Source organism: Ruegeria lacuscaerulensis (genome assembly GCF_013031245.1).
Taxonomy (GTDB): Bacteria; Pseudomonadota; Alphaproteobacteria; order Rhodobacterales; family Rhodobacteraceae; genus Ruegeria; species Ruegeria lacuscaerulensis_C.
Genome location: NZ_WPZL01000015.1, coordinates 57,275 through 99,042 on the forward strand (window position 1 = coordinate 57,275; position 41,768 = coordinate 99,042).

Here is a 41,768-nt window from a genome sequence, read left to right on the forward strand (position 1 = left end):
GTTTCGACCTTCAGCGGATTGCCCAGGAAATCTTTCTGGGTTTCGTCAAGGGTTTCGAAACTCAGATTCAGAAGTTTCTGCAAGGTCACGGCGCAGAACGCTCCGATCATGAACAGCGCCCCGTGGGCAAAATTCACAACGCCCAGCGTTCCGAATATCAGCGTCAGACCCAGCGCGATCAGCGCATAGGCTGACCCTTTGTCCAGCCCGTTCAGAATTTGCAATAGGATGGCGTCCATAGGCCCCACCTCAAGGTTGGTCAGCGTGGATTGAGTGTTCGGGACCGGGCCATCTGGCCCGGCCACAGGGGGTCTGGCCGCAGGGGAAGCGGTCAGACTTCAGCCAAAGGCGTTACGCGCCCGGATTACACTCACCCAGTTCACCACCGGCGAACATCGGGTGTTCCGGATCGTATTCGACCTGCGCACGCGGCGTGATCTCGACGATTTCCAGCGTGTCATACTCGTTGGTCGGGTTCTCGTTGCCCCGCACGACCAGCACGTCCTTGAAACACTGGTGATCCGCACCACGGTACAAGGTCGGACCGTTGCCCAAGCCGTCGAACTCAAAATCTTCCAGGGCTTCAACAACACCGCAAGGATTGAAAGTCCCCGCCCGCTCGACCGCATCTGCGTAGAGCAGAACCTGCGCATAGCAGGTCTGGGCCGAGTTGGACGGCGGCTTGCCATACTTCTCACCGAAGGACTTCACAAAGGCCTTGGTGCCCTCATCCTGCAACTGCCAGTTCCAGTTCATCGAACCCAGCACGCCTTTGATGTTCTCGCCCGCACCGGCGGCCATCAGTTCGGAATACAGCGGCACAACGATCTTGAAGTCCTTGCCGTTGGCCACCTTGTCGAGAAGGCCAAACTGGATCGCGTTGGTCAGCGAGTTCACCATGTTGCCGCCATAGTGGTTCAGAACCAGAACGTCAGCGCCCGAATTCAAAACCGGAGCGATGTAGGACGAGAAGTCCGTCGACGCGAGTGGTGTCTTGACCGTATTGACCGTTTCCCATCCCAGGGCTTCGGTCGAGGCAACGATCGACTCTTCCTGAGTCCAGCCCCAGTTGTAGTCGGCCGTCAGGTGGTAGGCGCGGCGTTCCTTGCCCATCTCCGCCGCCAGCACCGGCGCCAGCGCAGCTCCCGACATGTACGCGTTGAAGAAATGGCGGAACCCGTTGGCTTTCTTGTCCTTGCCTGTAGTGTCGTTGGCGTGGGTCAGACCGGCCATGAAAATCACGCCCGCTTCCTGACACAGACCCTGTACCGCAACGGCCACGCCCGAAGACGAACCACCGTTAATCATGATCGCACCGTCTTTTTCGATCATCGACTTGGCCGATGCACGCGCTGCGTCCGACTTGGTTTGCGTATCGCCGGTGACGAACCCGACCTTTTTGCCGAGGATTCCGTTGCCCTTCAGCGCCTTGGACGTAAAGGTGTTCAGGCATCCACCATCGCCTTCCCCGTTCAGATGCTCAACAGCCAATTGCTGCGCCAGCAATTCGTCATTCCCTTCCTCAGCATACGGCCCGGTCTGGGGAACGTTAAAACCCAGAACAACCGAAGACCCTGTTGGCTCGTTGGTGTAGGCAGCAGCCGACGAAGCCGTAAAGATCGTAGGCAGAGCCAGGCCAGTACCCGCGACGGCACCAGACTTCAGCACGCCGCGGCGTGTGACAGATTTATTGGTCATTAATTCCTCCCATTTCCCATTCATTCGTCCTCTGGCTCCTCTTCCAGTGGACGAAAACGCGGTTAAGCGTAAATTTGAGTATGGAGGCGGTGGTGAAAAATCAGCAATAACCTATTCAAAATGCGGCAATGTTGTGTAAATAAATGAACAACTTTTTCTTATAATTGTAAAAGATCGACCGCGCACTTTCTTTATGCACTGAAATATTTTCTTTTTCTTGTAACGCGCAACTGGGTCCGACATGCAGATTGCCCGCTTCTGGACCGCCAACGGATCATTCCAATTCAAAAACCACAAGTACCAGTTCGCTCGTTGGTCATCCAGACTGCGTGATCCTCCCCCACTGAATTGGTCCGGCCCTATAGTTAGGAATCGGAGGATCAATTATGGGAGACAAGCGACCCAAGCCGGAAGAGATTGTCACGAAGCTACGACAGGTTGAGGTACTATGTGGGCAAGGGATGCCGCGCATTGATACAATCAGGCGGGTGCAGATAACGGAACAGACATTCTATCGCTGGCGTAAGCAATATGGCGGTATGGGAACCGACCAACTGAAAGAACTCAAACGCCTTCAGAATGAGAATGACCGGCAGCGCCGAGCCGTGTCTGATCCAACGCTGGACAAGCTCATATTGGGGAAACTGCACGGGGAAGCTACTGAGCCCTTCGCGTCGTCGAGCCTGCATTGAGCATGTGCCAAACCAGTTCCACATCTCAGAACGTAGTGCCTGCCGTGTCTTGGGACAGCATCGATCCACACAAAGGCGGATGCCTGTTGGTCGTGCTGATGAAGATCGCCTGGTGGCCGACATGATCGAGCTGACGCGCCAGTATGGTCGATACGGCTATCGGCGGGTTGCGGCTTTGCTCAGAGATGCAGGTTGGCTGGTGAACGACAAACGTGTCGAACGTCTGTGGCGACGTGAAGGGCTCAAAGTGCCGATGAAACAACCCAGCAAGGGACGGCTCTGGCTGAACGACAGCTCAGGCGTCCGGCTTAGACCGGAGTATGGCAATCACGTCTGGTCGTATGACTTCGTGCATCACCGAACCGATCAAGGCAAGGCTTTCAGGACATTGAACATCCTGGACGAATACAGCCGGGAATGCCTTGCAATCCGGGTGAAGCGGAAGCTGAACTCGACCGAGGTCAACGGTGCTTTGACAGACTTGTATATCCTGCGTGGCATCCCCGTTTACACTCGTTCTGACAATGGACCGGAGTTCATTGCCGGAGCTGTCAGAGACTGGATTACAGCCGTCGGTGCCAAGACCGCTTACATCGAGCCAGGGTCACCTTGGGAGAATGGATACCGCGAAAGCTTCAATGCCCGGCTTCGTGATGAACTGCTCAATGACGAAATCTTCTACAGCTTGCGGGAGGCACAAATCCTGATCGAGAAATGGAGGAAACACTACAACACCAAACGACCCCACAGTGCTTTGGGCTACCGCAAACCGGCTCCGCAAACCATCGTCCCGATGGAGCCAAGGCCAATCATGCACTAACATTCAAACTGGACCACCCTGGTGGGGCGGATCAATTTTGGGAGCGCCTAATGTCAAGCCCGGTGAAAATCCGCGCCGCAGTTTCTTTCGTGGAATTCACTAACCGTATTGAATGGTAGCGCGGACAAAGCGAGCATTCGTCCTTTGCTGCTCCTGATTGTTCCAACCTGGGTCGTGGGGTAACAATTTGGTAAGACCACTCAAGCTCTATGTGGTTGCGAAAGACGTTCGCCACGCTGGGCGCGGCGCTCTCCGCGGTTGGTGAATGCCCGGTAAACGTCTTTATGTGAAGCATATCACCGCGAGATGGTGCCGATTCGTAAAGTTGATTTTCCGTCTGCAAGGATTTGGATTCGACGAAGAAGTGACACAACTTAATCTTGGAGCGGCTCCTGAAAATCTTGAGACTGCCGTTAGCGGCCGTCGATCGGATTTCTGTCTCGCCACGATGTGGCCCGCCGAACCGGCCGATGGCTGCCCCGCGAAGTCGAGGGTTCGACGAATGACCGCATAGCTCAGTTCTGTACAATCAAGTTCACAACCAGTGTTTGCTAATTTACGACTGCCTTTCTGGAAGTTGCAAATGAAGCCCTTCGAAATCATCAGTCACTTTCAATTGGCAAGACAACCGGGAGCGTTCGTAGTCGGGTTCATAGGCAAAATCCAACATATCCTCTTCTATGGCTTCTTTTTTGGGCAATCGATCAACCCAAGCTGAGTCCACGTAGACATGGCAGGTTGAACAGGCGCAGGCTCCGCCGCAATCGGCTGAAATGCCAGGAATGTTGTTGTCGCGGGCACCTTCCATCACCGAAAGACCGTTTGAGACTTCCACTTCGTGTTTTGAGCCATTGTTTTCGACATAAGTAATCTTGGGCATTTGTTCTCTTTCTTACTTCGCGGCGGAGCGAAGTGCAGCCCAACCAGCCAGTTCTTACTTGAGAATAGAGAAACATGCCCCAAACAAGAGCTTACTTTCGTCCCAAAATACCAAAATTCGACGTGGATCAGCGTATTTGCGGTGTGGTCGGTTCCAATGCCCAATCTTGTAACGCGTTATCAGGAAGGCAGAGCACTAACTCGGTCTAATCAGTTCCATTAGCTCTGTGATTGGGTCGCCAATTTTATTCGGATGCGACGAAGCTCCCATTTCAATCAATCTTTTTTCGATATTGAAATCGCGGGTCGCATTCGTTGCCTCCGAACCTCCGCAACTGAATTGGTCCACGCCTATGTTTAGGAAACGGAGGACCAAGAATGGCAAACAAGCGACCGAAGCCCGAAGAGATTGTCTCTAAGTTACGGCAGGTTGAGGTGCTGATGGGGCAAGGTATGTCCCGTTTGGATGCGATCAGACAGATCGGCGTTGTTGAACAGACTTATTACCGTTGGCGAAAGAAATACGGCGGAATGAGCGTAGATCAGTTGAAGGAACTGAAGCGACTTCAGAAGGAGGACGAGCGGCTGAGGCGTGCGGTTTCCGATCCAACGTTGGACAAATTGATCCTGAAGGCGCCGGTGCCGTTTGGATCCAGCGGGTCGATCTTGCCGTCACTGGCTTTCTTGATCAGGAAGCCCTGCCCCGCAAGGATCGCCGCGAAATCCACGTTGCCGCTGCCCAGGGTGATCTGGACCGTATTGGCGTCCGGGGCCGTGATTCCGGTGATGTCCCCGATCAGCGGCCCAACCCCTGAACTGTTGCCTTCACCGCGGTGATAGTTCAGCGAGGCAATAACGTCGTCCGCTGTCAGTTCCTGCCCATCATGGAACTGGACACCTTTGCGGATGTTGAATGTCCAAGCCGAAGCATCTGCGTTCGGCTCCCAGGATTCTGCCAGTTCCCCAACCAGCGAACCGTCCGGAGCGATCTCGGTCAGGTTGTTGAATGCCGCGAAGGTGATGGCCCACTCAAACCCGTTCTCCAACAAACCCGGATCGAGTGAATCCGCGGTTGCACCGTGGGCAAGACCCACCCGCAAATGGCCGCCCTGGGCCGGTGCGGCCTTGGCAGACGAAGGTAGCCATAGTGATGAAGTTGCCCCAACTGCTGCAGTTGCAGCCGTAGTTTTCAAAAAGTTTCGACGGGTCGTACCCGCATTGTGATTGCGCATTTCCATTTTCTCCTTGCTGGATATTTATGGCCTTCTTGACGAGGCTCTTTGTAAATCCGAAATCACCATCCCCCCGATCAGGGAGATGGTGACTGGCTTGGTGAAATTAGGCCCCGGAGAACTTGTTCGCCTCCGGCTTCACGATGGGTTTGTGGAGTACAGCCTCGATCTCCGAGTCGCCGGGCTGGAACGTCGCCATGCGGAAGTAGGAATAAATCGGCAAATCCTGAACCGTCCACATCAGTGCGTCGGTATCGCCGGTGTTCCAGTGCTCGTGGTAGGAATGTGACGGGCACGAGAAAGTATCGCCGCCTTCCCAGTCGACTCGGTATTCGTTGATCGTCGAGTACCCAGTGCCTTCCATCACGTGATAGACCGAGCCGGGCGTGTGGCGATGCATCTCGATGCAATCACCGGGCTTGAGCAAGTGTACAGTCACCCACATAGTCGGAATGGTGGAATTGTAATCGCTGTCCATGCCCTTGAGTGAGATATACCGGGTGTTTCCGTCCCACTGGTCGTCATTCTTCATTTCTTCAAGCGCCGCCCGTACATCGCGGTTGCGCCACAACGCGGGTCGCACTGAGGGAGGAAACGCGCCATCCATATATTCGTGGTGGTTTTGAAATCCGCCGGCAGAGGGATCAATTTCCACAAATTCTGTTGGTGTTGTGCTGTTGCGCTTCAGTTTTTGGGTCAAGGTTGCCTCCTAAGGTTCGCGTTCCTTGACCTATTTGAACCGCATCAGCCTCATTTTTTTCGCAAAATTCGACACAATAATCCGAAAATCGTCGCATATCGCGAGAAAAGATACATGATTGACTTCTATTATTACGACAAATTGGCATCAGGATACCTCACACCAATGAATGTTCTCTGGATCATGTGCGACCAGTTGCGTTTTGACTATCTGGGATGCTCCGGACACCCCCATATCAGGACGCCCAATATCGACCGACTGGCCAAAGAAGGTGTGCGATTTGGTCAGGCCTATGTTCAGTCCACAATCTGCGGGCCGTCTCGGATGAGTGCCTATACCGGACGCTATGTGCGCTCGCACGGGTCAACCTCGAACGATGCACCTTTGCGGATCGGCGAACCCACATTGGGCGATCATTTGCGTGAGGTCGGCGTTGACGCCGTTTTAATCGGCAAAACCCATATGATCGCCGATACCGAAGGCATGGCCCGACTGGGCATTGATGTCGACAGCCTTATCGGCATCCGCAACAGTGAATGCGGTTTCTCTCCTTATGTGCGGGATGACGGCATCCATTCTGTTGTCGGAGACAACGAACCTGAGTATTTCACCTATCTGCGCAATCATGGCTACGACGCCGAAAACCCTTGGGAGGCATGGGCGAATTCTGCCGAAGGTGAAAATGGCGATATCGTAAGCGGCTGGTTCATGCGCCATGCTGGCAAACCCGCCCGCCTTCCTGCACATCTGACTGAAACAGCCTACATCACCGACCGGGCACTTGATTTTATGCAAGAGCGTGAAGGCCAGAGCAACTGGGTGGCGCATGTCAGCTATATCAAGCCGCATTGGCCGTATATCGCCGCCGCCCCCTATCATGCGATGTATGGGTTCGACGACGTGCTACCACCAGTGCGCGACAACGCCGAGCAGGACCATCCCAACAGCATCTATCGAGCTTTTCGGGAAGAGCGTTTCTCGCAGGCCTTCAGTCGCGATGATGTACGCAACACCGTGATTCCGACCTATATGGGGTTGATCTCGCAAATTGATGACGAAATTGGCCGGATCGTGGCGTATCTGAAGTCCACCGGGCAATATGAGACGACCATGATCATCATCAGTTCGGATCACGGCGATTACCTGGGGGATCACTGGCTGGGCGAAAAACAATTGTTTCACGACCCCTCTGTCCGAATTCCGTTGATCATCCGCGACCCCCGTAAGGAAGCGGATGCGACAAGGGGAACGGTTTCGAACGATCTGGTCGAACTGATCGACATTGCACCAACGCTGTTGGATTTCTATGCGGCCGAACCGAAACCACATATTCTTGAGGGCCGCAGCCTGAAGCCGATCCTTGAAGGGTTCCGGCCCGATGATTGGCGGAATTATGTGATCTCGGAATACAATTATCGCGAGGACCGGGCATATTGGTCGCAGCAGGACTTACCTGACCATCCAACGATACGCATGATCGCAGATGCCCGTTGGAAGCTGATGCATTTCGAAGATCAGCCACCAATGCTATTCGACCGGAGAACCGACCCGCAGGAACTTTTTGATGTTGCGCATCTGCCCGAGTATGCGAACGTGATTGCCGACCTTTTGGACAAGCTCTTTTTCTGGGCTCGAAATCCAAAGTCGGACGTGTGCACTCCACCCGGACCATTAAAAGAATTCTCGGAGCAAATGCGAGTCTATGACGCCGTTGCCGAGATGGGGTTTCCCATCGGCTATTGGCATGAAGACGAGTTGGAAACGGAACTCCTGAAGAAGAAGCTTTATGACAAAGACCAGTAAGTCACTTTTTGCGATTAGGGGGAGGCAGAATTGAAGAGTTTCAATTTTGTTCTGGTTCCCGGCTACAATCTTTCCACCATGTCTTTGGGGATTGAGACCCTCAGGGTTGCGAACCGAATGGCGGGAGGCGACGGCCAGTTTACCTGGAACATTTGCGCGGAGTCAGGAAGTAAGGTTGAATCGAGCAGCGGCTTGGAGGTATCGGTCGACTACCGCCTGCGCGAAGCCCCGGACACGGATTACATAGTTATCTGTGCCAGCCTGAATCTCCCGGATCGGCCATCCACAGAATTAGCCAACTTCATCAGGCAAGCCGTGCGCAAGGGCCAAAAAATATGCGCTGTGGGAGCTGGAACGATGTTATTGGCGCAATGCGGCGTTTTGAACGATCGGCGCTGCACCATCCACTGGGAAAACAAACCCTCTTTAATCGAATCCTGTCCGGACGTCCTGGCCTGTGATGGCGTGTTTGAAATCGACCGTAATTTCATGACCTGCGGTGGCGGCGTGTCCAGTTTGGATCTTTTCCTCAAGATTGTCGAAGATCAGATGGGAGCTTTGATTAGTGCCCGAACTGCCGATCAGTTACTCTATCAAGAGATCAGGGCTGCGGATGAGAAGCAGAAAACCGTCGAACTGAATCTGGCCGCCGGAATCGCTCCCTACGTTGCTCGTGCAATTGACCTTATGAAGGAAAATATTGAACATCCTCTTTCAATCTCTGAGATTGGTGATCGACTGAGGATCAGTCAGCGTCAACTTGAACGTCAATTTCACAAGGCTTTTGGTGAAACACCGACGAAATACTACCGCAGAACCCGTATTCGCCGCTCTAAAACGTTGATTTCGGAAACAACCTTACCTGTTTCTGAAATCTCTGTTGCGTGCGGGTTTTCCAGCAAGAGTAACTTCGACAGGGCATTTGCAGAATTTTATGGCATATCTCCCACGCGCTACAGAAAGTCGAAACACCTGTAGAGTGTGTCAAACCGAAACCGTCTTTCCGCTAGACAATCAGGATCGCAATAATGAACCAATCAGCTGAGACATCCTACGCCAATCTTGAGGCAGAAATACTAAGACTCTCCCGACAGGATCAGTCCGGAGGTTTATCGCCCTGGTTCGCCGACACCCTGCACCAGCAGATCGAAACCGGCATTTATTCGCCCCCTGCGGTTCTGGAACAGGACATGGGCGCTCTGATTGGCAGACTGGTCGACTACCGTGAGAACAGCGGATTGTCTAAGGTTGCGATCGGCATGTCCGGCGGCGTTGACAGCGCGCTGACGGCCGCCCTTTTCAAAGAGGCCGGCTGGCAGGTCTTCGGATATACGATGCCGATCCTGCAAGACCCCTCGGAAACCGAAAGAGGTGTGCAGGCCTGTCGTCAGATGTCCATCGAACACGCCCAGATCGACCTGACCGCACAATATCAGTCAATGGTCGCGGCACTTGAAGCCGTGGACCCGACCTTGCGGGACGCAACATCCAAGGCGGCGCGTGTTCGAAACGGCAATATCCGGGCGCGACTTCGCATGATCACGCTCTATAACCAGGCGCACAGTCTGGGCGGGCTGGTTGCCAGCACGGATAATTTTTCCGAACTGTCGGCAGGGTTCTGGACCATCAATGGCGATGTCGGCGACCTTGCCCCCATTCAGTCGCTTCTGAAATCATGGGAGGTTCCGTGGATGGCGCGCGTTATCGGCATTCCGGACTCGATCTGGAAGGCCAAACCGACAGATGGGCTGGGCATCGATGACGGAGACGAGGCACAGATCGGCGCCACCTATCTGCAATGGGATATTACCGTCCAGGCATTGATGGGCCTGTTCAGCCAGGGTCAGGGCGGTGTTGACAGAAACACAATCTCTGCCCTGAGCGCGGAAAACGACCCGGCGGCACACCCGATCCTGAAAACGGTAGAAACCAGATTACGTGCTACCAGATTCAAACGCTCCGGGCCGCAAATGCTGCCCCACCCGCGCGAGCCCCGGTTTGAATTGCTCAGCCAGGTTGATCGTGCAAGATTGACTCGTGTTGGCTGAGAACAAACGTCATGTTGGTGACAACCTGGAGGCAAAGGAACCTTCAGTTTCGCTTTGGCACTGATTTGGTCCTGTCGCCAGATTGGCGTCAAAGCGGGCTTCGAGCGTGTCTCAACCCGGTTACCTGGACGCGTTCGAGCGCATGGAAAGTGACAGAATATTCTCGATCTCCGTTGCACTGGACATGGCATGCGCTGCTTTCTGCATCGGCAAAGGCAAGCACTAGATCCGAAATACAGATACTAACAACTGAATTGGAATTACCATGACCGATCAACCAGCAGCATACGGCATCGCGCGTACTCTTTCGGCCAGCAAGTATCTTCAGCAACTTTGCAAACACTGGTCGCACAAGGCCGAAACTCAGTTCGATGCGGCAGAGGGTTCAGTCCGCTTCGATTCCGGTGAAGAGGTTTTCCTGGCAGCCAAGCCAGACGCGTTGCACGTCACCGCGCGCGTGAAGGTGGGCGATGATTTGGATGCCTGGAAAAAAGTTATTGCCGAACACCTGATCCGCTTCGCCTTCCGGGAAGAACTTGATGTGGACTGGACCGGAAAAGATCTGCCTTAAACTGACGAGGCAGGACATCAATACCACCGCCCCGATTCACGCTAACAGCGAAGAAAAAACACCAATCCGCATTTATACCGCCACCTGCTTAGCTGGATCTGGCTGAAGAGCGATCCCGGAAATTGCCGGCAACGCAAAAGCTCTGGGGCACAAATCCCTTCAGACAACGCTGGATTACCATGCAGAGGTAGATGAGAATCTCGCACTCGACCAATGGCAGGAGTATCTCGATGACAAGCGAAACCCAAACTGGGCTGCTACATCAACTTGAAACCCTATTGAGGGAAGAACAACCGAACCTCAATCGTTATGAAGTGTCAGCGGCCGCCGAAGCCTTCCTCCTAAACCGCGAGGAGATGTAGCGTGTCCCCAGCATGAGGGGGGCCGCAAGACACTTGGACAAATTGGTCTCAGAGAAAGGCAAAATAGCGGGTCAGGCGGAATTTGCCTGGCTCCAGATTGCTGCATCTTACCTGTGGGGGCGTCAGGAAACGGCCTGTTTCGCACGTGTGTTGCGAGACAACCGGGTTGCTCCAAAGAAAGAAAAAAAGACAGAATGGGATCGCACGGCTGATGCAATTGCAGCTCTCCCAATAGAGTGGCAGCCGCCTTTTGTTGAGGTTTTGGAAGCATCCCGGAAAATTCAGCGAACACGCTGAAGATCGATAATTTGGAACGCCGGCAACATCGCCAGCGCAATCTGTGCATTGTCTCTCTGGCACAAGCACTTCCAAAGGGCGGGGCATGATCCACTGGATACCGGTGTGCACATTCGGTTATTTGCGCAAGCCCTCGAAGGTGGCGGGGTTGCTGCACGCCCGATCCAATCCTACCTGCAACATATTCTCGCTGAATATTGCAGCGTCCTTCAACCCGGCTTTTAGTCAGACGCCTGAGCCTTCGTGATCGAAGAATGCCGGCGATTGGCAGAGCAGCAGGGAGCCCTGACCAAGAAGGCGTATGTTTCTGCCACCGTTCCTTATGATCTTGGTATTGAACTCATGGAATTGGCCCAACAAAAGCCAGTTCTTGAGTTAAGCACTGCTCTGCTATACCGCGATGGACTCAAATTTGCTCTTGGCATTGCGCTTCCGCAAAGGGCGCGTGCGCTGCCTGTTCTCGAGAGTGAGATCACGATAGGGTTCGATGTGCGGTCGGGCATCTGGGTGGATATCCCCGGCGCCGCTCTCAAAATGCGGCAGGGGCAGAAAGTCCAGTGCGATTTCGTGCGAAGGCAAAACAACTCTTCGCTTTAGGATACCTTTCAGGAATATCTGACAGTATATCGACTGATCTTCGACGATGGTGGTTTCTTGTTTCCCTCTAAAAACTCTCCGGGGTCGGCGATCTTGGAATAGCATATTGGCCGCGTCACCAGTAGCATCGCAGAGGACCGGTTCGGGATCAGAGTTTCCATTCACCGATTCCGTGACAGTGCGCCGCCGGAGGTGTCGGAAGAGCTGGAAAATGGCAATATGCTCGCTCCTGCGCTGCTCGGGCACCGAGAACAGCGCACAACGGATCGCCATTTTGACCACGTGGAAGGGGTGAAAGGTGCCAAAGAGTTTGGCGCACCGGTGTAATCCATGCGAACGGGCCCGGTGGAACTTGATCTCTGAAAATAATTCCGCCCACCGCCGCAAATCGCTGAATTTTCCGAGCGCAGTTAAAAAAGGATATACAATACCCTCACGGGGTGAGGGGCCTCTTTTCTCAACTAATCCCGCCCACCGCCTTAACTTCCGCTAACAGCCTCACCGACAATAGTTGCGCTTTTGCCAAGCAAACTGGCGGCAAAGCGATGAGTCGGAACGCCCTCGTACCGAATACACATGCAAACGCTTGCCGCCGATGGATTAGGCTACTCAGCTTCGACCCGTTCCAAACCCGCTGACAGAAGCATGTCCTCCAGCCACGCAATCGCATGTCCCCGCACGCTACTATAGGCAAAGAATGCTCGTTACATGGCGCGGGTTAATGCCCAACTCGCGGATGTATTGAATGGCCCAAAACAGGCCTTCGACAGATGCGGCCTGATTGTCCGAACTTTCTAGAGATTGTGGCATCCTTACCAAGAGAAATACGAACGCTCGGTTCACACCACGTTGCGATCGATGCTTGGTGTCGCGAATACTTCGGGCTCAAGTCGAACACGGCCCGCATCTGTCAACTCATAGCACGCGCGTCCAACAAAAGCTGCTGCGGTCAAGGCACGTCCTTGACCCGCCCCGGTGTCCAAATTCACCCGGTTGCCACGGTGTCCAGCTTTTTTCACCGGGGTGTGGCCGTGGATGACCAACCATGGGTGTTCGCGAGTGTCATTCAGGAACTCGTCACGAATCCAGATCAGGTCATCGCGATCCTGTTTTTCAAACGGCACACCGGGTTTGATGCCTGCATGGGTAAAAAGTAGTTCGCCTTCTATGTGGTAATAAGGCCGTTCGCAAAGGAACTGGATGTGTTCTTGAGGAACGGCTGCGCGGGCGCGATCGTGCACTCTGTAGATCGGCTCGTCTTCGGCAACTTCGACCCCATAAGATTTAAGGGCCTCGATGCCACCGATCTGATCATGAAGCCAATGGTACCCAACGGGAAACCGAGCGTCGTTTCTGGGATAATTCTCCATGAACATGGCTAACATGCGGTCATGGTTGCCCAGTAGGCAAATCCAGTCGCGCCCCTCAGCCAAACCGGCGAGCAGCAGGTCGATCACCTCACGACTGTGAGCTCCCCGGTCGATATAGTCGCCCAAAAACACGATCCGCGCGTCAGCACCGCCGTCTTTTTCGATGCGTGCCAGCGCGCCCTCAAGTTGTGCAAGTTGTCCGTGAATATCGCCAATGGCATAAACTGGTGCGGTCATATCGTTCTATTTCTCGGCAGTCTCCAACGTCCAAGGCGGTGACATCTGGTCGTTCCCGGAGTTCAATCAGTGATCGCCGGGAACACTTAATATCAACTGTTCATCCGCGCGAACGCTTGTTTTGGGGATCGTAAATCGGGCCAGTGTGGATCTTGGCGGATTGGGCATGGCCGACATTGATCGTCTGGCCGTTGTTGGCCAAAGCGCTGGTCACATATCCCATGGCCAGTGCGCGCCCGACGGAATGGCCCATGGCTGCCGAGGTTACACGCCCAACGTGTTGCCCTTCTACTGACAGTTCGATCCCGGCTTCAGGGGCATCAGCGCCTTCCGGCATTTCGATCAACACCAGTTCTTGCTCGGTTCCAGAGGATTTGAGCGCTTCAATCGAAACCTTTCCGGTGTAGGCCACCTCTTTGGCGCGGATTGTCCAGCCGAGTCCGGCCTCGACGGGGTTGTTGGCTTCGGTGATGTCCCGGCCGAAGATCGGATAGCGTTTTTCGATGCGCAGCGAGACCATCGCGGCAACCCCGCAGGGTACAAGGCCTTTGTCAGCTCCTTGTTCGAGAATTGCGTCGTAGAGGTCTTCGGCATTCTGCGTCGGGATGAACAGTTCGTATCCCAGTTCGCCGGTAAAGCCTGTGCGCGAGATGATGACGTCATCGACACCGTTCAGGGAGGTTTCGACAATCTCGAACGGTTTCAGAGCCTCATTGGACAAGTCCGCATCCGTCATTGCCTGTAGGCAAGCGCGCGACTGTGGACCCTGTATGGAAAGCGAGGTGTATCGATAGCCTAGCGATACAACGTTGGCTTCCAATTCCTGGCCCGCTGCCTTGAGATGGTCGACAATCACCCCCACACGGTGCGGTGCCGGACAGACCCAGAATTTGCGGGCATTTACGCGCCAGGTAATGACGTCGTCCAGAAAACAGCCCCGTTCATTCAGGATGCCGCAATAGGTCCCCTTCATATCCGGCAGCTTGGTAACATCGGCGATATGGGTTTCATTGATCAGTCGTTCGGCATCGCGACCTGTCACCTCAACAAGAAACTGTCCGAAGATTTCAAACAGCCCGGCCTTTTCGCGGGTCGTCAGATGCTCTGTCTTCGGGTCGCTAAAAGCAATCGGAGCATAGTATCCACCGGCATTACGTATCTTAGCGCCGCGGTTGATAAAGCTGTGGTAAAGGGGGGTTTTCTTGGCGTCCATGATGGGTTTCCGTTCAGTTTTTACAGGAAGAGCGTCGGGCGCTCGCGTTTGAAAATCCGGTCTTCAGGTTCTGTGCCCAACAGCTCCCTGGCGTGACGATGACCGGAATAGACGGCAGCCTGAATGGTGCCGGGGACTTCTGCGTCGCCGATGGCTGTGTGTTTGATGCCCTGTGCCGCAAGCGCATCGGACAAACCGGTTTCCGGGACGCGATTGGTGACAGAAATCAAAGTTATTGCGGCAATGTCGGGTAATCCTTCGCCGGTGTCGGAGCGGATCACAGATAGCGCGCCGTCCTGCCATCCGGTCGCGGTGGCGTTCGGATACATTTTCACACTCGCCGCCAAAAGCTCGCCCAACATTCTGGATTGCTCCAGCGTGTTACCCATCCAGCCGGCCAGCGCGGCCATCGGAGTGACGATGTGAACCTCGTGACCCTTTGTAGCCAGATCCACTGCCAAAGCGTTGGCCATATAATAGTGGTCATCATCGTAGATCACGACCGGTCCGGGAAATTCGGTGCCGTTCAGAACATCATCCGGGGTGAGAGCGTTGTCCTCAAACCCTTGGATTGGCGCAAGGTTCGATCTGCCCCGGCCGTCTCGCAACCAACGCGAACCTGTGGCAAGAAGAATGTGATCGGCGCCGAATTCCGCAACGGCATCTGCGTCAAGCTCACTGTCAGCGTAAAGATGGACATTGCCCATCTGTTGCAATTGGTACAGCCGGTAGTCGCGTACCCGTCCCCATGAGGCCAATCCCTTGATGGTCGATTCACGCAAGGAACGTCCGCCCATCTCGGCAGCTTTGTCGGCAACCGTGACTTCGTGCCCGGCGCGGGCAAGCGTCAGAGCGGCCTCCAATCCGGCAGGGCCGCCGCCGACAATCAGAATGTTCTCAGCAGTTTCGGCAGGTGGCACCGTTTCCGGATGCCAGCCGCGGCGCCATTCCTCGGACATGGTCGGGTTTTGGGTACAGCGAACCTGTACGCCTGATAACTCGACCGAGACACATACGTTACAGCCGATACATTCGCGGATGTCCTCAATGCGGCCCTCTCTAATCTTGTTGGGCAGGAACGGATCGGCAATTGACGCGCGCGCCGCTCCGATCATGTCTAGAACACCGCGTTTGATCTGGCTGACCATTGTGTCAGGAGAGGTAAAGCGCCCAACGCCAAGTACCGGCTTGTCCGTTACTTTTTTGACGAAACTGGTGAACTCTTCCTGATACCCTTGTCGGGCGTAGCGCGCGGTTTGGCTGTCCGCGCTCCACCCCGAGATGTTGACGTCCCAAAGATCCGGAAGATCGGCCAAGGCCTCTACTACGTCCCGGCCTTCGCCGTCGCAGGTTATGCGTTTCGGTCCCGAGGCTTCGTGTACTGCAAATCGCAGTGCAACCGCCATTTCTCCAGCGGCTTCTTCCTGCGCCTCTTCCAGCACTTCGCGCAGCAGGCGCAGGCGGTTCTCGAACGATCCGCCATATTCGTCCGTTCGGTGATTGTAATGGGGCGAAAGGAAATGCCACAGGATCGAGGCATCGTGGCTGGCATAGACATAGGCCATGTCATAGCCTGCCCGTTTCGCCCGCCCGATCGCCGCCCGGAACGACGCGCGCAGGCGCTTGATGTCCGACTTGTCCATCGCCTTGGCGCTGTAAGGCATGTCCGGTTTCAGGGTCGGCAGTGACGACGGGCCCATCACCGGATACCCGTTCTCGATCCCGCGCGACCGGATACCCGTGTGGGCCAGTTCGATCGAGGCCAGGGCACCGTGAGAGTGAATGCGTTCGACCGACTTCGCATGGACCTTGACGTCACCGTCGTCCCAAAGCCTTTCGTAGGGCAGGCCGGAGAGATCCGAGGTCGGGTCGATCTCGGACAGCTGCATCCCTATGATGCCCCACCCGCCTTCGGCGCGCATTTCGCGGATACCGATGGCGCCATTGGGCATCAGATGGGAATGCCCGGTGGCGTAAGGCATCATTACAAAGCGATTGGGTGCCGTAACAGGGCCGATCCGCAAGGGCTCAAACAGAATATCGTACTGGCCATCCACCATGTCAGCCTCCGGTCTTTAGCGTGCCATCCGCTATCCAGCCGTCGATGATCTCAAGCACTTTTTCCGAGAACGCCTTGTCGTTGATGTGGCAATCCATAACGGTCAGATCGATAGGATCGCTCATTTCCTTTTTGTAGGCGTCAACCATGATGGCGAGGGACTCGGGATCGTGGGCCGGCATCCCTTCGGTATCCCAGGCGTGAATGCCCTGAGTGGGCAGGACGAATTTGACCGGCCCCTTGGATTGCTTAAGTCGGTTGGCAACCTCATGGGCCAATTGGCCGCGTTCTTCGCCCGTCAGAGATGCCGACGCCAACAGGCGGTTATGTGCGTGATACGGCCGGTCACGGAACCGCTCGGGAACAGGTTGCCAAGTGGCAAAATCGATCATGTCGCCAAATCCCGGTGCCGCAATAATCGGCGTGGCATGGCGGCCAGCTGCGGTCATCCGGTCGGCCCCGGCATTGACAATCGATCCAACCATCAGGTTGCCGATTTCGGCGACGGCCAGTTCCAGCACACAGGCGAAATAACCTTGTTCGGCGAGGCTCTCCATCGCCATGCCACCCATGCCGGTGCCGTGGAACACCGCCAGCGAAAAGCCCCGGTCGATCAGCGGCTGACGCAGATGCACCATATAGTGCAGCGCGGACGAGCCGAAGCTGACCATGCCGATCACCGGGCGATCGGGGTCTGGGGCGCGAACTGCTTGTGCTGCGCCATAGACAGCGCCCGCTGCCTGGCTCAGTGTCGCCATGCAGATATCATTTAGACCATAAAGGCCGCCTGCCCACAGGATCATCTGAATGTCCGCCGAAAGGCGCTCTGGCGGAATCAGGGCTGAGAAGGCAATGGTCGAGACGACGTATTTTGGAACACCAATGGGCAACACGCGGGCACAATCCAGTGCCAGATCGGTGCCCATCGTGCCGCCAAGCGCCAGCATTCCATGAATTTTACCGTCGGCATACAGCTTCGCGGTCAGTTTCGAGGCACCGTCCGCCATGATCTGCATGGCGTGGTTTTCATCACCCGAGTCGATGGCGTCTTGGACGGTCTTCCCGGCCGCCGCCGCCACGTCATGCTTGGAAATATCCGTCGGCTCGGACGGGTCCCCCAATACGCTGACATCCATGGAAATGACATTGCCGCCCAGTTTGCGGATGTTGTCACAGACATAATTCAGTTCCGGGTCTTTGGTGTCATAGGTACCGATGACCAGAATGGTTTTTGGGTCGTTCATGTTTTCCTCCCTGATACGCCTCAACCGCGCATGATTTCTCCCTTGGGGTCATAGAATGGCGCCAGCTGCGCCGTGATCGGGTACATTTGTCCGGCGATCTGCACCTCGAACCCTCCTTCGTCGATCCAGCTTTTGGATACGCCATCGGAATTTTCCAGCGAGGCGAGGCCGATCATCTGCTCAAGCCGGAAGCCCCAGTCGCCGCTGGTGACGTGGCCGACGATCTTGCCGTCTTTCCAAATGGGTTCATTGTGGATCAGATAGGGGCCTTCTTCGGCTGTCAGGCCGGGTACCGTGATAGATACGGTTCTGTGAAGTGGCGTAGCTGACTCGGCCTTTTGCTTGAGCAATGCTTCGCGCCCGACAAAATCCTCTTTGTCCAGCCGCACCGCAAATCCCAGCCCGGTTTCAAAGGGTGTATCATCCTCACCAATGTCGTGACCAAAGTGACGGAAGCCTTTCTCCAGACGGCACGCGTTCATGGCAAACATTCCCATGTGGCGCAGACCATGTGGTTTGCCCGCCTCCAACAGCGCGTCGTAAATTCCGGCCGTGAATTCGGTCGGGGCCATCAGTTCGTAACCCAGCTCACCCAGGAACGAGCGGCGGATTGTCAGGGCGCGGGCATGGGCGACGTCAATTTCGCGGGCGGCCCCAAAGGGGAATGCGTCGTTGGACAGGTCGTCGCCGCTGATCGCCTGCAGGATGGCACGGGATTTCGGGCCGTGTAGAGTCAGCAACCCAAAAGCGGACGTCGCGTCGAAAACCTCGAACCTCCAATCCTCATCGGCATTTGATTTGATCCAGTGCTTATCGCGCATCTGGCTGGGGTGGCCGGAAACCACCATAAAGCTCTGAGGCGCGATACGGGTTACGGTTACATCCGCTTCGATCCCGCCGCGGGCATTGAGGAACTGGGTGTAGACCGACGTGCCAACGGCAACATCCATCTCGGCACCGCACACCCGGTTCAACGCCTTCGCGGCATCAGGCCCCTGAACCTGAATCTTGGCGTACATCGACTGATCGAGGATTACCGCGGCATCACGTGCGGCAAGGCATTCGTCTTTGACATGCGCCGACCAGGGCTTCCATCGGATCGATGGCTCATCGCGCCAATCCCCGCCATAGTACATCGGGACTTCCCAGCCGATCCGTTCGGCAAACTGCGCACCCGATTCCTTCAGCCGGTCATGCAACAGAACCCGGCGTACTCCGCGCGCTGATGTGACCTGCCGCCCGGCCCAGTGGATACCATAGTGAAAACCGACCGCTTCGGCGGCGCGTTCCGCATTATAGGCCGTGTTCTTCTGGAACGGGTGCGCACGCACCGCCAACAGGGGCAGCATGGACCGCGACGGCATCCCGTCGATGATCCACTCGGCCATGGTCAATCCAGTGCCGCCTGAATTCAGAATCCCGTTGGAATTCATTCCGGTGGCCAGATAGACACCTTTGATTTCGGAAGACGGGCCCATGTAGGGGCGCCCATCGGGCGTAAAGCTTTCCGGCCCGTTAAAGAAGGTTTGAATTCCCATCTCGGCCAGCGCAGGCATCCGCGCGAACATACGCTCCAGTTCGGGCTCGACATGTTCCATGTCAAACGGCAACTCGTCGAACTCGAAATCTTCCGGAATGCCATTGCGAGCATAAGGTTTGCCCATCGCCTCGAAACCGCCAATCAGCAGCTTGCCCGCATCCTCTTTCCAATAGGTGCGTTCTTCGGCGATATTCAGGATCGGCTGCGTCGAAGGCAGCCCCTCGACCGGCTCCGTCACAATATAAAAGTGTTCCGCCGCGTGCAGCGGCACCGTTGCCCCATGCGCCTTGGCGAACAGATGGCTCCACATGCCGCCGGCAATCAGTACTTTTTCGGTGGCAATCACGCCGCGATCGGTTTCGACGCCGGTGACTTTGCCATTTTTGAGAACCAGGCGCTCAACTTTGGTTTCCTCAAAAACCTGCGCACCCAGTGCCCGCGCCCCTTTGGACATTGCCACCGAAACATCCAGCGGATTGACCTGGCCGTTCGATGGCACGAAGAACGCGGATTTGACGTCGCTGACTTCTACGTCGGGCCAATATTCCTGCAATTCCGGTACCGAGAGGATCTGTGTCGGAATGCCCATTCTCGCGGCATGGTCATGACTGCGTAATAATTGTTCGTGGCGCACGTCGCTTAGCGCAAGGTTGATCGTGCCGTTTTGCTTGTAACCTGTGCCTTGCCCAGTCTCAATTTCCAGCGCTTGAAAGAGCTTGGCCGTGTATTTCCCAAGCTCGGTTTGCGATGTGCTGTCACGCAACTGACCCACAATCCCGGCGGCATGCCATGTGGTGCCACAGGCTATTTTTTTTCGTTCGATGAGGACTGCGGGCACGCCTCGATGCGCCAAATGGTACAACGTCGACACACCAATAATACCACCGCCAACAATGACGACCGGGGCCTGATCGGGAAGGGGTTTGGACATTTTTGTCTCCGGACAAATCAGAGCTTTCAAGGGTGCAAGGCCACCCCAGAGTGAGATCTCTTCAGTTTCTCTTTGGGATTGGTTGAAGGCCGAGTGCCGCCGATGGCAGCCGTTCCTGATCGGGCTGCGAGCAAGACGGCAGAATTCAAAGGGATCAATTCTTGTTTGGTGGGGTTTCGGGACCTTGCGAGGGTAACGATAAAGCTGGCGGCGCCGGCCGCACCGAAGATCGGTGCAGACAAGGATGTTGTGGATGAATTCGCCTCGGGTGAAGGAGCAACGCCTTGCGCTCTAAACTCTGACGTCGCCGCATCCCAATTTGACTTGTTAGAATTCAATTGGGCAACATCTGACAATGCTTGGTCACACACAGCACACAGGCAGACTCCAGGGCTCGAATATGTGGAAATTTCCTGAAAGGTGCCTTCTTGTGGCCTTCCTTGATTGAATACCAGAAGCGGCACCAGGGGTTTCGGCTGCACCGAGTACAGAAACGCCCAGCAGGATGCTTCTTCCGAAGCGACTTCAAGGACCTGCGCAAGAATATTGAGAAACGACACGTCAGAATTCGACAAGCGTGCTAGGTCGAAAATTGCTGACCCAAGTCTATATTCCTTTGTGCTGGTATCTTGCTCAAGAAAAGAATTTGATTCGAGCTCACACAGGTACCTGTAGACAGTTGCCTTGTTCTGCCCTGTAAGTCGGGAAATTTCGGATAGGCCAAACTCACTTGAGCCTTCGGAGAAATAGCCTAGAATTTTCAGCGCCTTAGAGACCGTTCCCATCCTTTTCTCCTTTTTTGTCTTCCCGTTGCGTTGTGAATTTTTGCGTCACTTTCCACGCCAGAGTTGACACAAAATGAGTCACTGTGCAATTATTATTTGCACAAGTGGTGACAATAGTGAACCCAATAAACTTGCTCAGGGAGAGAGAAATGCTCAAGAAAACACTTGCCGCAACCATGTTGACTACGATGGCGCTGGCACCGGTGGCGGCTCAGGCCGAATATCCGGAAAAGCCCGTGGAGTTTGTTAATCCGTGGCCTCCCGGTGATCTCGAAGACGTGTTGACGCGCATGATCGCGGAAGACTTTCAAAATGAATACGGCGTGCCGGCCGCGGTCGTGAACAAACCCGGCGGTGGCGGTGGTCCGTTCCCTGGCGCGGTCGAGGTGGCCGGGGCCAAGCCTGATGGTTATACCGTCGGATCTTTTATTGTGGCCGTGCCGGTTGTTGGTCCACAGATCGGCATTCCTGAACTGAACCCGAACCCATTTGAACCGCTTGGCGCATTTCTGACTTATCCGTTTGTCATTGTCGCCGGAAAGGATGCTCCTTACGACGACGTGGACGGGCTGGCCGAATACGCCAAAGAGAATGACGTTGCTCTGGGCCACTTTGGCGCTCCGCTGATCCCGACCAAAGTGACCATGGCGCTGGCCAACGAAAAGGGTTTCTCTTTTGGTTCGGATGCCGCCTTTGACATGCTGGACTGCAATTCTCTGGCATCGGGCGACGTTGACGTTATGAACACCACCCTGCAGTTGGTTCTGCCCTGCATTGATGACATCAAGGTGCTTGCGTCGATCGGTGGTGAACGCATCAGCCTGACACCGGATGCGCCCACCGTGTCGGAGATTTCGCCAACGTTGGACATTGCACTGTGGAACGGGTTGTTTGTTCACAAGGACACGCCCGCAGATGTTCGCGAAAAAATCATCGCAGTTGCTGAAAAGACCATGAAGTCCGAGCGCGCGCAAAAGTTGGCCGAAGAAACGGGCGCATTGGTTTATTGGCAGAGCGCGGACGATACGCAGGCCTTGATCGAAAAGAACATTGAGACATTGGGCAATATCGACAGCATGCTCTCGCAGTAGCGTTGTTTCTCCCGGGGCGACCGGCATGTTATGTGCCGGTCGCCTTGCTCCATGAACACGGGACAAGCATGGGAGGATGCCTGTGATACGCGCGAAAACTCTTCAGGACTTATTCAAACGCTACAGAAGGCCAGGTGATCTGGTCTTTGCCTGGGCCTTTTTGGCCTTCAGCCTGTTTCTTTGGTTCAATCTGGATGCTCAGACCGAAACCGTCAAAGGGACAAAGTGGGCGGCTCAACCATCCTTTTGGCCAACCGTCGCGGTGTATACGATGGTCGGGTTCGGTGCGCTTCACCTGGTCAGCTCATTCGTGTCGCCTAAACTTGAAGGGCGCTGGCGAGAGGTGGGTTTCTGGCTCCGGTCTTTCGAATACGCTGCGTGGTTCATGGCATACGTTGTTCTGGTTCCGCGGCTTGGATACCTGCCGTCCACGATCCTTTTCACGGTCGTGCTGACAATTCGGTTGGCCTATCCACTACGCCCGTTTCTGGGGGCCGCTGTAGCACTGGCCGTGACCGTTGTTGTCGTTTTCAAGTCCTTTCTACAAGTGAAAGTCCCGGGAGGTCAGGTCTATGAATACCTGCCCGACACGCTGCGCGCTTTCATGCTAACCTATTTCTGAGAGGCATCATGGACGCGTTGCTTTCCGGAGTTGAACTCCTTGCCCGCTGGGACGTCTTGGTCGCGTTGTTCATCGGGTCGGTCGGAGGAGTGGTCATTGGTGCCATTCCCGGCGTCGGTGCGGCGGTGGCCATTGCCATCCTGTTGCCGGCAACCTTTTCCCTGGATCCAATTGTCGGATTGACCATCCTGCTGGGTATCTATGGCAGTTCGATGTATGGCGGCGCCTTGCCCGCCATTCTGATCAACACCCCCGGCACGGCGGTTAACGCGCTGACCACCTATGACGGGTACCCCATGACCAAGCGTGGTGAAGCGCGCCGCGCGCTGGCTCTGGCCTATTCCGCATCGTTCTTTGGCGGGATCTTTTCGATCCTGTGCCTGATTCTGCTATCGCCACTGTTGGCGTTGATCGCACCGCATTTTGGCAGCCGTGAGATTTTCCTGGCAGCACTGCTGGGTATCATTTTGGTGGTTCTGGCGCATCGGGGGCAGGTCTTTGCTGCGGGTATGCTGGTAGGTTTTGGTATTCTGCTGAACTCGGTTGGGCTGGAGCCCATCAAATACACCCGCCGGTTCACATTCGACCAAACCTGGCTTGCCAGCGGGTTTGACCTGATTGTCGTGGTTCTCGGTCTTTTTGCGTTGTCCCAGGCTTTTCTCTTATTGGTCGATAAGGACAACACGCCGCATCCACAGCCCATCGAAGGGTCGATGCTGTCCAACCTCAAAGAGCTCTGGCTCTACAAACGCGTGGCGTCCGCAGCCTCCGGGTTCGGCGTGCTGATGGGGATGATCCCCGGTGTCGGAGAGTTCACAGCGCAGTTCATGTCTTACACCTATGCGCAAAAAACATCGAAAACCCCTGAAGCTTTTGGTGAAGGGTCGCCCGAGGGGCTAATCGCGTCTGAAGCGGCGAACAATGCCGTTCCGGGGGCCGCTATGATCCCGCTGCTGGCGCTAGGTATTCCGGGCGAGGCGCTGACAGCGATGATGTTGTCGGTCTTCTATGTTCACAATGTGATCCCGGGTCCGCAGTTGTTCCAGAACCAGTTGGATTTTGTTTACGCGCTCTATATTGCGATGATCGTTTTGAACGTGATCGTCATGGTCTTTCTGCTGTTCTCGACCAATCTTCTGACCAAGGTCATCCAGATCCCCACCCGGTTTTTGGGAGTTGTTATCCTGACGCTCAGCTTTGTGGGTGTCTACTCTTTGCGCAATTCAGTAGTGGACTGCGCCATTGCCTCGGGCTTTGGCATTCTCGGCCTGATCCTGAAGCGGCTGAACCTGCCGCTGGTGCCGATTATTCTGGGCATGGTGCTTGGCGGCATCATGGAGACGAAATTGCGGACTTCGATGGTTCGCGTAAAGACCCCATGGGATTTTGTTGACCGGCCCATCGCGGCCATTCTTGTACTGCTGATTGTTTTCGTCTTGCTCATGCATTTCAGAACGCTGCGCCGCGAGCACAAGGAACGGATTGCCGAGATGGACCACGATCATGACGTCCACACGTCACAACAGGGATAAACATGCTTGATCAATCTAAAATCGACGCCCTGCGCGATCTGCAGCTGGCACCTCGGTCTCTCATCATTGATGGCGAACTATGTGCAGGCGAAACCGGAGAAACCGATGAAGTGCTTTCACCTGTCAATGGGCAGGTCCTGACAACAACGGCGGCGGGCTCCAAAGAAGATGTGGATCGTGCGGTAGCGGCGGCGCGGGCAGCTTTCGAAGACGGACGGTGGTCGCGCCTTGCCCCTGCCGCGCGCAAAAAAGTGATGCTGAGATGGGCTGATCTGATTGAAGCAGAAGCGCTGGAGCTGGCGGTTCTGGGGGTGCGTGACAACGGCACCGAAATTTCCATGGCTATCAAGGCCGAGGTCGGTTCAGCGATAAATACCATCCGATACTATGCCGAGGCGATCGACAAAATTTATGGGCAGGTGGCGCCTACCCCAGAGGACATTCTGGGACTTGTGCACCATGAACCTGTTGGTGTGGTGGCGGCGATTGTGCCGTGGAACTTCCCCCTGATGATCGGCACATGGAAGCTGGGTCCGGCTCTTGCGGCTGGAAACTCGGTGGTGCTCAAGCCGGCAGAGACGGCATCCTTGTCCTTGCTGCGCATCGCCGAACTGGCGCTTGAAGCGGGAATTCCGCCAGGTGTCCTGAATGTCGTCACCGGCGCGGGTCGTGTGGTGGGCGAGGCTATGGCAATGTCCATGGATGTGGATGTGATGGTGTTCACCGGATCGGGCGCGGTTGGCCGCAGGCTTCTTGAAAACTCCGCACGTTCCAACATGAAGCGCTGCTATCTTGAACTCGGCGATAAATCCCCCAACATCGTTTTCAATGATGCCCGTGATCTGGCCGAAGCCGCCAAGATCAGCGCTGGGGGTATTTTCCGAAACTCCGGCCAGGTCTGCGTGGCGGGCTCGCGCCTGCTGGTGCAAAAATCCATTCATGATGAGTTCGTTGCCGAATTGGCCAAACATGCTGCCGCAATGAAAGTTGGTGACCCATTGGACATCACCACCAATGCCGGGGCCGTGAACAACCTGACTCAGCTGGAGCAGAATCTGAGGTTTGTGGAAACGGCCCGGGTGGAAGGCGGTACGCTCTATCAGGGCGGCAACCGCATTCTGGAAGACACTGGCGGCTACTTTATGGAACCTACAATTGTCACCAATGTGAAACCCCAAGACAGCGTGGCGCAGAAAGAGGTATTCGGACCCGTACTGTCCGTCATGCCATTTGAGACTGAGGCTGAAGCGGCGGCAATTGCCAACAGTACAGTTTACGGGCTGGCGGCAGGTGTTTGGACTGCCGATCTGGGCCGCGCTCATCGGATGGTTCGCGCCGTGCGATCCGGTGTTGTCCACGTCAACACCTATGGGGGCCCCGACGTGACGGTTCCCTTAGGTGGGGTCAAGCAATCCGGAAACGGACATGACAAATCCCTGCACGCCTTCGAGAAGTTCCTCGATCTGAAAACAGCCTGGATCAAACTCTGAACGTGAGAGGTAGCATTGAAGCACTTCGGTGAAATTCGCGGAGAAAGCGAGAATGCCCCCCAAAGCATAAAGCCTTTGGAGTTCATTTTCCTTCTGTGCCCCGGGTTTTCACTTTTGGACTTGGCGAGCGCAATCGAGCCACTCGCGTCAGTAAATCGTCTGACCGGCCAAGTGCGATACAAATGGCGTGTATTGTCCAAAGACGGTAAGGACGTTCCCTGCACCATCGGAGTGTCCTATCCGGCAGATGGAGCAATTGATGACGACGCTTCCTGTGACCGCCTGTTTATCTGCGCTTTTGACGACAAAGCGGTGGATAATGCTGGCAATATCGTTGGTTGGCTGCGCCGCCGGGCCCGTATGGGCACTCGTTTTGGAGCACTTGGAACAGGGGCTACATGGCTTGTGCGTGCAGGTATCGTAGGCACACGCGCCTTCACGCTTCATTGGAGTGTAAGGAACAGCTTTTTCGAAATGCATCCTGACCACAAACCTGCGGCTCAGATATTCACGTCAGATGAGAGATTTATCACCTGTGCCGGTGGGCAGTCTGTCTCCGATATGATGCTTAACCTGATCAAGGCTGAAATGGGGAAGGATATCGCGGCCAAGGTGGCAGATCACATGATCAGCGGTCATCCAAGAACCGCTGACACGCCACAGCGCCTGTGCGCCGCGCATCGATATGGAACGCGCAATGCGCAATTCCTGTCCATCATGGAGACGCTGGAAGCCGATGAAACCTGTGAAGTGACCATAGACGATTTGATCCGCCAGCACGCCATATCAAGAAGGCAGCTTGAGCGTTTATTCAATCGGCACTGCGGAACATCTCCTTCGCGCTTCATCAAACAGGTAAGGCTGGAGAGGGCAAAGGAACTTTTGAGCCAAACAAGAATGAGCGTGTTGGAGGTATCTGTGGCCTGTGGATTTGGGTCCGTTGCCAATTTCTCCAAGTCTTTCTCAGAGCGATACAACTGTCGCCCTTCGAATTACCAGGGATGAAATCCACTTGGAATTCCTGATAGTTGGGCGGAGCGTAATTCGCAGGAGATGCACGCCACTGTTATTGGAACCCCGTCAGCGAAGATTGCATACGCGCAACGGCTTTTTGCAGAAACGGCAATAGCTCGTTGATCCGTGCCTCGTTCATATTGGCATCAGGAACTGCGATGGCGACTGTTCCGACAGGATCAGGGTCTTCGGCAAAGAATGGCATAGCGATGCTTGCCACACCGTTTTCAAAGGTGTTGCGGCTTTGGGAATACCCCGCCTCCCGAAATTCGTTGATCGCCCGCACTATGTCGGGCTTTTTGGTCAGGGAAGTGTCCGTCGTTTTCTCACGCTTGATCGAAAGAATCCGATCGCGGGTCTTGTCGGTCGCGAAAGCCAGGTAAATCAAACCGGAAGACGTAAGATGAAACGGAAGAATCTGAGTAGGAATGATGTTAATCACGTTGCCTTTGCTGGGCATGCAATAGGCGATCGTTGTCATACCTTTTTCACCGGGCACGCTGATATGCACGGTCTCGTCCACTTGCTCTGACAACCAGTCCGTCGTTTCCTGAGCGGCACGTACAATAGGAACCGTTGCTTCACGTATACGCGCAAGCCGCAAGAAACCGTGCCCAAGACGGTATTTTCCACCGGCAGCAACCTGTTCGATAAATCCATGTTTTGCCAACGCGACCAAGAGTCGACGTGTGGCAGCTTTGTCCAGCCCGGAAAGAGTTGCAATTTCACTCAGCCCAATTTCGATACGTTCCATGGAAAACTGGTCGAGAACCGACATTGCTTTATCGACTGTCTTCATGGTGCACCCTCTTCTGCTTGACGTCTGACACAAATAAAAAAATTCGATACATCATTGTCAATAGTGAACCATTGGGCCAAATGCCTCAAAGCAGACTTTCACACTATTCGCAGCTAAGGTCTGCAATCCGCCCTCATTGACGTGCGCTGTAACGGCAAACTTAGGTTTTCCTAATCAGCTTGCGCTTTTGTTACAGCCGACTTTCCTGCACACATTTGCGCTCAGAGTAAATGGCCATTTTTTGCATGAACAGCCCCGGCGACAAAAGGAGCCAAGTGCGCGTGGGTCCAACCATCCCATTGCGCTACCAACCTTTGCAGCCGCTTCATCGTATTGATAGATCGGTTTCGACTTGAAGGAAGTCAACAACCAACCCCTTTCGTCGTCAAAAACAAAAATCTCTCAGGTGCAAAACGCTCATGCAGCGCTTGGTAAACCATATCCATCGTGGCAGGCGGTGTTCTCATGGACTCTTCGAATCCTTTGCGGACCACATTGTCCACCATCGGCATCAAACCCAGGTCCCCAAAAACATCCGAGCAATCGTGGCGAAAGCAAAGAGGTCTGGAAACTGTCACTCCTTGGTGAATAACTTGAAGCAAACTGAGCGGCCGCCTTCTTCAAGCAATAGTTTCCCTGTCGCGATGGTGTTGACCACAAGTTTGGATAGAACTTTTTCGAATGTCATTTCGCTCTCCTATTGTTCCGTTATCAGTTTCGGGTGGGAGGTGCGTTAATTTCAGGATCAGAGAAATGAGTTTGTTAGATTATTTCGACAAAAAAAGTTGCTCGTCCAACAATCCAGGTGCCGGTAGCATGTCAGGATACTTATCCGATTGCTCAGATTGCCGCCTGGTCTCGTGCATATATCAAAAAGCAATCTATCCAAGTGTTACCAGCTTTGCGACGAAGGAAACTTCCTAGGCTCTATACTGGGTAGGAACCACAAGAGTGCATTGGTGAAATTTACTCGTCGCGGCAATGCTTCTTACCTTGGTGATCCAATGGCCTTCAGAATAACTGTAGCATGTGCCCCAGCATAGGAACGGGTTTTGCTAGGGTGTTCGGAACGAACCCATTACTCGCAAATGTTCGCAATTGTCACCTGATGATTTCCAGACGACGCTCGATAGATGAAAGAAGGCGATATATGAACAATACGAGGTTCATAACATGCGTCCCTGATGCCCGGTAGACTCGGTTTCAGACACCGTCGTAACCTGTCTACAATCAATCGTACGCGCGGCGTTTGGTGTGTGATCCTGACAGTCTTCGTGTTGTTTTCTGGTACGCAACTTTCGGCTCAGGTAGCGCCTGCAAACCCCCAAATGGCTGGCAATGCCGACAGATTGGATTGTAACGAAGGTTACGAATACAAGGGTGGATCGTGCCAATAGGCAAATGTACCTGAAAACGCATTTTCGACAGGCCGTTCTTATAGTCAAGGCTGGGAGTGCAACCACGGATTCCAATGTACCGGGGATATTTGCGAGGAAGTGATTGTGCCGGAAAACGGGTTCGTTGAAACCCAATTTGCCATACAAGTAGCACATTGCAACTGGGGATTCCGTAAGGAAGGTCGGGATTGTGTTACAATAGATGTCCCCCTAACGGAACAGACATTCTATCGCTGGCGCAAGCAAAATGGCGGTATCCGTATAGCCGCCAGAGTCAGGCGTTACGGGCACGCAACCAGATACCCGCACCAGTTCACTATCCGGGCCAGGTTGCCGTCTGGTGCAGAAACCGAACTGTATTAGATCGTCAACGGCCACGGCGACTGGATGTTTTACGGCCACGTTGGACCAGATGGGCAGGCTTTTATGAATTGGAGGCTGCTCGACTTGAGAGCGTTCAGAGTAGCACTGATCCGACACCGAACAATTGGTGCGCGCCTGCACATGGGGGACAAGTGCAATGCCAATAGGACTTGCTTCAAGTGGTTCGATATTCGGTATTCCCGAATGAACCGCCATTAGTTGCGGCAAAGGGTTGAAGACACGAAGATACAGAATGGCACGTCTTTTGGAAGGCAGAAACCTGTTGAGATATTTTTCTCATTAATATCAATGCGATGTGTTACTGTGGTACGTCGCACATCTTTGACTCGATCTGGCGAAAATTCTGAATCCAATCAATAGGCCGCGTCACGCAACACTGACCCAAATGTCAAGCAATTCTGACCCAGACCGAACATTCGTCCAATCTGCGCGGAGGGGTATTGTGCGGGACGAAGCCGCCTTTTGCCAACGTGGCTATTGCTGATGCGGAAAACCTTTGCTCTTGCGGCGTGAAAAATATGGCATTGCAACGGATTTCCCTGAACCAGACATTCGTCGGTGCTGATCTCGACAGACTTCAAACCGCGCTTTCTCTGCCCCCAGATCCGACCGTCGTGACGCGCAACAAAGTGGCCATCCAACTGCAAAAAACAAGGACCGGAGGCAACCCCAATGCGGTCGTCGATGCAGTCATACGCGAATTACAGCGGGTGAGCGAAATGCCTAAGTTTTACCCTAATTCGAAACTATCCGTTTCGAATGAAAAAACTGATTTTGACTTGTTTGTTTGCCGTTGGTCTAACGGCCTGCGACAGCCAAACACCCCGAGAAAGAATGTTTGATGAGTTGAGGGCACAGCGCGATGTCGTCACACCTTTTCCAAAGCCGGGTTTCACATATGCCAGCTTCGACGCCGGCCACGGCTACCAGGTTGAGTACCTCAGCCCCGACGGACGTGCCTATCTGTGGTATCCAGGCAATCGGAAAACAGTAGTGGGTAAGTGGAAAATCCTGTTGGATGAAGTCTGCTATCGCTACGGATCAAACACCTTCAATCCACAAACACGACAGAGAGGCGGATCGTGGAACTGCGAGTATACCGGGATTCTGGGGTATCGCGTCACCGCCTTTCAGCAGGGCGATGTTTTTAACCTGAAGTCTGGAAACCTCCCCTACGTCAGGAAACGTTGCGAGTTGCCGAAGGGTTTGGAGCAAGTGAAAGAAGTGAGTTGCAAATGAAAATTGTATTCTACGTATTGGTAACGCTTGTGTTGAGCTACACATCAGCCACCGCATGCACAAACATGAACCGCTTACCTGTTTTCAACTACAAAAAGCATGCGAGCGGTGACCCTGATTTTGCGGGGCCGAGTTCAAAAAACGGGCGTTACATAGTTATTAGCCACTCAAGCGGAGTCTCCAAAATCAAAATCACTCCGAAGCGAGGAGCTAAAGCTCAGTACACACGAACTGGTACAGGTGAGCCCCTACCGGTGACGGTCAGTGTTTCTGAAGACCTGTGTGAGCAGGGTAGCAAACGACTGTTCACCAAAAAATTCCACGCGCGCCTGAAGGAAGGCTATTCAACACAATTCTACGCACCATTTTCCGCGTCACAAAACAAGGCCCAAGCAGTTGCTCTGGCGCAAACGGTTCTACAGGCAACGTACTGCCCCAAAAGTGAAATCAAACTCAATCCAAACCACAAATACGTGGACAAAACCGGCAGCACACCAGTCGTTAAAACTGCTGCACCTGTGCAGTTCTGGGAACCAAATAGCACGGTGCTAGACGATGAATGGATTATTAGGCTGACCTGCTCGGAATGGCGCAAGGTTCAATAGTCGCGACCAAAAGCCTCCACCAAACCGCATGCGGTAACCTTGATCTGTTCCGTCGATGAGCTTTTTGTTTTGGTGATGTTATGCTGCGACTACATCTATTATGATCAAGGTCCGCTGTTGGGCCGTCAGATAAAAGCGCATTTCTACGATTTGTGACTATCGCAGCCTCGGTCAATTTTGGGCTCAGATTCACGAACCGCCGCTCCATGCCGGAATGCCCGTTGTCTGTTGACGAACGGCACACGACTATTATGGCAATTTGAAAAACACGCGCATCTACCGATGTTTCTCCGGAAAGTGCTTAAACTTCGCCAAGGGTTGTTCTCAGAGAGCAATAGCATATCGGATCGCTGCAACACCGCAGGGCGGCTCCGAGCCCAAACTGACAAATGTTGCACACTGCGTGAAAGTCCGCCGTCAATGTTTCACGCCCCCGGCATACACCTGATTCTCGGGTCAGTTTTTCTTTCGAGTTAATCCGAAGTGATGGTCAACGAAAATGAACTTCTGATTGCTGGCCAACGCCTCATGACAGGCCGAGCACTGTTCGCGGGGCAGAAGTTTTGATGTGGTCTCGCTGGGCTCAGGATGGTGTCCGAAGTTGAAGTAGCCCAGATGGCCTGTTTCTGCGGGGAACCGTTGCACGTCTTTAACTAGCATGGCCAACCCGTGTCAAAGCAGCGTACGCAGGAAGAAGCCACGGAAGGTACAAGTTCATCCTTAGCCGTCCACCTTTGGGTGCGGAATTGAAAACGCTCCGTCGTTTTCAACGGCAAAGGCGGCACGAAGAATGGTACTTTCTTCGAAATACCTTCCAACCAACTGCAATCCTATTGGCAATCCTTCCGAGTGCATTGCACAGGGCATCGTCAGCGCAGGGTGGCCGGACATATTAAAGAAGGTGGTAAAGCGCGTGATGGCATTGCCAACAGCCTCTTCTACACCGTCGCGCGTTGTTTTCACGGTTCCCAGCTTTTGTGCAATTTCCGGCGTCGCCGGCGTCAATATCAGGTCGACCTCATCAAATAGCGCGTTGGTTTCTTGCCGATAAAGCTCCACGAAGCGCTTGGCCCGTATATAGTGTTCCGCCAGAAGCGTCTGACCCAGTGCCAACCCGGCGCGGAAATCCTGCCCATAAAGCTCCCCCCGGTCCTGCAAATAGGCCGAATGCGCACTCAGGGCTTCCGGCATCTGCACAGTGAGAGACACGGCGCGGCTATGTTCAAGATCCGGGAATGTCACGGGGATCAGAGAGGCTCCTTGCGCGATCACAAAGCTCTTAACCGCCTCCAACGCGACCAGGATTTCCGGATCGGTTCGCTCGTAGTAAAAATTGGTCGGGATGCCGATGCGCAGGCCCGAGATGTCACTGTCGAGCGCTGCGGCATAGTCTTCCACAGGAAGATTCTGCGAGCCTGGATCGCGAGGGTCATAACCTGCAATGATCCCGAGTAGATCAGCGCAATCCGCGACGTCTCGCGTCATGATACCCACATGATCCAGCGTCCAGCAATACGGCACCACACCCGTAGTTGGCACTCGGCCGATGGTCGGTTTCAAGCCCACCAGCCCGTTCAGCGCGGCTGGAGCGCGCACTGATCCGCCAGTGTCCGTACCAAGACTGGCGGGGACCAAGCCGAACGCTACCGCTGCCGCTGATCCGCTGGATGATCCTCCGGCCAGTCGGTTTGGGTCGTAGGCATTTACACACGTTCCATAGACCTCGTTCTCGCCGGTTGCGCCGTAAGCAAACTCATGCAGATTGGTTTTGCCCAGGCTTAGTGCATTGGCTTCTCGCATCCGGGCGATGGCAAAGGCGTCTTCAGTCGCGATCCGATCATGAAACACCCGCGATCCGGCCGACGTCAGAACCCCTTCCACATCGAACAGATCCTTGGAAGCGTAGGGAATGCCCGCAAAGGGCGACCGCTCTAGGTCGTCGATTGTGAGAGCCTCGGCAGCCTTTCGCGCGGCGTCGCCCGTCACGGTGATGAAGGCCTTGGAACGGTTGTTAAGCTGCGAAACCCGCTCAGCAAAAACATCGACCAATTCAGTTGGCGTGATTTTCCGGGCTGCGAGCCTGGCTTTCAGTCCACGGACTGTGTCAAAGGCAATTTCACTACTCATTGGACAATCGTTTCTGCACAGTCAGCGCCGGAGGGGTTGTGCCGAGGTCGATCTTGCGCAGGACTTCCAACTCATCCAGCAGATCCTGAAACCCGGTGATGATACCAAGCTGTGGGTCGACGAGCTCATTGATTTCGGCGTCGCTCCAGTCATGCGAGGCCATCTGGCTGCAGATACCGGTCAACGTCTCTTTCTTCAGTTTTTGCATGTCACCACTCGCGCAGATTCCCATCAATCCACCGGCGCGTATATAACGACGTGCCGGCTTGTACGTAACAGTTGCGGCAGTTCGGGCGTTTGGCAACGTGTTGCCAACGTTGGATCTGCCGTCTGAAGGCTCATTTGCTGAGCAGGATTTCGCGCGGGTAATTGGTGATGTAGTCAAAACCGGTTTCGGTCACGACCACCGAGTCACCGATCCGGCCCGCAGTGACACCATCAACTGAGATGCCACCATCGACGGCAAAGGTCATGCCCGGCTGCAGCACAGTCTTGTCACCTGCTTTCAGCTCAGGCGCTTCCAGATAAGCGACACCGATGGATCGGCCTGTACGGTAGCCGGTTTCATACCCACGTTCCTGATAGACTTCGTTGGCGGCTGCAGCGACGTCTTCGGCCAGAACACCCGGGCGAATCGCATGGATCGCGGCTTGCTGCGCGTCAATCGCGGCCTGCTGCACTTCGCGGTCCAGGTCTTTCACTTCACCGATGTGGAACATGCGGTCAAAGCCCAGTTTGTACTGTTTGAACTGCGCCATGTTGCAGAAGCAGAAATAAACGGGATCAAACTTTTCATAGGCTTTCACACCGGCGCGACCATGCACCATCGAGGTATTCTTGCCGCTTTGCACAATCTGCAGGTTATGGATCATCGGCGAGACGAAGCTGTCCCAACCCTTGTCGGTCAGGAAGGTTGCCGCTTTGCGCGAACCTGCATCTATCACCGCCAGCGCGCTCTCGTATTCCTGCACGCCTTCTTTCAAAGAGTTATGCGCAGCAAGCATCATCGCGCCAGCGATCTCTCCAGCCTGTTTCATCACCTCGATTTCGAAGGGCGACTTGATGGTCCGCATCGCGCCCAGCACCGGAGAGATATCCTTGAGCGGAACGCCGGGATAGGCGTCGTCCAAGTGGTTGCGAACAATCGCAGGGATCGAACCCTTTTCAACCCAGATCTCGGATGGGTTCTCGCCCAATGCACCGGCTAGCGCCCGGCCCCAAGTGCGTTGCCCGATATCTTCCCAGGTGCGTACGTCCTCTACCCATGTCATGGCGCCGACCATTTCCGACTCCATCAGCGGCGTGATGACGACAGGCGAGTCATCCGCGTCCACCACCAGCATAGTGGGGCGCCCGAACTCGATCCCCAGGTAGCCCCAGAATCCTGCCAGGTAGGCCATCGAGCTTTCGTCGGTAAACACGGCCTTTTGGATGCCTGCATCCTTCATGCGGCTCTGAAGCTCTATTGTTCTTTGTTTTGCGTGTTCAAGCATATGCCTTCATCCTTCAAGAAAAGCCAACGGCATGACACCAAAGCCGATGGCAGGGTTGATCCTCAGGCGTGTCCTGCAATTGTTGCGTGGACGACCATTCCGATTGTGAATTTCAACGCCGCCCGCCTTCCACGCGGGCGGCGTGTTCGCGCCTCAGTCGAGGAGACCCGGCAGGAAGAGAGCTACCGGCGGCACGAAAGTAACAACGAAGACCATCGGCAAGTGACCCAGCAGCAGGAACTTCAAGGTAGGGCCGACATAAGTTGACAGTGGTTGTCGGGTGACACCCCCGGCCATATAGAGCAGCGGTGCACAGGGCGGAGAGATGTTACCCAGACCCAGGTTGGTGCCGACGATGGCAGCGAAATGGATTGGATCCAAACCAATCTTCTGCGTTACCGGCAGCAGAATGATCGCAGACAGAACTCCACCCGATACGTCGTCGATTATCATGCCCATGATCAGCAACAGCAGGTTGATCAACAACAGGATGACAATCTTGTTCTCCGAAATAGTCAGCAACAGATCGGCGAACTGGGTCGGCACCTTGGCCAGCACCATGCCGCGGCTCATGACGAACAGGAAAAACAGCACCATCAGGATCGCACCAGTCAGACGCGCGGCTTCGACCGTCGAGTCGAACAGCTGGTCGAAGGGCAGCGTACGATAGATCAGCATTCCAACGGCCAGTGTGTAGACCAATGCCATCGACCCGGCCTCGGTCGGCGTGGCGATGCCGCTATAGATGCCGCCCAGAATGATCACCGGCATGATGATCGCAAGGCTGGCGCGCTTTCCGGTCCGACCAATATCTTTCACGGTGTCTTTGAAGGTCAGTTTTTCGTCGACTGTGATCGTCGTGTTGTTACGCAAAAACCAGAAATTCAGCGCGCAGTACGTGGCGGCCAACAAGATTCCCGGCCCCATGGTTGCCAGAAAACACTTGGCCACAGACTCGCGGATGGCAATCGCGAAGACAATCATTGGAATGCTGGGCGGGATCATCAGAGCCAGAACCGAAGAAACAGCAACAAGCGCAGTCGCATGGCCCGGGGGGTAACCTTCCTTGATCATGCGCGGGACCATGATCTTGCCGATGGCCGCAATCGCAGCCGAGGCAGAGCCCGAAATCGCCCCAAACAGCGCACAGGTCACAACCGTGACCGCGCCCAGACCACCCTTGGTGCGTCCTACGAAGGAATTGACGAAATCCAACAGCCGCTCGGATATCCCCGACGCGCCCATCAGGGTGCCCGACAAGATAAACAGCGGAATGGCAAGCAGCGAGAAGGCGCTGACTTGCGAATAGCCGAATCCGGCGTGAAACGAGATATCAGTGCCCTGCAAAGTGCCGTAGGCAAGCGCCCCGATGCCGAAGGCAAAGCCGACGGGCACCTCGATCAGCAGCAGAAAAATGACGATTGCGATTGCGACGAAGAACAGCGTCATGTCATTCTCCTCCTTTCCCGGTGATCAGGGCACGTGCTTCAAGGAAGATCTGCAACAGCATGTAGAATCCCATCAGCACGAAGCCGAAAACCATGCTGAGATCCCACATGTATTTTGGGAATTTCATGTAAGAGCTTTTGCGGTTCAGGTTGATGTTGAACTGCGCAAAGTCCCAAGCGTATTTGGCAAAGACAACCAGAGCAACCAGACAAACGACCGATCCGAACAAACGGAAGGCAAGCAATGCCTTTCGGTCCCGAACCACCAGCGACATCACACCACCTTCGATGTGGTCACGCTCGCGCGAGCAATAGGCCATACCGATGAAGTAGATCCACAAGGCCATCATCGGCGCCAGTTCTTCGATGCCAAGGAACGGAGAGGAAATGACATATCGCATGAAAACCTGCGCAGCCATGACGAGGCCAAGTGCAATCATGGCGACAAACATGATGACGCGCATCAGCCAAGCAACTTTGGCCTCAATCGAATACAGTCCGCCCAAGCCGCGATAGACAGGTTGGTCGCGATCCTCTGGCGCAGGCACCGGTATGATCGGCGACGGCACCAGGACATCGTCCAAGCTGTCTGTATGCAAAATGTCCTTTGTCATCTTCCCTCCCATCCCCAAATGGAAACACGCGCAAAACGGGCTTTGCGCGTGTTCGTGAGTGGCGTTATTCCACGCCGGCCGCCTGCTTGATGGCCCCCATCACTTCTGTGCCGATGATCTCCTCCATGTAGGGGTATTCAACGGCAACGACTTTTGCACGATAGGCATCCAGTTGCTCGGGGGTCAGTTCGATGATTTCGATCCCGGCCGCTTCGATCTGCTCGAACCATTTGGGACTTTCAGACTCGGCGTTTTCCCAAGCCCACGTGACGGCTTCGTTGGCAGCTTCTTTTACCCAGCCTTGCTGTTCTGCTGTCAGGCCATCAAACCATGCTTTGTTTGCGGTCCAGAAGGTGTGCTCGAAGTTCTCGCGTGTGAAAACGTAGGCGCTCAGCACGTCTTTGAACAACAGAACCTCGGATGGCGGCGAATAGGCCCGGCCGTCGATAGCGCCGGTCTGCAATGCTGTATGCACCTCAGAGAACGCCATCGGAACGGCGGAGAAGCCGGTCGCCTTGTAGCGCTCGATCGCCATAGGCATACCCGGAACGCGCATCTTGAATCCTTCGGCATCGGCCGGGAAGTTTACAGGGACGTCAACGCCCTTGCGCACAACGAAACCGGTGAAATCGGTCGGGATTGTGCCCAGCAGCTCCATGCCCAGATCGTTCATAATGCCGTTATAGACTTCGTTCATCGTCGAACCGGGACCGTAGACTTCCTTGCCCGACTCCCAGTCGTTGGCGACATAGCCCAGAACGGACACGTCCCACCGCGGATCAAGCTCGGAATGGTTCCACGACATGGTCATTTGAACAGCGCCTTGAGCGACCTGCTCGACGATCGACGTCCAGTCACCCAGATCACCGCCGGGGTGATACGAGACTGACATGGTTCCGCCAGACAGCTCGTCCAGCCGTTCGATGAACTTTTCGGATACTTTGTGGAAGATGTGCTCCTGATCCATGACGTGGCCCAGAATGATATCCTGAGCCGATACACTGGATGCGGCGAACCCGGCAAAGCCGAGCGCGACAGCACCAGTTTTCAGAAATTTTGACACCAGCATTTACGAAGGTACCTCCCTTTGATCGAAACTCGGCCTGTGCTTGAGGAGCTCCCAATCAGGCTGGCGGGATATTTGACCTGTATACAGCTTTATATCAAGAATGGATTTAACTGAGGAATTTGTGCATAAAACCGAAGAAGGTGCATGCAGGTTATGAAGATTGATCCGGGTTCCATGTTTGATGAAGGTCGTCACAAACGGGCGAAAATAGGATTCGTTCTGCTTGCGACCGAGCAGACAATCGAAGACGACATGATGGAATTGATGCCCGCCGGCGTAGGTGCACATTTCACCCGGGTGGCCATTCCAGACAGCATCACAGTTGACAGTCTGACCGCGGTCGGGGCCGACTTGGCGCGCGCTGCGTCGACCCTCTTGCCGGATGGAAGTCTGGATGTGATCAGCTATGCCTGCACGTCTGGCAGCTTGGTACTGGGCGAAGACACCGTATTTCGTGAGTTGAGCAAAGGTGCACCCAAAGCAATTGTAACCTCCTTGATTACCTCCGCCATTCGCGCCCTCGAAACACTTGCGGTAGAAAAGATCGCGGTGTGCACACCCTATTTGGAAGACGTGAATCTGAAAGAAAAACAATACCTTGAAAATCAAGGATTCCATGTCACGGAAATACGCGGCCTAAATCTGGAGAAGGATAGTGACATGATCCGCGTGCGCTTGGACGTGATCGAACAGTTGGCCCATTCGGTGAATTCCGCAGCAGCCGAAGCTGTGTTCATAAGCTGTGGTGCCTTGCGGTCAATCGAAGTCGTTGAACAGCTAGAAGACGCCCTGAACAAACCCGTAATTTGCTCTAATCAAGCCATGGCCTGGGATGTCTTGCGCAATGCGGGTGTTGATGACCAAATTGCTGGATACGGTCGGTTGTTGAGAAACTACTGATAGGCAGTCTAAGACAGCAAAGAGCACGCAGAGGGATCAGAATCGTGACTATTGCAGATTCAGGAATTGCGGCGCCCTCAAGGGCATCTGTAGATGAGATTCAAGAGCAAATCTTGGAGCGCATCTGCTTCGCGCACTACCCTCCGGGCACGCAACTGAAAGAGGCTGCGCTTGCCAATGAGTTCGGTGTCAGCAGAACCCCCGTCAGAGATGCCATTGCGCGCATCGGGCATCTTGGACTGGTAGAGACGCGCAATGGTGTCGGCACAGTTGTCATCGAGCTTTCAGCAGAACGTGTCCGCCACCTTTACGAAATGAGGATGGAACTTGCCCAGATGATCGGGACATTGTCACCGATCACTGTCACAGAGTATCACCGCGAAGAAGCTCGTTCGATTCACGAAAGCGCCGTCGAGCTACGAGAGCGACTGGACTCCCAGGAATATGTAAAACTGAACCAACGATTACAGACACTGATCACATCTCTGATCGGAAACCACTCCCTACGTGAGTTCTGGAATCAGGCATATTTCCAGTCGTCCAGCGTCTGGCATCGCATGGAACAGATTGTTGGTTTCGTTGCCTATGATGCATTGATTCAGGAAACCTCTGATTTGGCGAAAGCACTTGAGCGTGAAGACATCGCCGCAGTCGGTTTTTTGCAGAGGATCTACATAGGGTATGCCTTTCAACTGATTGAGAAACACCTGTTGAACCCACAAATATGAACGCGAATTTTGATCCGGTTGCTCAATGACTACTGGGGGTTTTCGTAGAAAGTCAGCAACAAAGGATTCTGCACATCACATTGTCTTGGCCGCCTAGTACAACCGCCTTCTGGTTAATTTTTGAACCTTTGGGATCAGGCGCAATTGCACTACCCAAGATCGAACCTTGGGTATGTAACGAATTGCGAACGTCGCGGTAGTGGACTTATGTTAAGCGATCTCTGGTTGAGTTGTTCCGTTATCTGCGGACCAAACAAACCATCACTTCAGTCCGCCAGTTAGCCGCCATTGATGCTGCGCGCAGAGAACGTCTGTTTCGAGCCCACTTCACCTAATGCTGCAACTTGAACGAACGCCAGCTTTGTGGAACAAAGCTGCCGTGCGGCCCATTCTACTTGGCGTCGTGGCCATGAGTATTTGGCAAAAGGTTTGAAAAGCGTGACTGAAAATAACGCTTTCGATATCATTTCCATAGGATTTAGTCAGAAGATTTTTCAATCTGAACCCGTGGTGGGCGCTGATATTTTCTGGATAACCAACCTTAGGTTATGGTGAATTTCTGGTGGGGAAGGGTCAATCTTGGCGGCATGTTCAAATGCTTTCTTAGCGCCTTCCAGGTCTCCTTGCTTGTACCGGGTATTGCCAAGACCATATGCCCATATCCAGTTGTCGGGCCAACGTAACCCTCCACTTAAATATGCCTTAGCTGCGGCCTGGGTGTGCCCCAGTTGTTCCAGCGCTGATGCGGCCCGAAGGATTTCCCACTGATTTTCTGTCGCTGGCAATTCGCCAGGAGGCAAAACAGCCATCGCCCAGTTATCCCCACGCTGCCATGTCCGCATGAACAGCCGAAGATCCATCGTCATTCGCTCGTGTTGACCTGAGTGAAGGGTGATTTCGTCACTGTTCAGGTCATACCCAACTACTACCGCATAGTGCCATCGAGGTGCCCATTTCAAGCCGAGGTTCTGAAAAATGATAACAGGGTTTCCCGCTGCAACTTCGTCGAGAACCTCCTCCAAAGTTGATAACCGAACAGCCAGCATTTCATGCCGACGGGCGGCCCCGACCATGTCGGCGAGATATGTCCCTTTCGCACCAGGAGTAAAGGATTGGGCCGCGACGTCGGTTTGAGTGACGTCTAGTCCCGCCCACTGAAAGACCATCGCCAGCGACGCGGGTCCGCAATGGAACTCGTTTTGTTTAATAAGTGGAACGTCCGTCACAACCGCGCGGGGCGGTGCGTCAACTTGCGACGGTACTTGCCTCTGCGCTTGCGTGCACGCAACCAGTACAACCGGAAGCAGGGCGAATAACCGAGCACGGAAACACAGATTGCGAAAACAGTTCAGCGACCAGCACAACGAGTAAAGGGGAACACTTTCGTCAAACACAAAAGATCCGTCACAAGCAAGATGATGAACACTGTTAGCAATGCGCCGACAATACCATTGCCTCCGGCGGTGTCGTGTTCCATTTGTTGCAAGACCGATGCAATTTCCTCATTCGACAGCGCATTGAGACGCGTTTCGGCTTCTTTGGGATCGACTCCTCTTGCGACAAGTTCGTCACGAATTTCTTGCCTATTGAGTTCACTCAACAAAAAGTCGCGGTCGGCATATGAAGCGTATTTTGAGATTACCTCATTGGTACTGAGCATCTCGGCCTGCGCCATCGTGCTTAATTGCGTCGCCAGCAGCATTTGCGCCGCTATAAATGTCATCAAGCTGCCCCGTACCATTCTTTGAAAGCCCATCCTTTGGCATCCTCCTTGTTTCGACGTCGTTCGAGCCAGCGCCGTAAGCAAGCACTTCAAGACCCATTGTTTAGTAGCGGTCAATTGAATGCAACCTTACAGAAAATTCTCTTGGAAATTGCAAGCGTTCAAGTATGGGATTTCGCGATGACGACACGCATGATTTAAGGATCCGCTCAGGACACGGACCGGCCATCTAAAGACTTCTATCAGGCATAAATCGGCTCATCGGTGTCCAGCGTCCGGTGTACGGGGGTGAGTTCAACGGGTCAGCGCAACACTTTAGTCTTTCTGGAAGGATGGAGTGTTGAGCATGAAGTATCGTCGGCGAACGTTTTATACGGACGAGCAGAAGTCGGAGATGTGGGACAGGTGGCAACGG

The 41,768-nt window shown here is 54.4% G+C and carries 38 protein-coding genes and 1 pseudogene (1 of these 39 cut by a window edge); 19 read left to right on the forward strand and 20 right to left on the reverse strand.

Translation table 11 applies throughout. The annotated features are described in order from the left end of the window. On the reverse strand, positions 1 to 239 hold the 5' portion of the coding sequence (locus GOX66_RS16365) for a branched-chain amino acid ABC transporter permease (protein WP_170763812.1). It extends 793 nt beyond the left edge of the window; the window shows 239 of its 1,032 coding nt (coding positions 1-239); the start codon lies at positions 237 to 239; its stop codon lies off the left edge, out of view. 112 nt (positions 240 to 351) lie between these two features. Further along, positions 352 to 1,698, reverse strand: coding sequence for a substrate-binding protein (locus GOX66_RS16370; RefSeq protein ID WP_170763813.1), 1,347 nt, complete (start codon positions 1,696 to 1,698; stop codon positions 352 to 354). A 386-nt stretch (positions 1,699 to 2,084) separates the two neighbouring features. Between GOX66_RS16370 and GOX66_RS16375 the strand changes: the two genes are divergently transcribed. Beyond that, a protein-coding gene (locus tag GOX66_RS16375) for an IS3 family transposase (RefSeq protein WP_170763814.1) occupies positions 2,085 to 3,210 on the forward strand; the annotation gives its coding sequence in 2 pieces (ribosomal slippage) (positions 2,085 to 2,344 and positions 2,343 to 3,210; 1,128 coding nt in all). A gap of 556 nt (positions 3,211 to 3,766) precedes the next feature. On the opposite strand, the gene GOX66_RS16380 is transcribed toward GOX66_RS16375, so the two are convergent. Further along, on the reverse strand, positions 3,767 to 4,090 hold the full coding sequence (locus GOX66_RS16380; RefSeq protein WP_170763815.1) for a 2Fe-2S iron-sulfur cluster-binding protein: 324 nt from the start codon (positions 4,088 to 4,090) through the stop codon (positions 3,767 to 3,769). 377 nt (positions 4,091 to 4,467) lie between these two features. On the opposite strand from GOX66_RS16380, the pseudogene GOX66_RS16385 reads away from it, so the two are divergent. After that, positions 4,468 to 4,722 (forward strand): annotated as a pseudogene (locus GOX66_RS16385) (transposase); the annotation flags it as partial. Here the strand turns inward: GOX66_RS16385 and GOX66_RS16390 are convergent. Both GOX66_RS16390 and GOX66_RS16395 read right to left on the reverse strand, forming a co-directional pair. Next, a complete protein-coding gene (locus GOX66_RS16390; protein WP_336509492.1) occupies positions 4,656 to 5,327 on the reverse strand; it encodes an ABC transporter substrate-binding protein in 672 nt (223 codons plus the stop codon). The pseudogene GOX66_RS16385 and the gene GOX66_RS16390 sit on opposite strands and share 67 nt — an antisense overlap. 100 nt (positions 5,328 to 5,427) lie before the next feature. Beyond that, positions 5,428 to 6,021 carry a cupin domain-containing protein gene (locus GOX66_RS16395; protein ID WP_170763817.1) on the reverse strand — a complete coding sequence of 198 codons (594 nt, stop codon included), beginning with the start codon at positions 6,019 to 6,021 and terminating at the stop codon, positions 5,428 to 5,430. Positions 6,022 to 6,135: 114 nt separating this feature from the next. Here GOX66_RS16395 and GOX66_RS16400 point away from each other — a divergent pair, with 114 nt between their 5' ends. From GOX66_RS16400 to GOX66_RS16425, 7 genes are all read left to right on the forward strand, one after another. Further along, positions 6,136 to 7,824, forward strand: coding sequence for a sulfatase-like hydrolase/transferase (locus GOX66_RS16400; RefSeq protein ID WP_237212638.1), 1,689 nt, complete (start codon positions 6,136 to 6,138; stop codon positions 7,822 to 7,824). 30 nt (positions 7,825 to 7,854) lie between these two features. Next, entirely contained in the window at positions 7,855 to 8,802 is a 948-nt protein-coding gene (locus tag GOX66_RS16405) for a GlxA family transcriptional regulator (protein ID WP_170763818.1), read from the forward strand. Positions 8,803 to 8,852: 50 nt separating this feature from the next. Beyond that, on the forward strand, positions 8,853 to 9,872 hold the full coding sequence (nadE, locus tag GOX66_RS16410) for an NAD(+) synthase (RefSeq protein ID WP_170763819.1): 1,020 nt from the start codon (positions 8,853 to 8,855) through the stop codon (positions 9,870 to 9,872). Between the two features lie 265 nt (positions 9,873 to 10,137). Continuing rightward, positions 10,138 to 10,443, forward strand: a complete 306-nt coding sequence (locus GOX66_RS16415; RefSeq protein WP_170763820.1) for a DUF2218 domain-containing protein — start codon at positions 10,138 to 10,140, stop codon at positions 10,441 to 10,443. 230 nt (positions 10,444 to 10,673) lie between these two features. Next, a complete protein-coding gene (locus GOX66_RS26065; protein WP_272871520.1) occupies positions 10,674 to 10,805 on the forward strand; it encodes a hypothetical protein in 132 nt (43 codons plus the stop codon). Between the two features lie 33 nt (positions 10,806 to 10,838). Further along, positions 10,839 to 11,102, forward strand: coding sequence for a hypothetical protein (locus GOX66_RS16420; RefSeq protein ID WP_170763821.1), 264 nt, complete (start codon positions 10,839 to 10,841; stop codon positions 11,100 to 11,102). 243 nt (positions 11,103 to 11,345) lie between these two features. Beyond that, on the forward strand, positions 11,346 to 11,699 hold the full coding sequence (locus tag GOX66_RS16425) for a hypothetical protein (protein WP_170763822.1): 354 nt from the start codon (positions 11,346 to 11,348) through the stop codon (positions 11,697 to 11,699). 839 nt (positions 11,700 to 12,538) lie between these two features. Here the strand turns inward: GOX66_RS16425 and GOX66_RS16430 are convergent. The 6 genes from GOX66_RS16430 to GOX66_RS16455 all read right to left on the reverse strand — a co-directional run bounded on the left by GOX66_RS16430 (position 12,539) and on the right by GOX66_RS16455 (position 21,078). Beyond that, complete coding sequence (locus GOX66_RS16430; protein WP_170763823.1) at positions 12,539 to 13,306, reverse strand: metallophosphoesterase family protein; 768 nt, start codon at positions 13,304 to 13,306, stop codon at positions 12,539 to 12,541. A gap of 100 nt (positions 13,307 to 13,406) precedes the next feature. Next, positions 13,407 to 14,519, reverse strand: coding sequence for an aminomethyl transferase family protein (locus GOX66_RS16435; RefSeq protein WP_170763824.1), 1,113 nt, complete (start codon positions 14,517 to 14,519; stop codon positions 13,407 to 13,409). 20 nt (positions 14,520 to 14,539) lie between these two features. Then, a complete protein-coding gene (locus tag GOX66_RS16440; protein WP_170763825.1) occupies positions 14,540 to 16,579 on the reverse strand; it encodes an FAD-dependent oxidoreductase in 2,040 nt (679 codons plus the stop codon). A gap of 1 nt (position 16,580) precedes the next feature. After that, positions 16,581 to 17,822 carry a Tm-1-like ATP-binding domain-containing protein gene (locus tag GOX66_RS16445; RefSeq protein WP_170763826.1) on the reverse strand — a complete coding sequence of 414 codons (1,242 nt, stop codon included), beginning with the start codon at positions 17,820 to 17,822 and terminating at the stop codon, positions 16,581 to 16,583. A gap of 20 nt (positions 17,823 to 17,842) precedes the next feature. Then, a complete protein-coding gene (locus GOX66_RS16450) occupies positions 17,843 to 20,293 on the reverse strand; it encodes an FAD-dependent oxidoreductase (protein ID WP_170763827.1) in 2,451 nt (816 codons plus the stop codon). Positions 20,294 to 20,319: 26 nt separating this feature from the next. Then, the gene (locus tag GOX66_RS16455) at positions 20,320 to 21,078 is read right to left on the reverse strand and encodes a helix-turn-helix domain-containing protein (RefSeq protein WP_170763828.1); all 759 of its coding nucleotides are present in this window, start codon (positions 21,076 to 21,078) and stop codon (positions 20,320 to 20,322) included. A gap of 149 nt (positions 21,079 to 21,227) precedes the next feature. Here GOX66_RS16455 and GOX66_RS16460 point away from each other — a divergent pair, with 149 nt between their 5' ends. The 5 genes from GOX66_RS16460 to GOX66_RS16480 all read left to right on the forward strand — a co-directional run bounded on the left by GOX66_RS16460 (position 21,228) and on the right by GOX66_RS16480 (position 26,818). Then, positions 21,228 to 22,169 carry a tripartite tricarboxylate transporter substrate binding protein gene (locus tag GOX66_RS16460; protein WP_170763829.1) on the forward strand — a complete coding sequence of 314 codons (942 nt, stop codon included), beginning with the start codon at positions 21,228 to 21,230 and terminating at the stop codon, positions 22,167 to 22,169. Between the two features lie 76 nt (positions 22,170 to 22,245). Continuing rightward, the gene (locus tag GOX66_RS16465) at positions 22,246 to 22,791 is read left to right on the forward strand and encodes a tripartite tricarboxylate transporter TctB family protein (protein WP_174822769.1); all 546 of its coding nucleotides are present in this window, start codon (positions 22,246 to 22,248) and stop codon (positions 22,789 to 22,791) included. Positions 22,792 to 22,799: 8 nt separating this feature from the next. Then, positions 22,800 to 24,323: a tripartite tricarboxylate transporter permease gene (locus GOX66_RS16470; protein WP_170763831.1), complete on the forward strand. Its 1,524-nt coding sequence runs from the start codon at positions 22,800 to 22,802 to the stop codon at positions 24,321 to 24,323. A 2-nt stretch (positions 24,324 to 24,325) separates the two neighbouring features. Continuing rightward, a complete protein-coding gene (locus GOX66_RS16475; protein WP_170763832.1) occupies positions 24,326 to 25,813 on the forward strand; it encodes an aldehyde dehydrogenase family protein in 1,488 nt (495 codons plus the stop codon). A 15-nt stretch (positions 25,814 to 25,828) separates the two neighbouring features. After that, positions 25,829 to 26,818 carry a GlxA family transcriptional regulator gene (locus GOX66_RS16480; protein WP_170763833.1) on the forward strand — a complete coding sequence of 330 codons (990 nt, stop codon included), beginning with the start codon at positions 25,829 to 25,831 and terminating at the stop codon, positions 26,816 to 26,818. A 61-nt stretch (positions 26,819 to 26,879) separates the two neighbouring features. On the opposite strand, the gene GOX66_RS16485 is transcribed toward GOX66_RS16480, so the two are convergent. Continuing rightward, positions 26,880 to 27,626, reverse strand: coding sequence for an IclR family transcriptional regulator (locus GOX66_RS16485; RefSeq protein ID WP_170763834.1), 747 nt, complete (start codon positions 27,624 to 27,626; stop codon positions 26,880 to 26,882). A 2,221-nt stretch (positions 27,627 to 29,847) separates the two neighbouring features. On the opposite strand from GOX66_RS16485, the gene GOX66_RS16490 reads away from it, so the two are divergent. Genes GOX66_RS16490 through GOX66_RS16500 form a run of 3 tightly spaced genes read left to right on the forward strand, consistent with a single transcriptional unit; the run spans position 29,848 to position 31,251 of the window. Continuing rightward, on the forward strand, positions 29,848 to 30,249 hold the full coding sequence (locus GOX66_RS16490; protein WP_170763835.1) for a hypothetical protein: 402 nt from the start codon (positions 29,848 to 29,850) through the stop codon (positions 30,247 to 30,249). After that, positions 30,242 to 30,646 carry a hypothetical protein gene (locus GOX66_RS16495; protein WP_170763836.1) on the forward strand — a complete coding sequence of 135 codons (405 nt, stop codon included), beginning with the start codon at positions 30,242 to 30,244 and terminating at the stop codon, positions 30,644 to 30,646. Before GOX66_RS16490 ends, GOX66_RS16495 begins: the two co-directional genes overlap by 8 nt. After that, complete coding sequence (locus tag GOX66_RS16500) at positions 30,643 to 31,251, forward strand: hypothetical protein (RefSeq protein ID WP_170763837.1); 609 nt, start codon at positions 30,643 to 30,645, stop codon at positions 31,249 to 31,251. The genes GOX66_RS16495 and GOX66_RS16500 overlap by 4 nt, the downstream gene beginning before the upstream one ends. A 720-nt stretch (positions 31,252 to 31,971) precedes the next feature. On the opposite strand, the gene GOX66_RS16505 is transcribed toward GOX66_RS16500, so the two are convergent. The 6 genes from GOX66_RS16505 to dctP form a co-directional block, all read right to left on the reverse strand. Next, positions 31,972 to 33,378 carry an amidase gene (locus GOX66_RS16505; protein ID WP_170763838.1) on the reverse strand — a complete coding sequence of 469 codons (1,407 nt, stop codon included), beginning with the start codon at positions 33,376 to 33,378 and terminating at the stop codon, positions 31,972 to 31,974. Further along, a complete protein-coding gene (locus tag GOX66_RS16510; RefSeq protein WP_170763839.1) occupies positions 33,371 to 33,586 on the reverse strand; it encodes a hypothetical protein in 216 nt (71 codons plus the stop codon). The genes GOX66_RS16505 and GOX66_RS16510 overlap by 8 nt, the downstream gene beginning before the upstream one ends. Before the next feature lie 130 nt (positions 33,587 to 33,716). After that, positions 33,717 to 34,871, reverse strand: coding sequence for a M24 family metallopeptidase (locus GOX66_RS16515; RefSeq protein ID WP_170763840.1), 1,155 nt, complete (start codon positions 34,869 to 34,871; stop codon positions 33,717 to 33,719). Between the two features lie 153 nt (positions 34,872 to 35,024). Beyond that, positions 35,025 to 36,320, reverse strand: a complete 1,296-nt coding sequence (locus GOX66_RS16520; RefSeq protein ID WP_170763841.1) for a TRAP transporter large permease — start codon at positions 36,318 to 36,320, stop codon at positions 35,025 to 35,027. Between the two features lies 1 nt (position 36,321). Beyond that, entirely contained in the window at positions 36,322 to 36,933 is a 612-nt protein-coding gene (locus GOX66_RS16525) for a TRAP transporter small permease (RefSeq protein ID WP_170763842.1), read from the reverse strand. Between the two features lie 64 nt (positions 36,934 to 36,997). Next, on the reverse strand, positions 36,998 to 38,002 hold the full coding sequence (gene dctP, locus GOX66_RS16530) for a TRAP transporter substrate-binding protein DctP (protein WP_170763843.1): 1,005 nt from the start codon (positions 38,000 to 38,002) through the stop codon (positions 36,998 to 37,000). A 144-nt stretch (positions 38,003 to 38,146) separates the two neighbouring features. On the opposite strand from dctP, the gene GOX66_RS16535 reads away from it, so the two are divergent. Next, entirely contained in the window at positions 38,147 to 38,902 is a 756-nt protein-coding gene (locus GOX66_RS16535; protein WP_237212639.1) for a maleate cis-trans isomerase family protein, read from the forward strand. Positions 38,903 to 38,946: 44 nt separating this feature from the next. Then, entirely contained in the window at positions 38,947 to 39,630 is a 684-nt protein-coding gene (locus GOX66_RS16540) for a GntR family transcriptional regulator (protein WP_336509493.1), read from the forward strand. A 494-nt stretch (positions 39,631 to 40,124) separates the two neighbouring features. Here the strand turns inward: GOX66_RS16540 and GOX66_RS16545 are convergent, their stop codons facing one another. Beyond that, a complete protein-coding gene (locus GOX66_RS16545) occupies positions 40,125 to 40,856 on the reverse strand; it encodes a PA2778 family cysteine peptidase (protein ID WP_336509494.1) in 732 nt (243 codons plus the stop codon). Positions 40,857 to 40,978: 122 nt separating this feature from the next. Beyond that, entirely contained in the window at positions 40,979 to 41,353 is a 375-nt protein-coding gene (locus tag GOX66_RS16550) for a PA2779 family protein (RefSeq protein WP_237212640.1), read from the reverse strand. Positions 41,354 to 41,768: the final 415 nt, after the last annotated feature.

Coding starts and splice junctions, on each gene's coding strand:
- GOX66_RS16435 (WP_170763824.1), bottom strand. CDS start 14,519: ATGGACGCCAAGAAAACCCCCCTTTACCACAGCTTTATCAACCGCGGC.
- GOX66_RS16445 (WP_170763826.1), bottom strand. CDS start 17,822: ATGAACGACCCAAAAACCATTCTGGTCATCGGTACCTATGACACCAAA.
- GOX66_RS16400 (WP_237212638.1), top strand. CDS start 6,136: ATGATTGACTTCTATTATTACGACAAATTGGCATCAGGATACCTCACA.
- GOX66_RS16455 (WP_170763828.1), bottom strand. CDS start 21,078: ATGGGAACGGTCTCTAAGGCGCTGAAAATTCTAGGCTATTTCTCCGAA.
- GOX66_RS16440 (WP_170763825.1), bottom strand. CDS start 16,579: ATGGTGGATGGCCAGTACGATATTCTGTTTGAGCCCTTGCGGATCGGC.
- GOX66_RS16505 (WP_170763838.1), bottom strand. CDS start 33,378: ATGAGTAGTGAAATTGCCTTTGACACAGTCCGTGGACTGAAAGCCAGG.
- GOX66_RS16525 (WP_170763842.1), bottom strand. CDS start 36,933: ATGACAAAGGACATTTTGCATACAGACAGCTTGGACGATGTCCTGGTG.
- GOX66_RS16515 (WP_170763840.1), bottom strand. CDS start 34,871: ATGCTTGAACACGCAAAACAAAGAACAATAGAGCTTCAGAGCCGCATG.
- GOX66_RS16380 (WP_170763815.1), bottom strand. CDS start 4,090: ATGCCCAAGATTACTTATGTCGAAAACAATGGCTCAAAACACGAAGTG.
- GOX66_RS16450 (WP_170763827.1), bottom strand. CDS start 20,293: ATGTCCAAACCCCTTCCCGATCAGGCCCCGGTCGTCATTGTTGGCGGT.
- GOX66_RS16495 (WP_170763836.1), top strand. CDS start 30,242: ATGTTTGATGAGTTGAGGGCACAGCGCGATGTCGTCACACCTTTTCCA.
- GOX66_RS16520 (WP_170763841.1), bottom strand. CDS start 36,320: ATGACGCTGTTCTTCGTCGCAATCGCAATCGTCATTTTTCTGCTGCTG.
- GOX66_RS16470 (WP_170763831.1), top strand. CDS start 22,800: ATGGACGCGTTGCTTTCCGGAGTTGAACTCCTTGCCCGCTGGGACGTC.
- GOX66_RS16390 (WP_336509492.1), bottom strand. CDS start 5,327: ATGGAAATGCGCAATCACAATGCGGGTACGACCCGTCGAAACTTTTTG.
- GOX66_RS16535 (WP_237212639.1), top strand. CDS start 38,147: ATGCAGGTTATGAAGATTGATCCGGGTTCCATGTTTGATGAAGGTCGT.
- GOX66_RS16415 (WP_170763820.1), top strand. CDS start 10,138: ATGACCGATCAACCAGCAGCATACGGCATCGCGCGTACTCTTTCGGCC.
- nadE (WP_170763819.1), top strand. CDS start 8,853: ATGAACCAATCAGCTGAGACATCCTACGCCAATCTTGAGGCAGAAATA.
- dctP (WP_170763843.1), bottom strand. CDS start 38,002: ATGCTGGTGTCAAAATTTCTGAAAACTGGTGCTGTCGCGCTCGGCTTT.
- GOX66_RS16485 (WP_170763834.1), bottom strand. CDS start 27,626: ATGAAGACAGTCGATAAAGCAATGTCGGTTCTCGACCAGTTTTCCATG.
- GOX66_RS16465 (WP_174822769.1), top strand. CDS start 22,246: ATGCCTGTGATACGCGCGAAAACTCTTCAGGACTTATTCAAACGCTAC.
- GOX66_RS16500 (WP_170763837.1), top strand. CDS start 30,643: ATGAAAATTGTATTCTACGTATTGGTAACGCTTGTGTTGAGCTACACA.
- GOX66_RS16430 (WP_170763823.1), bottom strand. CDS start 13,306: ATGACCGCACCAGTTTATGCCATTGGCGATATTCACGGACAACTTGCA.
- GOX66_RS16550 (WP_237212640.1), bottom strand. CDS start 41,353: ATGACATTTATAGCGGCGCAAATGCTGCTGGCGACGCAATTAAGCACG.
- GOX66_RS16370 (WP_170763813.1), bottom strand. CDS start 1,698: ATGACCAATAAATCTGTCACACGCCGCGGCGTGCTGAAGTCTGGTGCC.
- GOX66_RS16460 (WP_170763829.1), top strand. CDS start 21,228: ATGCTCAAGAAAACACTTGCCGCAACCATGTTGACTACGATGGCGCTG.
- GOX66_RS26065 (WP_272871520.1), top strand. CDS start 10,674: ATGACAAGCGAAACCCAAACTGGGCTGCTACATCAACTTGAAACCCTA.
- GOX66_RS16510 (WP_170763839.1), bottom strand. CDS start 33,586: ATGCAAAAACTGAAGAAAGAGACGTTGACCGGTATCTGCAGCCAGATG.
- GOX66_RS16475 (WP_170763832.1), top strand. CDS start 24,326: ATGCTTGATCAATCTAAAATCGACGCCCTGCGCGATCTGCAGCTGGCA.